The sequence below is a fragment of the Streptomyces sp. NPDC001292 genome, from assembly GCF_042896465.1.
In the GTDB taxonomy this organism is placed as follows: domain Bacteria; phylum Actinomycetota; class Actinomycetes; order Streptomycetales; family Streptomycetaceae; genus Streptomyces.
On record NZ_JBIAXG010000031.1, the window covers coordinates 57,672 to 113,103 of the forward strand.

53 protein-coding genes and 1 pseudogene (2 of these 54 only partly in view) are annotated in these 55,432 nt (G+C 70.9%); 36 read left to right on the forward strand and 18 right to left on the reverse strand.

Going from position 1 to position 55,432, the window contains the following annotated elements:
- From ACFY4A_RS28260 to ACFY4A_RS28285, 6 genes are all read left to right on the forward strand, one after another.
- Positions 1 to 103, forward strand: partial view of a sugar ABC transporter ATP-binding protein gene (locus ACFY4A_RS28260; protein WP_390832156.1) — the final stretch only. 1,385 nt of this gene lie to the left of the window's left edge; the window shows 103 of its 1,488 coding nt (coding positions 1,386-1,488); its start codon lies beyond the left edge, outside the window; it ends in the stop codon at positions 101 to 103.
- Positions 100 to 1,107, forward strand: a complete 1,008-nt coding sequence (locus ACFY4A_RS28265; RefSeq protein WP_390832157.1) for an ABC transporter permease — start codon at positions 100 to 102, stop codon at positions 1,105 to 1,107. Before ACFY4A_RS28260 ends, ACFY4A_RS28265 begins: the two co-directional genes overlap by 4 nt.
- Entirely contained in the window at positions 1,104 to 2,123 is a 1,020-nt protein-coding gene (locus ACFY4A_RS28270; protein ID WP_390832158.1) for an ABC transporter permease, read from the forward strand. Before ACFY4A_RS28265 ends, ACFY4A_RS28270 begins: the two co-directional genes overlap by 4 nt.
- The gene (locus tag ACFY4A_RS28275) at positions 2,120 to 3,349 is read left to right on the forward strand and encodes a substrate-binding domain-containing protein (protein WP_390832159.1); all 1,230 of its coding nucleotides are present in this window, start codon (positions 2,120 to 2,122) and stop codon (positions 3,347 to 3,349) included. The genes ACFY4A_RS28270 and ACFY4A_RS28275 overlap by 4 nt, the downstream gene beginning before the upstream one ends.
- Positions 3,346 to 4,221, forward strand: coding sequence for a sugar phosphate isomerase/epimerase family protein (locus ACFY4A_RS28280; RefSeq protein ID WP_390832160.1), 876 nt, complete (start codon positions 3,346 to 3,348; stop codon positions 4,219 to 4,221). Before ACFY4A_RS28275 ends, ACFY4A_RS28280 begins: the two co-directional genes overlap by 4 nt.
- 72 nt (positions 4,222 to 4,293) lie before the next feature.
- A complete protein-coding gene (locus tag ACFY4A_RS28285; protein WP_390832161.1) occupies positions 4,294 to 7,404 on the forward strand; it encodes a ThuA domain-containing protein in 3,111 nt (1,036 codons plus the stop codon).
- Positions 7,405 to 7,760: 356 nt separating this feature from the next.
- Here ACFY4A_RS28285 and ACFY4A_RS28290 read toward each other — a convergent pair whose 3' ends face one another.
- The gene (locus ACFY4A_RS28290; RefSeq protein ID WP_390832162.1) at positions 7,761 to 8,510 is read right to left on the reverse strand and encodes an ABC transporter permease; all 750 of its coding nucleotides are present in this window, start codon (positions 8,508 to 8,510) and stop codon (positions 7,761 to 7,763) included.
- Positions 8,511 to 8,737: 227 nt separating this feature from the next.
- Complete coding sequence (locus ACFY4A_RS28295; RefSeq protein WP_390832163.1) at positions 8,738 to 9,763, reverse strand: ABC transporter substrate-binding protein; 1,026 nt, start codon at positions 9,761 to 9,763, stop codon at positions 8,738 to 8,740.
- 257 nt (positions 9,764 to 10,020) lie between these two features.
- Here ACFY4A_RS28295 and ACFY4A_RS28300 point away from each other — a divergent pair, with 257 nt between their 5' ends.
- Positions 10,021 to 10,806, forward strand: coding sequence for an ABC transporter ATP-binding protein (locus tag ACFY4A_RS28300; protein ID WP_390832164.1), 786 nt, complete (start codon positions 10,021 to 10,023; stop codon positions 10,804 to 10,806).
- On the forward strand, positions 10,803 to 11,873 hold the full coding sequence (locus ACFY4A_RS28305; protein WP_390832165.1) for an LLM class F420-dependent oxidoreductase: 1,071 nt from the start codon (positions 10,803 to 10,805) through the stop codon (positions 11,871 to 11,873). The genes ACFY4A_RS28300 and ACFY4A_RS28305 overlap by 4 nt, the downstream gene beginning before the upstream one ends.
- Positions 11,874 to 12,345: 472 nt before the next feature.
- Here the strand turns inward: ACFY4A_RS28305 and ACFY4A_RS28310 are convergent, their stop codons facing one another.
- From ACFY4A_RS28310 to ACFY4A_RS28320, 3 genes are all read right to left on the reverse strand, one after another.
- Positions 12,346 to 13,755, reverse strand: coding sequence for a hypothetical protein (locus ACFY4A_RS28310; protein WP_390832166.1), 1,410 nt, complete (start codon positions 13,753 to 13,755; stop codon positions 12,346 to 12,348).
- A gap of 635 nt (positions 13,756 to 14,390) precedes the next feature.
- Positions 14,391 to 15,263, reverse strand: a complete 873-nt coding sequence (locus tag ACFY4A_RS28315) for a trypsin-like serine protease (RefSeq protein ID WP_390832167.1) — start codon at positions 15,261 to 15,263, stop codon at positions 14,391 to 14,393.
- A 583-nt stretch (positions 15,264 to 15,846) separates the two neighbouring features.
- Positions 15,847 to 16,341 (reverse strand): HPP family protein, encoded by a 495-nt coding sequence (locus ACFY4A_RS28320; protein WP_390832168.1) that lies wholly within the window; start codon positions 16,339 to 16,341, stop codon positions 15,847 to 15,849.
- 771 nt (positions 16,342 to 17,112) lie between these two features.
- Here ACFY4A_RS28320 and ACFY4A_RS28325 point away from each other — a divergent pair.
- Positions 17,113 to 18,843, forward strand: a complete 1,731-nt coding sequence (locus ACFY4A_RS28325) for a GAF domain-containing protein (RefSeq protein WP_390832169.1) — start codon at positions 17,113 to 17,115, stop codon at positions 18,841 to 18,843.
- A 473-nt stretch (positions 18,844 to 19,316) separates the two neighbouring features.
- On the opposite strand, the gene ACFY4A_RS28330 is transcribed toward ACFY4A_RS28325, so the two are convergent.
- Together ACFY4A_RS28330 and ACFY4A_RS28335 are read right to left on the reverse strand one after the other, a co-directional pair.
- Entirely contained in the window at positions 19,317 to 19,970 is a 654-nt protein-coding gene (locus tag ACFY4A_RS28330) for a CBS domain-containing protein (protein ID WP_390832212.1), read from the reverse strand.
- 44 nt (positions 19,971 to 20,014) lie between these two features.
- A complete protein-coding gene (locus ACFY4A_RS28335) occupies positions 20,015 to 20,473 on the reverse strand; it encodes a Crp/Fnr family transcriptional regulator (protein ID WP_390832170.1) in 459 nt (152 codons plus the stop codon).
- A gap of 593 nt (positions 20,474 to 21,066) precedes the next feature.
- On the opposite strand from ACFY4A_RS28335, the gene ACFY4A_RS28340 reads away from it, so the two are divergent.
- Both ACFY4A_RS28340 and ACFY4A_RS28345 read left to right on the forward strand, forming a co-directional pair.
- Positions 21,067 to 21,723 (forward strand): CBS domain-containing protein, encoded by a 657-nt coding sequence (locus ACFY4A_RS28340; protein WP_390832171.1) that lies wholly within the window; start codon positions 21,067 to 21,069, stop codon positions 21,721 to 21,723.
- Positions 21,724 to 21,811: 88 nt separating this feature from the next.
- Positions 21,812 to 22,381: pseudogene (locus ACFY4A_RS28345) on the forward strand (response regulator); the annotation flags it as partial.
- Between the two features lie 73 nt (positions 22,382 to 22,454).
- Here the strand turns inward: ACFY4A_RS28345 and ACFY4A_RS28350 are convergent.
- Positions 22,455 to 23,321, reverse strand: coding sequence for a CBS domain-containing protein (locus ACFY4A_RS28350; RefSeq protein ID WP_390832172.1), 867 nt, complete (start codon positions 23,319 to 23,321; stop codon positions 22,455 to 22,457).
- Positions 23,322 to 23,449: 128 nt separating this feature from the next.
- Between ACFY4A_RS28350 and ACFY4A_RS28355 the strand changes: the two genes are divergently transcribed.
- The 9 genes from ACFY4A_RS28355 (at position 23,450) to ACFY4A_RS28395 (ending at position 31,219) form a co-directional block, all read left to right on the forward strand.
- The gene (locus ACFY4A_RS28355; protein WP_390832173.1) at positions 23,450 to 23,923 is read left to right on the forward strand and encodes a hypothetical protein; all 474 of its coding nucleotides are present in this window, start codon (positions 23,450 to 23,452) and stop codon (positions 23,921 to 23,923) included.
- Positions 23,920 to 24,849: a hypothetical protein gene (locus ACFY4A_RS28360; protein ID WP_390832174.1), complete on the forward strand. Its 930-nt coding sequence runs from the start codon at positions 23,920 to 23,922 to the stop codon at positions 24,847 to 24,849. Before ACFY4A_RS28355 ends, ACFY4A_RS28360 begins: the two co-directional genes overlap by 4 nt.
- Positions 24,836 to 26,278, forward strand: coding sequence for a V-type ATPase 116kDa subunit family protein (locus tag ACFY4A_RS28365; protein WP_390832175.1), 1,443 nt, complete (start codon positions 24,836 to 24,838; stop codon positions 26,276 to 26,278). The genes ACFY4A_RS28360 and ACFY4A_RS28365 overlap by 14 nt, the downstream gene beginning before the upstream one ends.
- The gene (locus ACFY4A_RS28370) at positions 26,263 to 26,676 is read left to right on the forward strand and encodes an ATP synthase subunit C (RefSeq protein ID WP_390832176.1); all 414 of its coding nucleotides are present in this window, start codon (positions 26,263 to 26,265) and stop codon (positions 26,674 to 26,676) included. The genes ACFY4A_RS28365 and ACFY4A_RS28370 overlap by 16 nt, the downstream gene beginning before the upstream one ends.
- A 2-nt stretch (positions 26,677 to 26,678) precedes the next feature.
- Positions 26,679 to 26,906, forward strand: coding sequence for a V-type ATP synthase subunit F (locus ACFY4A_RS28375; protein ID WP_390832177.1), 228 nt, complete (start codon positions 26,679 to 26,681; stop codon positions 26,904 to 26,906).
- Entirely contained in the window at positions 26,903 to 27,412 is a 510-nt protein-coding gene (locus ACFY4A_RS28380) for a hypothetical protein (RefSeq protein ID WP_390832178.1), read from the forward strand. The genes ACFY4A_RS28375 and ACFY4A_RS28380 overlap by 4 nt, the downstream gene beginning before the upstream one ends.
- 152 nt (positions 27,413 to 27,564) lie before the next feature.
- Positions 27,565 to 29,211 carry a V-type ATP synthase subunit A gene (locus ACFY4A_RS28385; protein WP_390832179.1) on the forward strand — a complete coding sequence of 549 codons (1,647 nt, stop codon included), beginning with the start codon at positions 27,565 to 27,567 and terminating at the stop codon, positions 29,209 to 29,211.
- A complete protein-coding gene (locus tag ACFY4A_RS28390) occupies positions 29,208 to 30,602 on the forward strand; it encodes a V-type ATP synthase subunit B (RefSeq protein WP_390832180.1) in 1,395 nt (464 codons plus the stop codon). The genes ACFY4A_RS28385 and ACFY4A_RS28390 overlap by 4 nt, the downstream gene beginning before the upstream one ends.
- Complete coding sequence (locus ACFY4A_RS28395; RefSeq protein ID WP_390832181.1) at positions 30,599 to 31,219, forward strand: V-type ATP synthase subunit D; 621 nt, start codon at positions 30,599 to 30,601, stop codon at positions 31,217 to 31,219. The genes ACFY4A_RS28390 and ACFY4A_RS28395 overlap by 4 nt, the downstream gene beginning before the upstream one ends.
- 64 nt (positions 31,220 to 31,283) lie before the next feature.
- On the opposite strand, the gene ACFY4A_RS28400 is transcribed toward ACFY4A_RS28395, so the two are convergent.
- Positions 31,284 to 31,715 (reverse strand): Hsp20/alpha crystallin family protein, encoded by a 432-nt coding sequence (locus ACFY4A_RS28400; RefSeq protein WP_390832182.1) that lies wholly within the window; start codon positions 31,713 to 31,715, stop codon positions 31,284 to 31,286.
- Between the two features lie 170 nt (positions 31,716 to 31,885).
- Between ACFY4A_RS28400 and ACFY4A_RS28405 the strand changes: the two genes are divergently transcribed.
- The 7 genes from ACFY4A_RS28405 to ACFY4A_RS28435 all read left to right on the forward strand — a co-directional run bounded on the left by ACFY4A_RS28405 (position 31,886) and on the right by ACFY4A_RS28435 (position 37,908).
- Positions 31,886 to 33,280, forward strand: coding sequence for a nicotinate phosphoribosyltransferase (locus ACFY4A_RS28405; RefSeq protein ID WP_390832183.1), 1,395 nt, complete (start codon positions 31,886 to 31,888; stop codon positions 33,278 to 33,280).
- A gap of 130 nt (positions 33,281 to 33,410) precedes the next feature.
- Positions 33,411 to 33,701, forward strand: coding sequence for a DUF1918 domain-containing protein (locus tag ACFY4A_RS28410; RefSeq protein ID WP_390832184.1), 291 nt, complete (start codon positions 33,411 to 33,413; stop codon positions 33,699 to 33,701).
- Entirely contained in the window at positions 33,685 to 34,563 is an 879-nt protein-coding gene (locus ACFY4A_RS28415; RefSeq protein ID WP_390832185.1) for a universal stress protein, read from the forward strand. The genes ACFY4A_RS28410 and ACFY4A_RS28415 overlap by 17 nt, the downstream gene beginning before the upstream one ends.
- 30 nt (positions 34,564 to 34,593) lie before the next feature.
- Positions 34,594 to 35,583, forward strand: coding sequence for an Acg family FMN-binding oxidoreductase (locus ACFY4A_RS28420; RefSeq protein ID WP_390832186.1), 990 nt, complete (start codon positions 34,594 to 34,596; stop codon positions 35,581 to 35,583).
- 30 nt (positions 35,584 to 35,613) lie between these two features.
- Positions 35,614 to 36,072, forward strand: coding sequence for a CBS domain-containing protein (locus ACFY4A_RS28425; protein WP_390832187.1), 459 nt, complete (start codon positions 35,614 to 35,616; stop codon positions 36,070 to 36,072).
- A 464-nt stretch (positions 36,073 to 36,536) separates the two neighbouring features.
- Positions 36,537 to 37,355: a universal stress protein gene (locus ACFY4A_RS28430; RefSeq protein ID WP_390832188.1), complete on the forward strand. Its 819-nt coding sequence runs from the start codon at positions 36,537 to 36,539 to the stop codon at positions 37,353 to 37,355.
- Between the two features lie 100 nt (positions 37,356 to 37,455).
- The gene (locus tag ACFY4A_RS28435; RefSeq protein WP_390832189.1) at positions 37,456 to 37,908 is read left to right on the forward strand and encodes a dsRBD fold-containing protein; all 453 of its coding nucleotides are present in this window, start codon (positions 37,456 to 37,458) and stop codon (positions 37,906 to 37,908) included.
- Positions 37,909 to 37,960: 52 nt separating this feature from the next.
- Here ACFY4A_RS28435 and ACFY4A_RS28440 read toward each other — a convergent pair whose 3' ends face one another.
- The 7 genes from ACFY4A_RS28440 to ACFY4A_RS28470 all read right to left on the reverse strand — a co-directional run bounded on the left by ACFY4A_RS28440 (position 37,961) and on the right by ACFY4A_RS28470 (position 44,528).
- Positions 37,961 to 38,635 carry a CBS domain-containing protein gene (locus ACFY4A_RS28440; protein ID WP_390832190.1) on the reverse strand — a complete coding sequence of 225 codons (675 nt, stop codon included), beginning with the start codon at positions 38,633 to 38,635 and terminating at the stop codon, positions 37,961 to 37,963.
- Between the two features lie 415 nt (positions 38,636 to 39,050).
- Positions 39,051 to 39,530 (reverse strand): hydrogenase maturation protease, encoded by a 480-nt coding sequence (locus ACFY4A_RS28445; protein ID WP_390832191.1) that lies wholly within the window; start codon positions 39,528 to 39,530, stop codon positions 39,051 to 39,053.
- On the reverse strand, positions 39,527 to 40,873 hold the full coding sequence (locus ACFY4A_RS28450; RefSeq protein ID WP_390832192.1) for a Ni/Fe hydrogenase subunit alpha: 1,347 nt from the start codon (positions 40,871 to 40,873) through the stop codon (positions 39,527 to 39,529). The genes ACFY4A_RS28445 and ACFY4A_RS28450 overlap by 4 nt, the downstream gene beginning before the upstream one ends.
- Complete coding sequence (locus ACFY4A_RS28455; protein WP_390832193.1) at positions 40,870 to 41,748, reverse strand: oxidoreductase; 879 nt, start codon at positions 41,746 to 41,748, stop codon at positions 40,870 to 40,872. The genes ACFY4A_RS28450 and ACFY4A_RS28455 overlap by 4 nt, the downstream gene beginning before the upstream one ends.
- 1 nt (position 41,749) lies before the next feature.
- A complete protein-coding gene (locus tag ACFY4A_RS28460) occupies positions 41,750 to 42,568 on the reverse strand; it encodes an FAD/NAD(P)-binding protein (protein ID WP_390832194.1) in 819 nt (272 codons plus the stop codon).
- Positions 42,565 to 43,692, reverse strand: a complete 1,128-nt coding sequence (locus ACFY4A_RS28465) for a 4Fe-4S dicluster domain-containing protein (RefSeq protein ID WP_390832213.1) — start codon at positions 43,690 to 43,692, stop codon at positions 42,565 to 42,567. Before ACFY4A_RS28465 ends, ACFY4A_RS28460 begins: the two co-directional genes overlap by 4 nt.
- 206 nt (positions 43,693 to 43,898) lie before the next feature.
- Positions 43,899 to 44,528 (reverse strand): MBL fold metallo-hydrolase, encoded by a 630-nt coding sequence (locus tag ACFY4A_RS28470; RefSeq protein WP_390832195.1) that lies wholly within the window; start codon positions 44,526 to 44,528, stop codon positions 43,899 to 43,901.
- Between the two features lie 159 nt (positions 44,529 to 44,687).
- Between ACFY4A_RS28470 and acsA the strand changes: the two genes are divergently transcribed.
- The 5 genes from acsA to ACFY4A_RS28495 are packed head-to-tail and all read left to right on the forward strand — an operon-like array spanning position 44,688 to position 50,421.
- On the forward strand, positions 44,688 to 46,502 hold the full coding sequence (acsA, locus tag ACFY4A_RS28475; protein WP_390832196.1) for an acetate--CoA ligase: 1,815 nt from the start codon (positions 44,688 to 44,690) through the stop codon (positions 46,500 to 46,502).
- Positions 46,499 to 47,524, forward strand: coding sequence for a pyruvate dehydrogenase (acetyl-transferring) E1 component subunit alpha (gene pdhA, locus ACFY4A_RS28480; protein ID WP_390832197.1), 1,026 nt, complete (start codon positions 46,499 to 46,501; stop codon positions 47,522 to 47,524). Before acsA ends, pdhA begins: the two co-directional genes overlap by 4 nt.
- On the forward strand, positions 47,521 to 48,600 hold the full coding sequence (locus ACFY4A_RS28485; protein ID WP_390832198.1) for an alpha-ketoacid dehydrogenase subunit beta: 1,080 nt from the start codon (positions 47,521 to 47,523) through the stop codon (positions 48,598 to 48,600). Before pdhA ends, ACFY4A_RS28485 begins: the two co-directional genes overlap by 4 nt.
- A 1-nt stretch (position 48,601) precedes the next feature.
- A complete protein-coding gene (locus tag ACFY4A_RS28490) occupies positions 48,602 to 50,140 on the forward strand; it encodes a 2-oxo acid dehydrogenase subunit E2 (RefSeq protein ID WP_390832199.1) in 1,539 nt (512 codons plus the stop codon).
- 5 nt (positions 50,141 to 50,145) lie between these two features.
- On the forward strand, positions 50,146 to 50,421 hold the full coding sequence (locus ACFY4A_RS28495; RefSeq protein ID WP_390832200.1) for an acyl carrier protein: 276 nt from the start codon (positions 50,146 to 50,148) through the stop codon (positions 50,419 to 50,421).
- Positions 50,422 to 50,731: 310 nt separating this feature from the next.
- Here ACFY4A_RS28495 and ACFY4A_RS28500 read toward each other — a convergent pair whose 3' ends face one another.
- Positions 50,732 to 51,544: a ferritin family protein gene (locus tag ACFY4A_RS28500; RefSeq protein ID WP_390832201.1), complete on the reverse strand. Its 813-nt coding sequence runs from the start codon at positions 51,542 to 51,544 to the stop codon at positions 50,732 to 50,734.
- 512 nt (positions 51,545 to 52,056) lie between these two features.
- Between ACFY4A_RS28500 and ACFY4A_RS28505 the strand changes: the two genes are divergently transcribed.
- Positions 52,057 to 52,329 (forward strand): SHOCT domain-containing protein, encoded by a 273-nt coding sequence (locus tag ACFY4A_RS28505; protein ID WP_390832202.1) that lies wholly within the window; start codon positions 52,057 to 52,059, stop codon positions 52,327 to 52,329.
- 29 nt (positions 52,330 to 52,358) lie between these two features.
- On the forward strand, positions 52,359 to 52,937 hold the full coding sequence (locus tag ACFY4A_RS28510) for a sulfocyanin-like copper-binding protein (protein WP_390832203.1): 579 nt from the start codon (positions 52,359 to 52,361) through the stop codon (positions 52,935 to 52,937).
- A 318-nt stretch (positions 52,938 to 53,255) separates the two neighbouring features.
- On the opposite strand, the gene ACFY4A_RS28515 is transcribed toward ACFY4A_RS28510, so the two are convergent.
- Positions 53,256 to 53,924 carry a hypothetical protein gene (locus ACFY4A_RS28515; RefSeq protein WP_390832204.1) on the reverse strand — a complete coding sequence of 223 codons (669 nt, stop codon included), beginning with the start codon at positions 53,922 to 53,924 and terminating at the stop codon, positions 53,256 to 53,258.
- A gap of 142 nt (positions 53,925 to 54,066) precedes the next feature.
- Between ACFY4A_RS28515 and ACFY4A_RS28520 the strand changes: the two genes are divergently transcribed.
- Both ACFY4A_RS28520 and ACFY4A_RS28525 read left to right on the forward strand, forming a co-directional pair.
- Positions 54,067 to 54,597: a (2Fe-2S)-binding protein gene (locus tag ACFY4A_RS28520; protein ID WP_390832205.1), complete on the forward strand. Its 531-nt coding sequence runs from the start codon at positions 54,067 to 54,069 to the stop codon at positions 54,595 to 54,597.
- A protein-coding gene (locus ACFY4A_RS28525) for an FAD binding domain-containing protein (protein ID WP_390832206.1) crosses the window boundary here: on the forward strand, positions 54,584 to 55,432 show its 5' portion. The gene runs 141 nt beyond the window's last position; the window shows 849 of its 990 coding nt (coding positions 1-849); its start codon is at positions 54,584 to 54,586; its stop codon lies off the right edge, out of view. The genes ACFY4A_RS28520 and ACFY4A_RS28525 overlap by 14 nt, the downstream gene beginning before the upstream one ends.

The following is a 55,432-nucleotide window of genomic DNA, read 5'->3' on the forward strand; positions in this document are numbered from 1 at the left end:
CACCATGACGGGCGAACTCCCCGCAGGAGCGCCGGAAGAGGAGATCATGCTCCTGGCGACGTGCGACCTCACCGCCGCAACCGGCGAGGAGAGCGCCGCATGACCGCCGTGAAGACCGAAACCGCCCCGTCACCCCGGCGGCTGCCCCATGCGGGCCCGATCAAGCTGAACGATCCCGTCGCCGGCGTCTGGCTCGCTGCCGCCGCCCTCACCGTGCTCGGCTGGATCATCGTCACCGCAAGCGGTGAGGACTTCCTCACCCGCGCCACCATCACCGGCATCCTGCAGAACGGCGTGGCCCTCGGTCTCGTGGCTGTAGGCCAGTCCGCGGTGATCCTCACCGGCTCGCTCGATCTGTCTGTCGCGTATGTGATCAGCATCGGCACGCTCGTCGCCGCCGAGACGATGGAGAACGGCAGCGTCCTCGCCGCGGTCCTCGCCGTGCTGGCGCTCTCCGCCGGAGTCGGCCTCGCCAACGGCCTGATCGTGACCGGTCTGAAGGTCAACGCCTTCATCGCCACCCTCGGCGTCGGCTTCATCCTGCGCGGCTACATCGAGGACAACTACACCGGGCCGACAGGCAAGGTCCCCGCCTCCTTCCAGCACCTCGGCTACGACCGGATCGGCCCCGTCCCCGTCTCGCTCTTTCTCCTCACCGCGGTGGCCGCGGCAGTCTGGCTGATCACCAAGCGCACTCGGCTCGGCCATCACATGTACGCCACCGGCGGTGACGAGCACGCCGCCCGGTCATCGGGGATACGCACCCGCCGCACCATCGTCTCCGCGCATGTCCTGTGCTCGCTCTGCGTCGGCGCCGCGGCCCTGTTCCTGGCCTCCCGGCTCGGCGCCGGCGCCCCCTGGGCAGGCACCGAGGCTCGCTACGACCTCGAGTCCATCGCCGCTGTCGTGCTCGGCGGCACCGCGCTCGCCGGCGGTCGCGGCGGGGTCGCGGGCACCCTCGGCGGCGTCCTCTTCCTGTCCGTCCTGGACAGCATCTTCAATGAGCTCTCCGTCGACCCCTTCTTCAAGAACGTCGTCCGGGGCGTCGTCATCATCGCCGCGGTCGCCCTGTATGCGCGTCGCAGCACAAGGAGGCAGCCCGCATGACCACGGCCGCAGCCCCGCGCGCTGCGGGCAGGCGTTTCATCGCCTCCCTCGGCACCGGCGCCCCCGTCTACGTCCTGCTGATCCTGCTTCTGGCCGGCCTGGCCGTCTCCGATCCGAACTTCTACGAGCCCGACCGTTTCCTCGCGTTCGTCAAGCGTGCCGCGCCCCTGGTGATCCTTGCCGCCGGCCAGTATCTGGTCATCGTCTGTGGCGAGTTCGACCTGTCGGTCGGCGCCATCGTCACCGCGGGCGTTGTCGCCGCCGCCGAGTTCTACAGCTCGCACCCCGGCGCCCCCTGGCTGCTGGTGACCGGCGGACTGCTGCTCGCCGGTGCGGTGGTGGGACTGGTCAACGGGCTGATCACGACGGCCCTACGCGTCCCCTCGTTCATCACCACCCTCGGCATGATGCTCATTCTCGAGGGCGCGGTCTTCTTCGGGACCGGCGGCTCCCCGCATGGCTCGCTGCCGCAGAGCTTCCGAGAGTTCGGCCGCGGCACCGCCGGTGGCTGGCTGCCCTGGGCGGTGCTCGCCTGCCTCGCCGCGGGCGCGGGCGCGGTCTGGCTGATGCGCTCCGACTTCGGCCACACCCTCATCGCCTCCGGTGACAGCGAACGCGCTGCGGCGCTCGCGGGCGTGCGCGTCGCCCGCGTCCGTACCCTCGCTTTTGTCCTGTCCGGCGCCGCGGCCGCCCTGGCCGGCATCCTCGTCGCGGGCTTCTCCGGGGTCTCGGCGCAGGCCGGCCGCGGCTACGAGTTCGAGGCCATCACCGCCGTCGTGCTCGGCGGGGTGGTCCTCGGCGGCGGCCGCGGCTCTGTCGTCGCCGCCATGGCCGGTGCTTTCTCCCTTCAGGCGCTCTTCGCGCTGCTCAACCTCAACGGCGTCTCCGGCGCCCTTGAGTCCACTGTCCAGGGATTCGTCGTCATCACCGCCGTCGGACTGGGAGCCGCTGGTTCATCCCCGTTGACCCGGCTTCGCCGCCGTCGCTCGCACCCCTTGAAAGGGGGAAGCTCATGAACCGTACGACCTGGATACGTCTCAGAAGGACGCTGGCCGGGCCCGCCGCAGCCTTTGTGGGCACCGTGCTGCTCGTCTCCTGTTCGACCGACACGCCTTCGGAGTCTGCGGGCCTCGGGCCCGGCTCGTCCGCCCCTGAACACGCGGACGACGGCAAGCAGTCGAAGTTTTTCGACCAGGCCGACTACGACCGCCAGATCGCCCTCTCGAAGGCCACCCCCGAAGGCCCGGCGGACAAACCCTGGGAGCAGATGCTCGAGCCGGAGATGACCGACACCACCCAGTACAAGAAGAAGGGCTCGGGCGGCATCCACCTCTGCTTCTCCAACGCAGGTGTCTTCAACCCATGGCGCCAGGTCGGGTTGAAGAACATGAAGGCCGAGGTCGCACTCCACAAGGAAATCGCCGACTTCACCGTCCTGGACGCGCAGGGCAAGGACGACAAGCAGATCTCCGATATCCAGGAACTCACCAGCAAGGGCTGCGACGCACTCCTCGTCTCCCCGAACACCACAGCCACCCTCACCACCGCGGTGAAGGAGGCCTGCAGCAAGATCCCGGTCATCGTCTTCGACCGCGGTGTCGAGACCGATTGTGCGGTGACCTTCATCAGCCCGGTCGGCGGCTATGCCTACGGCGCTGCCGCGGCCGACTTCCTGGTGGAAAAGGTCAAGCCCAGGGGCAAGATCGTCGCACTCAGGATCTCGCCTGGCGTGGACGTGCTCGAAACCCGCTGGTCCGCCGCGAAGATCGCCTTCGACAAGGCCGGCCTGGACGTGGTGGAGGTGAAGTTCACCGACGGCGACCCTTCCAAGACCAAGTCGATCGTGTCCGACGCCATCTCGCGGCACGGCTCCGTCGACGGCGTGTGGATGGACTCCGGCGCCACCTCGGTCGCCGCCGTCGAGGCCTTCGAGGACGCGGGCCAGGACGTACCGCCGATCACGGGCGAGGACCAGCAGGACTTCCTGCAGGCGTGGAAAGACAAGAATCTCACCGCCATCGCCCCGACGTACCCGACCTTCCAGTGGCGCACCCCAGTGATCGCCGCCCTGCGTATCCTGACGGGCCAGCAGGTACCCAAGGAGTGGAAGCTCCCTCAGCCGACGGTCACTCAGAACAACCTCGACGACTACCTCCAGCCCGGCATGCCGCCCCTGCACTACGCGATGTGCGGCTGCAAGAACCTGCCCGGCTTCCCGAAGGACTGGGGAGGGAAGGGATGAGCTTCTCCCCCGCGCTGGGCGCCAATCCCTGGATCTGGCACTCGCCGGTCAAGGAGAAGGCTCTGGCGGAGGTACTGCCACGGCTGGCCGACTGGGGGTTCGACTGCGCGGAGCTGCCCCTGGAACAGCCCGGTGACTGGCGGCCGGCAGGTGTCGCCGAGCTCCTCGAATCGTCCGGGCTGCACGCCGCCGCCGTCATCGCCGTGATGCCGCCGGAGCGCGATCTCGTGCGGGCCAAGGCGGCAGCGATCCGCAGCACCCAGGACTATCTCCGCCAGTGCGTGGACGCGGCGCACGCGCTCGGCTCGCCCGTCGTGGCCGGCCCCGTCTACTCCGCCGTGGGCCGTACCTGGCTGATGGACCGCGCCGGGCGGTCGGCAGCATACGAGGAGTGGCGGGAGCATCTGGCCCCGGTCGTCGAACATGCCGCGGCGGCGGGCGTGCGGATCGGGGTCGAGCCGCTCAACCGTTACGAGACCAGCCTGCTCAACACGGTGGGCCAGACGCTCGAGGCTCTGGAGGGCCTGCCCGAGGAGGTCATCGGCATCGCCCTCGACACCTACCACCAGAACATCGAGGAGCCTTCACTGCCGGCCGCGGTGCGTGAGGCCGCGGGCCGCGTCGTGCACGTCCAGGTGTGCGCCAACGACCGTGGCACCCCGGGTGCCGACCACCTGGACTGGCAAGGCTTCCTCACCGCGCTGCACGAGACCGGCTACGAGGGTGCGCTGTGCATCGAGTCCTTCACCGCCCACAACGCCACCATCGCCGTCGCCGCCTCCGTCTGGCGCTCGCTCGCCCCCACCCAGGACGCGATCGCCACCGAGGGCCTGGCCTTCCTGCGCCGAGCGCTGGCGACGGACGCCGCCTGACCGCAGACCCCACACACACAACGCCCCCCACAACGCCCCGCAACACCGCACGCCACAAGGAGAGGAACAGCCATGAGATGTCATGCCCACGGCAAACGCAATGCCGTGCTCGCGTTACTGACCGCGCTGCTGCTCGCGCTCACCGCCCTACCGGCCGCTGCGGCCGAGAAGGCGCCCGCCTTTCGGGCGCTGCTGTTCACCAAAGCCGTCGGCTACGTCCACGGCTCCATCCCCGCAGGCATCGCGATGGTGAAGGAAGAGGCGGCGAAGCACAACTTCGAGGTCGTCCAGACCGCGGACTCCTCCGTCTTCGCCGACGACAAGTTGGCGGGCTTCGACGTCATCATCATGCTGCAGAACTCCGGCATGGTCTGGGACACCGCGGCCCAGCGTGAGGCCATGCAGAACTACGTGCACCGCGGCGGCGGTGTCGTCGCCATCCACAACACCCTCGACATGGGCATCGAGGACGAGTTCCCCTGGTGGGACGACGTCATCAACGGCGGCGCCCATATGCCCGCCCACTCGCCGGGTGTGCTGAAGGGCACAGCCAAGGTGGCCGACCGCGTTCACCCGTCGACGAAGTCCCTGCCGGAGCGCTGGGAGCGGCCGGAGGAGTGGTACAACTTCGACGCCAACCCCCGCGGCGACGTCCACGTCCTGGTCACGGCGGACGAGACGACGTACAACCCGGGCGGCGCCGCCATGGGCTACGACCACCCCATCTCCTGGTGCCGCAAAGCCGAGGGCGGCAAGGTGTGGGCCACCGCCATGGGCCACGACAGCGCCTCCTACAGCGAACCGGGGTTCCGCGACCACGTCATCGGTGGTGTGAAATGGGCGGCGGGCGCTGAGCCCGGAGACTGCGGCGGCACGGTCTGGGGCGGCTACGAGAAGGTCACCTTGGACGACAACACCGCCGATCCCATGGAGCTCGACGTGGCCGCGGACGGCCGGGTCTTCTACATCCAACGGGCCGGTGAGGTGAAGATCTACGACCCGGCCTCGCACTCCACCACCACCGCGGGCAAGCTCGACGTCTACACCGGTGGCGAGGACGGCCTGGTCGGCATGGAGCTCGACCCGGCCTTCAAGGACAACCACTGGATCTATCTCTACTACTCGCCGGCCGGCAGCGCGGAGGACGTCAACCGGCTCTCGCGCTTCACCGTCAAGGACAACACCCTCGACCCGGCGAGCGAGAAGAAGCTGCTGGACGTCCCGGCCTACCGGGACCGTACCTTCCCCGAGCCCGGCCACACGGGCGGCGCTGTCGAGTTCGGCCCGGACCGCACCCTGTATCTGGGCACGGGCGACGACGTCCCGCCCAATCTCGACCCCAACTGGCAGGGCTACGCGCCGCTCGACTGGCGCAAGGGCAAGCAGATGCTGGACTCGGCCAGGACCGCGGGCAACACGAACGACCTGCGCGGCAAGATCCTCCGCATCAAGCCGACCGACTCCGGCGGCTACGTCATCCCGAAGGGCAATCTCTTCGACAAGGGCACGCCGAAGACCCGTCCGGAGATCTACGCGATGGGCTTCCGCAACCCGTTCCGCTTCACCGTCGATCCGAAGACGGGCTACGTGCATGTTTCCGACTACGGCCCGGACCGCGGCCTGCCGACCACCGACCGCGGGCCGGAGGGCCTGGTCGAGTACAACGTCATCAAACAGCCCGGCAACTACGGTTGGCCGTTCTGCCACGGCGACAACCAGCCGTACGCCCCCTTCGACCCGGACACCGGCGAGATCGGGCCCAAGTTCGACTGCGACAAGCCGGTGAACCCCTCGCCGAACAACACCGGGCTGACGGAGCTCCCCAAGGCCCAGCTGCCGGAGATCTGGTACGGCTACGGCACCTCTCCGACGTTCCCGGAGATGAGGAGCGGCGGCTCCGCCCCCATGAGCGGCCCCGTCTACCACTACGACCCGAAGAACCGGTCGAAGACGAAGTTCCCCGCCTATTTCGAGGGTGCGAGCTTCTTCTACGAGTGGTCCCGCAACTATGTGAAGGAGATCCGCTTCGACAAGGACGAGAAGCTTCTGAAGATCAACGACTTCCTGTCCTCGGTGAAGTTCAACAAGCCGATGGACATGACCTTCGGCCCCGACGGCTCACTGTACGTCCTGGAGTGGGGCAGCTCCTTCGGCGGCGGCAACAACGACTCGGGCCTGTACCGGATCGACTACGCGCAGGGCCAACGCCTCCCGGTGGTCAAGGCCAAGGCCTCGGCGACCAACGGACCAGTGCCGTTGAAGGTGGACTTCTCCAGCGAGGGGACTTATGACCCGGATGGCGATTCCCTGACGTATGCCTGGGACTTCGACGGGAACGGCACCTGGGACTCGAGCGAGGCCGGTCCGAGCCACACCTATGAGAGCAAGGGCAACTTCACGGCCCAGCTGAAGGTCACCGACTCCTCGGGCAAGGCGGCCTTCGCCAATATCCCGATCGCGGCGGGCAACACGGCGCCGAAGGTCACCATCGACATCCCGGTCAACGGCAAGTTGATCAACTTCGGCGACGAGATCCCGTACAAGATCACGGTCACGGACCCGGAGGACGGCACCATCGACTGCTCCAGGGTCACCATCAATCCGGCCCTCGGCCATGACGACCACGAGCACCCGACCACGGACATCGCCGGCTGCGAGGGAACGATCGACACCGGCGATCTGGGCGGCCATCCAGAGGGGGCGAATCTGACGTATGTCCTCAACGCCAAGTACACGGACCGCGGAGGCGACGGCGTCAGCGCGCTGACCGGGTACGGACGGGCGGTGCTTCAGCCGAAGCACAAGCAGGCGGAGTACTACAACGCCCAGTCCGGGACCAGGATCATCTCCCAGTCCGGGGCCGAGAACGGCAAGCGGATCGGGGACATCAGCAACGGTGACTGGATCGCCTTCGAGCCGATGTCCGTCGAGGGAGTGAACCAGGTCAGCTACACACTGTCCTCCCCGTACGGGGTCGGCGCGATCGAGCTGCGCGCGGACGCCCCTGACGGGCCGCTGCTGGCGACGACACCGGTGCCGAACACCGGAGGCTGGGACAACTACCAGTCCACGGCGGCGGTCGCGGTGCAGGCGCTGCAAGGAACCCATCGGCTGTATCTGCGCTTCACGTCGCCCCAGAACAACTCGTTCGACGTGGACGCGATTCAGTTCAGCAGTTCGTAGCTGTCGGCCCGGAGCCCACGTGACGCAGCGCACCGGCAAGGACCTGGTCGAGCTCATCGACCACCTTGCCGGTGTCCTGCGCTCCTTGTGCAAGCAAGGCACGCGGCTTGGGCGGATACCAGCGGGCAGAGGTCTCCTGTCCGCCGCCGCGCCACAACTTCACCTCACGCCCCGGATCCGCAGTGAGTCTCCGGCCTTCGACCTGCACCACCCTCACACCGTCCCAGGATTCGCGGGACCTCACACCGTCAAGCGGTGATTCTCCGCGCCCTACAAGTTGAGCCCTTGTGCAGGATGCCATAGCGGCTCCTGGCCTTCGTGGATGTACCGGCACGCACGAGGCCGACCAGCCAGGGTCAGTTGCGCGAGGTGGTTTCCCACACCCAGGGCAGCGCGAACCGCTCCATCAGCACCAATGCGAAGTAGAGCAATATGCTCATCAGCCCGATCAGGATGATCGCCGCCCAGGCGGTGGCGGCGTCGCCGACCCCGCTGGCCTGCACTATCAGATAGCCCAGCCCGCTCTCACCGGCCTGGAACTCGCCGATGACCGCGCCGATCGCGGCGAGTGGCATGGCCACCTTCAGCCCGACGAAGATCTGCGGCAGCGCGGCGGGCAGCCGTACCTTCCGGAACGCCTGCCAGCGCGAGGCGTCCAGCGAGCGCGCCAGCTCGGCCAGGTCCGCCGGGGTCGACGTGAGGCCGGTCGCGGTGGAAAGCACGATCGGGAAGAAGCAGAGTAGAAAGACCATGGTCAGGACCGGCTTTTGCCCCCAGCCGAGCGCCCCCACGAGCAGCGGCCCGAGCGCGATCTTCGGAACTGCGTTGACGGCGACCAGCAGCGGCGTGAACATCCGCTCCAGTAACAGCGAGCCGGCCAGTGAAAGCCCGATCAGAACTCCGCAGGCGGTGGAGAGCGCGAAGCCTGCAAGCGTCTCCACCGTGGTGTCGCCGGTGTGCTCCAGGAACCGGGCCGGGGCTGCTGTGAACGCCGAGAGCACGTCACTGGGCGGAGGTAGCACCGCCGGGTGGACCGCCCTCAGCACCGACGTGAGCAGCCACCACACGCCGAGGGCGACCAGCAGCCCGGCCGAGGGCAGCAGCACGGTGCCTGTACCCGTCCCGCGCTGTAGGCCGGATCGCGGCACCGGCACCGGCACCGGCTCCGGGCCCGCCGCTGAGGTCTGCTGCGGCGGCGAGAGTTCGGTCATCAATCCTCCTCGGGCCGCCCGCCTCCCCTTACCCTGGCCGCTCAGCGCGGAGTCGGGGCGGCAGTGTCGATGCTCCCCGCCGGTCGCCGACCGGGGAGCACACGTTCGGGCAACCCGTGTGATCAGGCTTTCGGTACGAGGTCGAAGTCGATGATCTGCTCGGGGGTCATGCCCTGCGGCAGCGCACCCGCGCCCTGCAGGATCGCGATGCTCTTCGCGACCCGCCCGGAGTCCAGCGTCCCGATCGCGGAGCCGGAACTGCCGGGCGCGACGTATGCGGCCATCAGGTCCAACTCGGCCGCCGCAGCAGCCGGATTCGTGGCGTCCACGTTCCGCTTCAGGATCTCGGCGGCCTCCTTCGAGTTGGCCAGGCTGTACTCCAGGCCCTTGAGCAGCGCGGCGGCGAACCGCTTCACCGTCTCCGGCTTCTGCTCGGCGATCTTCGTCGAGGTGATCAGTACGTTTCCGTAGAGATCGGGTATCACGTCGCTGTACGGCAGTAGGACGGCCTTCTTCTTGGTCACCGCCTCGATGGTCGGCTTGCCCACCACGAACTGGCCGATGCCGTCCACCGAGCCGCTGGCGAGCGTGCCCATCAGGGTCTGCGCGTCGCCGTTGACCCAGGTCACCTTGCCGACGTCCATCCCGGTCAGTCGGGCGTACGTCGGGAAGAGGTTGCGTACGACGGAGCCGGGTGTGTCGGCGAGACGCTTGCCCTCGAGGTCCTTGGGGGCGGCGATGCCCTTGCCCTCGGTGGTGGCGATCGCGGCCATGGTGCGCTGCTGGATGGCGGCCACCGCGACGAAGTCCTTCGCCTGGCCGCTGCCCATCTGCAGCAGACCGCCCGTCAGGTCGATCGGGCCGAACTGCGCCTGGCCGCCCACGACGGCCGCGATCACGCCGCCGGTTCCCTGGCCCGGCTTGATCTCCACGTCGAAGCCGGCTTCCTTGAAGAACCCCTTGTCCTTCGCGACCCACGCGTACGCGTCCCGGCCGAAGTTGCCGAACGAGGTCAGGTAGGTCACCTTCTCCAACGCCGTGCCGTCCCCACCGGCGGCCGTGTCGGAGTCAGATCCGCCGCACCCCGACACAAGCGCCAGCACCGTGGCCAGGGCCATCGCGGCGACCGTACGGGCGAGTCTGTTCATGTGCACCGTGTTGTCCTTTCCAACCGCTGACCTGCGCCGGCGGAGGGGTCGTCGAGACAGAACGGCGTAACGGAACCGCCGGGTACATGACACTTCGCGAGTGACAGCGTACGAGAACCCCGCCCGTGTGACAGCAGGTGGGAAGAATTTACCGACAGGACGACAGGTACCGCTGAGCCGCCTGGTCCGGCTAACCTGACCCGGGGTTACAAACCAGCCGGCATTGTTCATCGCCAGTGGATGGGGGCGACCGCCGGATGATCAGACTCACCGGTGTATCCCGGACCTTCACCAGCCGGTCCGGTTCTACGGTGGCGCTCCAGGGCGTCGACCTCCACATCGCCGAGGGCGAGTTCGTGGCGGTGGTGGGCCGGTCCGGGTGCGGCAAGTCCACACTGCTCCGGCTCATCGCCGGACTGCTGCCGGTCTCCGAGGGTGAGATCACCATCGGCGGCGAACGGGTCACCGGAGCCCGGCGGGACGTCGCCATGCTGTTCCAGCGGCCCGCCCTGCTGCCCTGGCGGTCCGTTCTCGACAACGTCCTGCTGCCTGTGGAGATCTTCGGCTGGCGCAAGGCCGAGCACCGAGTACGGGCGCACCGGCTGCTGGAGACGGCCGGCCTGGGCGGCTTCGAGAAGCACCGGCCGCACGAGCTCTCCGGCGGTATGCAGCAGCGTGTCTCGTTGTGCCGGTCGCTGATCGGCGAGCCCCGCGTGCTGCTCATGGACGAGCCGTTCTCCGCGCTCGACGCGCTCACCCGCGCGGAACTCGCGGCGGAGCTGCAGCGGCTCCACATGGAGAACTCCGCCACCATCGTGTTTGTCACCCACTCGATAGACGAGGCCGTGCTGCTCGCCGATCGTGTGGTGGTGCTCAGCCCGCGCCCGGGCCGGATCCGCAAGGTGGTCGACATCGGCATCCCCCGGCCGAGGACGCTGGGCCGTACCGCGCATCTCGGCGAAGTGGCCCGGTGCAGCGCCGACCTGCACGAACTGCTGATGGAACGGGACATGTCGGCGCCGGCCGGCGTGGAAGGGCGATGACCGTGCGGATCTGCGTGTTCACCGAGCCGCACCGCGGCGCCGACTACGACGATCAGCTGCGCTTCGTCAAGCTCGCCGAGGCCGGCGGGTTCGAGGGTTTCTTCCGGGCCGACCACTACCAGGCGATGGGCGCCGATCCCGGGCTGCCCGGCCCCACCGACGCGTGGCTGACCCTGGGTGCGCTCGCCCGGGAGACCTCTCGGATCCGGCTGGGCACCCTGGTCACCTCGGCCACCTTCCGGCTGCCCGGCCCGCTGGCCGTGATGGTGGCACAGGTCGACCGGATGAGCGGCGGGCGCGTAGAGCTGGGCATCGGCGCCGGCTGGTACGAACGGGAGCACACCTCCTACGGCATTCCGTTCCCGGCCACCGGGGAGCGCTTCGACCGGCTGGAGGAGCAGTTGGCCGTAATAACTGGCCTGTGGCGGACACCGGTCGGCGAGAGTTTCAGCTACCGCGGCGACCACTACCGGCTGATCGACGCGCCCGCTCTGCCGAAACCGGTGCAGGTGCCGGGGCCGCCGATCATCGTCGGGGGCCGCGGCCCCAAGCGCACCCCGGCGCTGGCCGCCCGGTACGCCGACGAGTTCAACATGCCCTTCAAGTCGGTGGCGGAGACGGCGCAGGCGTACCAGCGGGTGGCCGAGGCGTGCGACCGGACCGGTCGGGCCGACACCGGTCGGCCACCGCTGGTGCTCTCGGCCGGTGTCGTGGTCGCGATCGGCCGTACCGACGCGGAGGCGCAGCGGCGCGCCGCCCCGCTGCACGTCAAGAGCGCGCTGCCGCCGGAGGATCCGGTGGTCGGCTCCCCCGCCCAGCTCGTCGAGCGGCTCGGCGAGTTCGCCGCGATCGGCGCGAGCCGGCTCCATCTGCGACTGACCGACTTCACTGACCTCGACCACCTGGAACTCATCGCGAGTGAGGTGCTCCCGCAGCTGGAGGGCGTGAAGGCCGGGGCACCCCGCGCTTGCCGAGACCCTCATCCCCCAGGCGAAGAGCGGATCGCCAGCCTCTGCGTTTCACCATCGGGCCCCGGCGCGCCAGCCGGATCCGCGATGAGCTCTTGACCCGGCGGTTCAATCCCCCGTCGGCCGTTTGAACCGCCCACTCCAGCCGATCCGTCCCTGCCAGACCCGATCGGATCAGCACGGCTGAGCTAGGCCGATTCCTCAGGCAGGGGCGCGTGGGGGCAGCAACCCGGACCAGCGACCTCGCATGTCGCCCAGGCGCAGCGCCATGCCAGTGACTCCAGGTCAGTCGGACAGCCCCTGCCTAGGCTTTGATCCGTTGACCGATGCTGTCGATCAGGCCCAAGATGCTGCCGACTGGAAGAGCCGAACGCAACGGCCTCTCAGGGGCACCGGTCCCGGCCACCACCAAGCTGGCCTGGCCACCGCCCGCGCCTTCGCCCAATCCGGCGCCGCGGTCGCCCCGGCCCCGCGCGGCGTGCGAAGAGTGGCGCGGGGCCACTGAGCTCCGCCGTCCGGTCACAGCGGGCCTGCCCTTCCGGGCGGCCCGCTGTGACCGGACGGCTTACGATCAGTGCTTGCCCACCGGGTTCAGCACGATCGCCCCGGAGTCGTTCGCCGGGTTGCCCTCGTTCGGCATCGTGTACGCGAAGAACGCCCGGCCGGTGGCGTTCTTGATCACCTCGTCGACGCGGAGGCCGAAGGTGAAGGTACGGGAGGCGTCCTCCAGGATCGGCGTGTCGATGAAGCAGAGGTAGTCGCCCTCGGCGCCCTCCCAGCCGGGCCGGCAGTCCTCAGGGACCGCGGTGACCGTCGTACCCGGGGGGAGGTCGACCCAGAAGGAGATCGGTTCGCCGCCGGAGCGGAGCGCGGCCAGCCAGGCGGGGCCGCGGTTGGCGAAGCCGATGTCCACCGACACCGTGCTGCCCTCGCGGGCCCGCATCCGCTCACCGGTCAGATCGAGGTCGAAGGTGTTCGCCGTCGGGAGGTCCATCTCCGCGTAGCGGGTGTAATCGGCCGGGTCCGCGTCCGGCACGCGGACCAGCTCCAGCGCCGACCCGTCACCCGCCTGGTAGCCGCCTTCGGTCAGCAGCGCCCGCGCCTGCTCGGCAGGCACCGCGCTGAAGCTGTAGGACATCACGTCGTACAGCGCGAAACCAGCCGTCTCGATCGGGAAGGGCGCGCTCAGCCCGTATGCCGCCTCACCGGCGAACTCACTGTCGAAGATGCAGACCGCCGTGGAACTCCCGAGCACATCGTCGGGGTCACGCGGCTCGTACCAACAGTTGCTGAAGGTGCTGGGGAAGGACAGGCCCCGGCTGCCGGAGATCCGCAGCACGACGCCGTCGCCGCCCAGCCCGCCGACGTTGCGGAAGCCCAGCGGCGCCTGGAACGTGTCACCGGCCTGGAAGCCCTCGGGCTCGGTCAGCTGCTTCATCAGCAGCTCTGGGCCGCCCACCAGCACGTCCACCGTGTGCCCGGTGAAGGCCAGACCCTCGCCCGCGGCCGTGATCTCGATGGCGCCGAAGTCGCCCGCGGCGCTCTCGTCGGTCACATCGAGGCGGATGCCGCCGAGGTCGTTGAAGTCCTGGCCCGCGTAGATCTCGTAGTCGCTGCAGGTGGCGACGAGCCCGTCGACGGAGCACCCCTGCCACCCGCCGAGCTGGGAGAAGTCCACCGCGGCAACGCCGGCCAGGGAGCTCGCGTCCACGGTGACCGTGTATTCGCCGGTGTGGATCGGCCAGATGATGCCGTCCTCGTCCGGTACCGGCTCGCCGGGCGCCCGGAGTCCCAGCTCGATCTGAGGCTCACCCGGCTCACCGGCCTCCGGGTGCAGCGAGAGGTTCACGTTGTCGGGGCCAGTGATCGAGACCGGCAGCGGTTCCTCCTGGGCATGGGCAGGACTGGCCAGCGCCGTGCCGGCCAGCGCGGCCAGCACAAACGCGGAGATGGTACGCCGCACGGCGGCGAGAGGCGTCATGGGACCCCCGTAACTCGGACATCTGGCGCACCGGATCGGTGACGCATACTCATGACCAACGAACATCCCGGAAGGTTGCCCTGAAACGCGATGGGTCCACCCCGGCGGCGGGATGCCTCGCAACCGACGACGCAGGGCCCACCATGGCCCTCCACCTCCCCGGCCGGGAAACGACCGATGCCGCTGCCCGTGCTGCTGGCAGAGCCGCCAGGCGGTGCTGTGTCAGAGGGGTGACCCGCGGTCCGGTCGGAGGCTCGGACGGTACCGGCTCAGGCGCTGCGTGGGCCGCACCGACTCGGCGTCCGGGTACCTCCACTGCCTGCACCGGATCGAGCCCGCACAGAACGAGGAGGCTCGACGCGCCCGCCGATGCTCAGCCGGACCAGCCCTGGCAGAAGCAAAAGGCGCGCCGGCTCCGGCACCCGCGACAGCGAGATCCGTCAAAACCTGCCGGGTCTCCCGCTCAGCCTGCCCCCGCCGCCGCGCCACAGCACGGCCGGCAACACCCGGCCGGAGGCCAACTCACGGTGCACCGCCCGGTGGTCATCCCGACTGCCCCATCGAACGCGCTGAGTCGGGTGGTACCGGCAGCGCGGCCCGCCACCGGCACCACCTGGCCCTGTGCGCTCGGAGGGTTACGGCAGTTGCACGAACGGCGACAGGAAGGCGCGCGCTCCCGGAGTGTCCAGCCGGTACGTGACATTAGTGGCGTAGCACGGGCTGTCGCCGGTGATGGTCGTCGCCGCGAGGATGCGCTTACCGCCGATGACGGCGAAGTTGGGTCCGCCCGAATCGCCGTAGCAGGCACCGCCGTTGCCCTGCGGCGCGGTCATGGCAAGGTGCACCCAGGAATCGTTGAGGGCGTCGAAGCTCACCGGTGCCTTCATCCGGACACCGCCACCCGGGTGGGTCTGGCCGCCCGGTCCGTTCACGGCCTCCTGGGTGCCGTATCCCGCGACAACCCAGTCGGTGGAGTTGAGCTTCTGCGGTCCGAGCGCCCCGATCTGGTTGGCGGTCGGCAACGCGGCCGGTGTGAAGGACCAGCGTGACCTCATCTTCGCGGCGGGGACTTCGACGACCGAGATGTCGTGCGTGTCGGCGGCGGGGCCCGGGTAGCCGGGGTGGCTGTGGGCCGTGCCCTGGACGGCGACGGCTCTCGCCTGGGCGGCGGGGTCACCAGGGTACTTCTTCGCGGCGGCGTCCAGTCCGGCCTGGACGTCCTGGTCGAGAGAGACGTAGAACCGTACGTTGTCCGGCCAGTCCGTGGTGCAGTGAGCGGCCGTCAGGAAGGTGTCCGCGTCGATCATCGTGCCGGAACAGACCCAGTCGACGCGGTCCGGGGTATCCGGATCGCCGTCGTTGTCCCAGGTGGCCACGAGGGCGCCGACCTCGGTGCGTTCGGGGGCCGGGACCGCGTTGTAGGAGCTGATCGCGGACGAGGGCGACGCAATGGCGAGCACGGTGGCGCAGGCGGCCGCGGTGATGGTGGTGGCGCGTATGGCGGTCAAGAAGAACCCCTTCGCTTGGGTATGGATCGGGTGTTCCTCCTGTGGGGGTGGGTGCATTGAAGCGCCTGTGATCGTCTGCGGCAAGACCACGAGCCCGGCCACAAAGCCGACTGGCCAGGCTCACCCAGCGCCAACTCGCGGACCTGCTCGGCTTCGAGCAACGACCGCAGCGCCGCTTCGGTGTGGCCGGTCTCCATCTCGGTGCGGGACCTGATCACCTCATCCTCAGCGCCGGGCCGGTATCCAGTTCCATCTCCGTGGGGCCGACGAGTCGGCCGTCGATCAGGGACACAAGCGGATGACCGCGGCGCTGCGACCCTGCGACCCGTTCCTCCTCCCCGAGGATCAGCCGGTCCTCGGCCCGGGGTGGGGGCCGGCGAGTCCCAGTGCCACACGGTCGTGCCGCCGTCGAAGGTCATGTCCAGGTTCATTGTCCGCTTGAGCGCGGAGGTGTCCACGACCATGCCGTTCTCGTCGTAGCGGTCCCCGTCGCGGGTGTAGACCGTGGTGAGCAGGGGCGCCGCGATCTGTACGCCGTCGATGCGCTTGACCCGGCGGTCCGAGTGGCCCCAGTAGCAGCCTGCTATGGAATGACGATTCCGCGTTGCCGCGCTGCGCGGCGAGGCGGCAGCCCGGGCAGAGCGGCCCGAGTGGGGTCCTGGCCGGCAGGCGCGGCTCGGCTGTGCAGCCCCGCGGCGGAGGCGACGTAGTCCCGGGCCGTGAGCAGGCCGACCAGTCGTCCGTGCGAATCCGTGACCGGCAGGGCGTCGAGATGCTCGTCCGTCATCACGGCTGCCGCGCGCACAACCGAGCCCTCGGGGTGAACCGTCACGGTCCGGCGGGCGTGCACGAGATCGCGCACCCTGCGACCGGACAGCGTCGTAGCGGCGGCCGCGCAGACCACGGCGAGTTCAGCACGGTCCAGGAGTCCGGCGCAGCAGCCGTCCTCGCGGACCACGGGGAGCTGACGCTGCTCGGACCTCTCCATGACCTCCCAGGCCATCAGCACGCTCTCGTCCTCGCTGACCGAGTACGGGGCGGCATCCATCAGACTCCGCACCGTGGATTGCTCGTTCACGGTCGCCTCCTTGTGCTGGGCTCCCGTCGGCCCGCGTGACCACGGCTCGACGCGCTGCTCAGTCGTCGTTGCCAGGCGGTGCGAGTGGTGTGCCCGGTGTCTTTCACGCTCACCCGACAGGCGTCCTCTGTCATGGGGCCGCATGGCCTCGCCGCGGGCCGGTGGCCCCACGGCCGGCCGTGGATACAGGGCCGCTCGGCCCGGCACTGCACCCGGTCAGCCCCTGGCTGCCCCGGTGACCGGCCGCACGCTCAAGACCCAGCGTCATGAAGGAGACTTCGCGATGACCGGCATCCACGAGGCTCCCGTGCAGGCCCTACTGACCGACGGCGCCACCGTACGGATACGGCGGGCGGGCCCGGCCGACCGTGAAGACGTTCTGCGGCTGTACGAGGAGATGCCGCGGAGAACATACGGCTCCGGTTCTTCTCCGTCAGTCCGGCCTCCGCCCGGCAGGCGGCCGACCGGGTGGCCGCGGGGAAGCGACCCGAATAGCCGTCGACGCCACCTTCGCGGGGTCGTACGCAGAGCGGACCATGACGCCACTCCTGGGCTTCGCGGTATCGGTCCCCCGGCCTGGAAGGGCGGCGGGGCGCCGGGGAGGTTCCTCGATCCCGCAGGGCGGGCAAACGGCCTCCGAGCGCCGAGGTCGTGTCGGCTCCCCCGTCGAACGCGGTTGCCGGCCGCGAGGACGGCCGCGCTGCCGTTCCCCGCCGTGCACGGTTACTGTGGCAGAGAACCCCAACAGTCCGTACCAGCACTGGAGGGGAAATGGCGGGACGGGGCCGGGCGGAGCCCCGTGTACGGCTGCCTCAGCTCAAGCTCGACGAGCTGCTGGAGGAGCTGCAGGCCCGGATCAACACGGCCCGGAACACGCGGGATCGGGTGCACAGTCTCCTGGAGGCAGTGCTCTCCGTCGGTCGGGAACTGGACGTCGAACAGGCACTGCGCTCCATCGTGGAGGCTGCCGCCGTTCTGGTCGACGCCGAATACGCCGCCCTGGGGGTCATCGGCCCCGACGGCACCTCTCTGTCGGCCTTCCACACCGTCGGTGTGACCGACGAGCAGATCGCCGCTATCGGCCACTCGCCAGAGGGCCACGGCATCCTCGGTGAGGTGATCCGGAACCCGGAGCCGCTCCGGCTGGAGAAGATCTCCCAGCACCCGGCCTCCTACGGCTTTCCGGCCCACCATCCGCCGATGAACAGCTTCCTGGGCGTGCCGATCCGGGTGCGTGATCTTGTCTTCGGCAATCTGTACCTGACCGAGAAGCGCGGCGGGGTGCAGTTCGACGAGGAGGACGAGTCGTTGCTGGCCACGCTGGCCGTGGCGGCCGGCGTGGCCATCGACAACGCCCGGCTGTACGAGGAGTCTCGGCTGCGCGAGCGCTGGCTGCTGGCGAACGCCGAGATCACCCACAGCCTGATGTCTGCCAGCGCACGCACCGAGGCGCTCAGACTGATCGCCGAGCGGGCCCGCGAGATCACGGCGTCGGGCCTGGCCGCGGTGGCGATGCCCATGGCGGACACCGAGTCCCTCACCGTGGAGATCGCCGTGGGTATGGACGCGGAGGCGCACCGCGGGCTCGTACTACCCCTGTCCGGGACCTTGATGGGCCTCGCCTTCTCGGCTGCCGCCCCGGTCGCCAGCGACGACGTGGAGCAGGACGAGCGGATCTCTCCCGAGCCGCCGCGCTTCCAGGGCCTGGGTCCGGCCGCGGCCGTCCCCATCGGCACCGGGGAAGGGAGAGGCGGCGTCCGAGGTGTGGTGCTGGTGGCCCGCGAGGCCGGCCAGCCGGTGTTCTCGGGCAAGGAGACCGAGAGGCTGCAGGGCTTCGCCGCGCAGGCCGCGATCGCGATGGAACTGGCCGAGCGCCGCAAGGACGCCGAGCAGATCGCCCTGCTGCAAGACCGCGACCGGATCGCCCGGGACCTGCACGATCTAGCCATCCAACGGCTCTTCGCCACCGGCATGACCCTGCAGAGCGCGGGCCGCTTCATCGAACACCCGGAGGCCGCCGACCGCGTGCTGAGGGCCGTGGACGACCTCGACGAGACCATCAAGATCATCAGGTCGGCCATCTTCGGGCTGCGGGCCCGCACGGGCCGCGCTGACGACGGGCTGCGGGCCCGGGTCGTGCGCGTGGTGGGCGAGGAAGCCCCAGCGCTGGGATTCGCGCCCAGCGTGCGCATGGAAGGCCTGGTTGACACCGATGTGCCGCGCGAGATCGCAGACCACATCGTGGCCGTCCTCTCCGAGGCGCTCACCGACATCGCATGCCACGCCCACGCCGACCGGGCACAGGTCGTGCTGGCGACCGACGGCCAGGAGGTGTCCTTGACGGTCTCGGACAACGGCGTGGGCATCGCACCCGACGGTCGGCGCAGCGGGCTACACAACATCGCCGAGCGGGCGGAACATCTGGGCGGGCACCTCGACGTGTCCGGCTCCGACGGGGGCGGTGCCACACTGCACTGGCGGGTCCCCCTCCCCGTCGCGTAGGCGGCGGAACACTTTGGGAGCGGGCGCGGGTCCGGGCGAGGGAACTCAAGGCATCGACGAGCCGGTCGCAGGGCCCCTGTGACGGGCCACTCGACGCATTCTCCGGGACGGCTCGTCGGCGCAGCCTGTAGGTGTCGTAGAACGGCACCCACCCAGCGGGACGGGGGCGAGGCCGCAGGTGGCTCCGACCGGCGCCCTGGTCGCTCCGCCGGTCGGCGCGACGGTCTGGGCCGGAGGCCGGCTGATCCACACGCGGTTCCTGCGGCGGCGCCTGGACGCCTGGGATGAGGAGTGGTTGCAGATCGGCCCCCAGCGGCGAACCTGGGCGGGGGCAGGCGGTGATCATCGCCGCCGACTCCGTCCCCCAACGCCCGCGGCCGGTCCCACTCAATCGTCAAGGCTTCCTGAGGCCGAGTCGAAGACCCGGCCCAACGGCCAGGAGGGTCAAGCAAATCGGATGCGGAGGAAGCGGGTCATTCGGCGTCGCCGACGGTGAGACGGCAGTCCACGCCCACGACCCCTTCGACACCCCGGACCATGCGCGTGGCCAGCGGAATTCGAGCGGACTCCGCGACGCGTCCGGTCAGGGTCGCGACGCCGTCGGTCACCATGACGTGCACAGGCTCGATCGGGGCCGGGAAGAGGACGTCGACGACGTCACGGCGGATCTCGTCGGCGAGTTCGTTGTCCGGGCGCAGGAACACCTTCAGCAGATCGCCACGGCTGACCACGCCTTCGAGCACACCCCCGGTGCTCACCACGGGCAGCCGTTTGACGTGCCGCAGGGCCATGATGCGTGCCGCCTCGGCGAGCGTGGCGTCCGTGTGGACGGTGACGGCCGGCGTGCTCATCAGCTCCTCGGCGGAGACCGCCCCGGCCTTGGCGAGGTCGGTCAGCCGGCGCAACTGGGTGAACCGGTCGGGGTCGCTGTCCCGGAATTCCTCCTTGGGCAGTAGGTCGGCCTCGGAGACCACCCCGATCACCCGGCCGTCGCCCTCCAGTACCGGAAGGGCACTGACCTTCCACTGCTCCATGCGCTCGACGATGTCCTTGAACAGAGCCTTGCGGCCCACCGCTACGACGGCGCGCGTCATCACGTCACCAACCCGGTGCGGGCTGCTGTGCATGCTCTCCTCCTCGAATTCCTCGGCAGGGCCGAGCACCTGTGTGATCACGCCAGGCCTCCGCTGCCGAAGGGGGCGTAGAGGTCGAGCAGCCGAATGCGCGAGGCATGCAGCCGCTGTGCGACCACACGTCCCACCCACACCGCTATGGCTCGGCCGAACTCGGCGTCCTCCGCGCATGTCGCGCGCACCGCCTCGGCGTCGAACTCCCAGGCCCGCGCCGGGCTCATCGCCTCGGCACCCAGGTGCCAGGTGTACGGCGGAAAGTGCCAGGACCAGCCGACCAGTTCGCCGTGTCCCAGCGTCTCGATGACGGCGGGGCGGCGGCCGGGCACGTGCAGGTCGAGGGCGATGGTGCCGGTACGCACGATCCAAAAACGATCGGCGAGGCGGCCCTCCTCGAACAGGCGGGTGCCGACGTCGAAGGAGACCTCATGAGCGAGGCGCACCAGCCGTTCGCGGTGTACGGGCTCAAGAGCCGTGATCATGGTGGTGGCGGAGGTCATCGCACCGGCTCCCTTCATGGGCTGTTGATCCCAGCGTGCGCGCCTTTGGGCCCCGGCACCACGGGCCGCCCGGACCCGGCCGGGGGCCCTTCGGCTCATGCGCGGTCCGCCACCTCCGCACGCTGGAGGCAACCGCAGTGGAGGAAGGACACCAGACGCGGTGGCCCGGCCTGCCATCGACCGGGTCCCGCCGCAGCTCCGTGGAAGCTCTCAGTGGGGCAGGGGCCGTCCCGACGGCGTCCGCAGCTCCTGAGGCGCGGGCTCGCGGGCTCGTGCGGAGACTGGGGCGCCTGTCCACCCGCATCCGTCGCGTGATCGTCGCCCCCTCGACGCGGGGGCGAGATGCCGGGTCTTCCGGTCCCGCCTGTACGACAGCTCGCCCCACCTCCCGAGTTGAGGGTTCCGGTGCCAACGTGGCGCCGCGGTGTTGTCGGGGTCAGGGGCCGCACGACCCCATCGGGGACCGACCGCCCCTCCGCAGCGTGGAGGCCGGACGGCCCGTCCGAAGGCCGGGCGGCCCCTGGCCCGTCCCCGGCCTCCCGGCACACCCTGGAAGGAGCCGGACACCCCATCGAGGCCCTCACGGAGTCACCATGTACGGCACCCCGCACATCGTCAGCGATGTCATGACCCACACGGTTGCCGCCGTCGGCCCTCGAGCCCCCTTCAAGGAGATCGTGCAGCTGATGCAGGACTGGCAGGTCAGCGCCCTGCCCGTGATCGAGGGCGAAGGCCGGGTAGTGGGTGTGGTCTCCGAGGCCGACCTGCTGCCCAAGGAGGAACTCCGGGACAGCCCCGATGCCAACTATCTCCAGCGGCGTCAGCCCGTCAACGTGGCGAAGGCCGGCGGCCTCACCGCAGGAGAAGTCATGTCCTGCCCCGCCGTCACGGTCCGGACCAGCGCCACCCTCGCCGAGGCCGCGCGCATCATGGCGCGCGAGGGGGTCAAGAGGTTGCCGGTGGTGGACGACGCCGGCCTGCTGGCGGGCGTCGTCAGCCGGGTCGACCTGCTCAAGGTCTTCCTGCGCGGGGACGAGGACATCGCCGAGGAGGTGCGGCGCGAGGTCGCGTCGTACCTCTTCCCGCCGCCGTCGTCGGCGGTGCAGGTGGACGTGCACGACGGTGTCGTGACGCTCACCGGCCGGGTCCGTGACACCGCCCTCGTCCCTGTCGCCGCACGACTGGTCAGGGCCGTCGAAGGGGTGGTGGACGTGGAATTCGACCTCGCGCACGACAGCACGACGCGATAGCCGGAGGGAATGCCGCCACGGGTGACTGGATCCGGTCGGCCCGAGTACAACCGGCACCGACAGATGATCGTCCGGGAGAGTCGGCGGTCTGTCACCGTCCGCAGCACGTGGGGTCGCCAATGACCGAGAACGCACCTTCAGCGAGCAGGACCCGATCCGCGTGTTCCTGCTCGATGACCACGAGGTCGTACGACGCGGCCTGGCCGACCTCCTCTACGCCGCACCGGGCATCTCCGTGGTCGGCGACGCGGACCCCGCCGACCACGCGCTCGCCCGGGCCCCGCCCTGCGCCCGCACGTCGCCGTCCACGACGTGCGCCTGTCCGGCAGCGACGGCATTTCGGTCTGCCGGGAACTGCGCGACCGGATGCCGGAGCCGGCGTGTCCGATGCTGATCTCGTTCGACGACGGGGAAGCCCTGCTGGACGCCGGCATGGCCGGCGCGTCCCGATACGTCCTCAAGCAGATCAAGGGCTCGGACCTGATGTCGGCAGTGCGCACCGTCGCCTTGGGGCCGTCGACTGAACCCGGCGATGACCGCCCGGCTCATGCGATCCCTGCGAACGGACCCGGCCGATGTCCCGTCGTCGCCGCCCGAACCGGCCGGCCTGTCGCCCCGGGAACGGGACATCCTGGCGCTGATCGGTGACGGTCTCAGCACGAATCCGGCCCCCACGGCTGCACACCACGCCAAGGACCACGCTCCCCATGGTCCGATGACGGCGGCCGGGATCAGGCGGTGGTGAGCAGGTTCTTCACCTCGACGACGTCGGCGATCTCCTCGACCTGGGCCACCAGCCGGGCCATCGTCGCCGAGGGCAGCCGCCCGGTCAGCTCCACGATGCCGTCGTGCACGGTCACGTCCACGGTCTCCCGGTCCGCCGGGGGACAGCAGGCTTCGATCGTGGCCTGCACCTCCGTCTGGATGCCGGCATCGTCCCTGATCAGCGCCTGCAGCAGCACGTCACGGCGTACGACGCCCACCAGACGGCCCTTGCGATCGGTGACGGGCATTCGCTTCAACCGGGACAGCGCGGCGAGCCAGGCGGCCTCGGCAACCGTCGCGCCGGGCAGCACCGTGATCGCAGGGCTTGTCATCAGGTCGGCGGCCGTCTCACCACGGGCCTTGCCGTGCATACGGCGCTCACGGAGCCTGCCGATGTGTCCGGGCCGGTGACCGGAGGCCTCGAAGGCGACCTTCGCCAGCAGATCGGACTCCGAGACAACGCCGACCACATGGTCCTCGGCGTCCACGACCGGGAGCGCACCCGCCTGCTCCCGTGCCAGCAAGCGGGCGATGTCGCGATACGGCAGGTCTTCGCGGAGGGAGGCGGCGGGCACGTCCATCACGTCCCGGACCAAAGGCACCCCGGGTTCGGGGAGTGCCGGCCGCGGCGTGGGCGTGGCGGCCGACGGTGCCTGCCCCTCCGTGCCGGGCTGTTCGGCCGCGGTGCCCGCGTGCTTCGTCGCGGCCGTGGCCACGGCACCCAGGTAACGGAGCAGCCTCTCCTGCTGTGCCGTTTCCTCGGGGCTCCAGGGGCTGGAGGGCGCGTCCCGCCGGGCCTCGGCCTCTGCGCGGAAGTTCTCGTGCGCGTTCACGGTGGCCTCCTGACTCCGTGGAGTTGCCTACCGTCCCAGTCTTTCGCTCTCCCTGACCGTGCCAAGAGCCGAACGGCCCTGGTGGAACGGCGTGACGGCCCTATCCGGTGCGGGGCGGACGAGGAACGGTGAAACTGAAGGAGCAGCCGATCGGCAGGAGGCCGCCGATGAGCCTGCGGAACTTCCTGGAGCGGTTTCGTCCGGCTGGCACGCCGGGAGCGTCCGCCACGGGCGTGCCCGCCGACCGTGCGGCGGAGCGTGCCGCGGAACTGGAGCCTGCCCTCACCCAACTGACGGATGTTCAACAGCAGGCGGCACGGATCCGTGCCGCCGCTCAGGAGGCGGCCGAGGCCCTTCGGCGGGACGCCTCGCGCGAAGCCGAACGTCTTGTGGCGGCCGCGCGGGAAAAAGCCCCGGACGTTCGCGGACAGGCCGCTGAACCACTCCTCCGGGAGGCGCAGCGGGAAGCCGACGCCCTGCGCGCCGCCAGCGAGTGCGCGGCCTCGGCGATCCGCGTGCGGGCCGTGGAGCGCATGCCGTACCTCGTGGACCGCGCGGTGGCCGATGCACTGCGTCTGGCAGGCGGGGCGCGAGAGCCATGAGTGCCGGTTGGGTCGCCGGAGCGGTACGGGCGAAAGCCCTCGTCGGCCGGTATCCGGGGGCCAGTGGGGCGCGGGAGATCGCCCGTGGCCGGACGCTCGACGACGCCCTGCGGCGCCTGTCCACGACGCCGTACGCACGATACGCGCGGACAGCGGCGGGCTTGGCGCAGGCGCAGCGGGCGGTGGCCGCCACCCTACTGTGGCATCTGCGGGTTCTGGCCGGATGGCTGCCGCCGGGTGGTGCTCGCCTGCTCGTTCCGCTCGCCGCCGGGTTCGAGATCGCCAACGTGGTCGCCCGGCTGCCCGCACCGGAGGGTCGCCGCGCGGAGGCGCCCGAGCCGTACCGGCTCGGGGCGCTGGAGACTGCCTGGCGAAGTCTGGAGCGTGCCAGGACGCCCGCGGAACTGCGCGCGGCCCTCACCGCCTCACCCTGGGGTGACCCGGGCGGCGACACGCCGTGGGCCCTGCTCACGGGCATGCGGATGGCCGCCGCTCGGCGCACCGCTGTCGCGGTACCGTCCGCGCGCCGCTGGGCCCAGGGACGCGCGCTCCTGCTCGCGGCGCGTGAACTCTTCGTACACCACCGCTCTCTTCCGGAACCCGTGCGGCGCGATGCGGCACGGCTGCTCGGGACGCGGGCGCCGGCCGCCGCCTCATACCAGGAATTCCGTGAGCACCTGCCCTCGGCGGCCGGTTGGGTCCTGGCGGATGTCGACGAGCCGGACGAGCTGTGGCGGGCCGAGGCCCGCTGGTGGCGGACGGTGCAGTCCGACGGGGCGGCGATGCTGCGCGAGGGCCGGTACGGGCCCGGGGTGGTCGTCGGTGCGGTCGCAGTGCTGTCCGTGGACGCCTGGCGGGTGCGGGCGGCGCTGGAATCGGCGGCCCGCAGTGGACGGCCCGGGGAGGCGTTCGATGCCCTGGTCTGAGGCGGTGACGCCGGTCCGGATGCGCCGTGTGGCGGTGGTCGTGCCGCAAGTGGCCCTGCGGGACACGCTCGTGCGTATCGCCGAAGCCGGCTGCGTGGAGCTGGACCGCGCCGAGGAGGCCGCCCCGGGAGCGGCGGCCGTGCGGCTGCAGCGGTTGCGCGGACGGGGGACGACCGCCGAACCCGAGAGCGCCGCTCCAGCTGTTCTGGCAGCCGCCGCGCCCGATCTCGATCTGCTCGAACAGCGGGGCAGCGTCGCTCTGCTGGCGGGCGAGGCCCAGTTGGAGGAGCGTGCTGAAGGCGCCGTACGGCGTGGGGAGGTCGCCGCGCTGGCCGGGTGGTGCCCGGCCGCCGAGGTTCCCCGTGTCGCGGCGCGGCTGGCCGCGGCGGGCGGCGCGCTGCTGCCGCTGCCCTCCCCGCGCGGAACCGATCCCCCGACACTGCTGCGGCGGGGCCGGACCGCCTCCTTCACACCGCTGGTGACGACGTACGGCACGCCCGCCTACGCGGACCTCGACCCCTCGTGGCCGGCGGGCCTCGCCTACGTCGCGATGTTCGGGATCATGTTCGGTGACGTGGGGCACGGGGCGCTGCTGCTGCTCGGCGCGCTCGCGTTGCGCCTCGGGTGGCTCCGGCGGTGGGCCCGGCTGGGCCGGCTGTGGCCGTTCCTGGCGGGCGCGGGAGCGGCCTCCATGCTCGCTGGCGCCGCCTACGGCGAGTTCTTCGGGCCCACCGGGCTGCTGCCGGTGCTGTGGCTGAGCCCGCTGGAGGATCCCACCCGCCTGCTGGCTGCCGCCGTGGTGCTCGGGGCCGGTCTGCTGGCGCTCGCGCACGCCGCCGGCGCGGTGAACCGCGTGCGGGAGGGCGGCTGGGGCACGGGACTGTACGCGGCGTCCGGTTGTGCCGGACTGCTGTTCCATCTGGGGCTCGCTCTGGCCGCGGCGGGCCTGCTCCTGCACCTGCGGGACCCGGCCGTGGCCGGGGGCGCCCTTGCCGTGGCCGGGCTGGCGCTGGTGGCGTCGGGCCTGTTCCGGGCCACGGCGGGCGGCGGCGCGGGACTCGCCGAGACGGCGGTGCGGCTGTTCGACGTCGTCGTGCGCACCGGCACCAACACGTTGTCGTTCGCCAGGCTCGCGGCCTTCGGCCTCACCCATGCCGCGCTCGCAGGTCTGGTGTGGCGCGGCACCACGGCCCTGGCAGGGCGTGGCGCCGCCGGAGTCACGGGCGCCGCCCTGCTGTTCGTCGTGGGCACGGCCGTGTCCTTCGGCCTGGAGGCCCTGGTGGCCGGTGTGCAGGCCCTGCGGCTGGAGTTCTACGAACTCTTCTCCCGGCTCTTCGAGACAGAAGGCCGACCGTTCCGTCCCTGGCACGTTTCCCCGGCGGCATCTGCCGACCCCGCTACGAAGGTGATCCCATGCTCACCTGGCTGATCGTCCTTCCGGTCCTGACCGCGGTGCTCGGCGCCGCCCGGCTGCTGCGGCGGCGCCGGACCAAACACGCCTTCCGCTGGCTGCTGGCCACGAACCTCGCCCTGCTGGGCGGCGCCTTCGCCGTCCTCGCCACGGCACTGGCGGGCCCCGCGCAGGCCTCGGCGCAGGCCGCCGCGCCCGGCGGAGTCAACGGATCCGCCTTGATCGGGGCGGCCATCGCGGTGGCCGGCGCGTCGATAGGAGCCGCGATAGCCGTCGCCTACACGGGAGCCGCGGCGCTGGCCGCGCTGAGCGAGCGACCGGAGATGTTCGGCCGAGCGATGGTCATCGTCGGTCTGGCGGAGGGCATCGCCGTGTACGGGCTGGTGGTCGCGATCCTGTTGATCGCGAAGGCCTGACGATGGGCACCGTGGCCGCCATCGGCGCACGAACCGACGTGTGCGGGCTGGCCCTGGCCGGGGTCGATGTCCTCGTCGCGGAGGAACCGGACGCCGTCCGCGAGGCCTGGCGGACGCTGCCCGGCACGGTCGGCCTGGTGATCCTCACGGCCGAGGCCGCCGAGGTGCTGGGGGACGCGGCGACGGCGCCCCAACCGGCCCGGCCGTTGACGGTGGTGCTGCCGTCATGACCGCGCCCCTGGATGCGCTGGACCCCGTACGCGCCGAGTTGCTGCGCGCGGCACGCGCCTCGGCCGACGCCGTCCTGGACCGTACACGGGCCGACGCGGCTGCAACTGTGCGCGCAGCTCGCGCTACGGCTGAGGCAGTGCTCACGCGGGCCCGGGAACTCGGCGAGGCCGACGGTGCCGCCGAGGCGGCCCGGGAACGGGTTCGGGCGGCACAGGACGCCTGGGCGGTGGAACTCGCGGCCCGCGCCGAGGTCTACACGGCGCTCAGGGCCGCGGTTCGCGCGGGCGTGCGGCGGGCGCTGGCTGCGGATGCGGTTTCGCAGTCGCGCCTGGCGGAGGTGGCACGAGCCCGGTTGGGACCGGAGGCGCGGGTCACGGCCGCCGCGGAGGGCGGAGTGACGGCCGAAACGCCTGGCCGCCGGGTTGATCTGTCGGCGGACGCCCTCGCCGACCGCGCCCTGGACAGGCTGGGTCTCCAGACCGAGACGCTTTGGGGGCCACCGTGACCGCCGTCGGCAACCAGGCGTCGGACTCACCTGGCGTGGACCCGCTTGCGCAGGTCCCGAGCAGTGCTCCGGCAACCGGCCGGGCGGACCGCCCCCGGATCCTCCGCGTCGCCGGTCCCCTCGTGGAGATCACCTGCCCTCCTGCTGTCGCCATGCACGATCTGGTCGTGCTGGGCGACGCCCGGCTGCCGGGCGAGGTCGTCGCCATCCACGGCGACACGGCCACCGTCCAGGCCTACGAGTACACCGGCGGGCTGGCCCCCGGCCATCCCGCGGAACCCCAGGGGCGACCACTGTCGGTGCGGTTGGCCCCTGGTCTCCTCGGCGGTGTGTTCGACGGTCTGCTGCGCCCTCTGGCCGGCACCGGCGACCTTCTCACCACAAGCGGGCCGACGACTGGCGAACCGGACCTCGGTGACTGGTCGTTCACACCACGGGTGTCGGAGGGGACGCGGGTCGCGGCCGGTGACGTCCTCGGGGAGATCGGCGCGAGCGTGCCACTGCGGCTTCTGGTGCCTCCGGACCTGTCGGGCAAGGTGACTCGGATCGCGTCGGCGGGCGAGCACTCCTCGGACGCCGTGCTCGCCGTGGTGGGCGGGCATGAGGTACGGATGGCGCAGGCGTGGCCGGTGCGCAGGCCGCGACCGGTCGCGCGGCGACTGACGGCGGACGTGCCCCTGAACACCGGGCAGCGCGCCGTCGACCTGCTCTTCCCTGTGGCGCGGGGCAGCACGGTCGCCGTGCCCGGTGGCTTCGGCACCGGCAAGACCATGCTGCTCCAGCAGATCGCCAAGTGGTGCGACGCGGATGTGATCGTCTACGTCGGCTGCGGCGAGCGCGGCAACGAGATGGCGGACGTCATGGAGGAGCTGTCGGAGCTGACTGATCCGCGGACCGGGGGCCGTCTGGCGGAGCGGACCGTGACGATCGCGAACACCTCCGACATGCCGATGATGGCGCGTGAGGCGAGTGTGCACACGGGGGCGACGGTTTCGGAGTACTTCCGCGACATGGGCCTCGATGTCGTCCTGATCGCCGACTCGACGTCCCGCTGGGCGGAGGCACTGCGCGAGTTCGCCTCCCGCATGGGTGAACTCCCCGCCGAGGAGGGTTATCCGGCAGGGCTCGCCTCCCAACTGGCCGCGTTCTACGAGCGGGCGGCGGCCGTACGCACACTCGGCGGCGCGAACGGGTCCGTCACGGTGATCGGTGCCGTGTCCCCACCGGGCGGCGACCGCACCGAGCCCGTCACCGCGCACACCGAGCGGTTCGTGCGGTGTCTGTGGAGCCTGGACCGCGATCTCGCCTACGCACGGCACTATCCGGCCGTGTCCTGGTCGGAGTCCTTCTCCCGGGACGCCTCCGGGCTGGCCGCCGCGCACGCGCGGGCCGACGACCCCGAGTGGGCCGAGCGGCGCGGGCGGGTGGCACGGCAGCTGGCGGAGGCGGACCGGCTGGCCGACCTCGTCGAACTGGTCGGCATCACCGCCCTGCCGCCCCGGGAGCGGATCAGTGTGCTCGCCGGACGGCTGCTGCGCGAGGCCGCGGTCCAGCAGAACGCGCTGTCCCCGGCGGACGCCTACAGCACGCCCGAGAAGACCGCGGCCCTGGTGGAGGCGGTGCTGACGGTGATCGACCGCTGTGCGGAGCTGGTGGACTCCGGTACCCCCGTGGATGCCGTCGAGGCGGTCGATTTCACCCCCCTGCTGCGGGCGCGCGAGACGGCCGGCCCGGCGGAGACGGCTCCGGTGACCGCGGCGCGCGACACCGTGCTGGCCCGGCTCAAGGAAGCGGCATGACCGGCCCCCAGTTCATCGAGTACACGGGCGTGCGGGAACTGCGCGGCCCGCTGGTGGTCGTCGAAGGGGTCGGCGGCGTCGGCTGGGACGAGTTCGCCACGATCGTCCTCGACTCCGGTGAACGAAGGCACGGGCTGGTCCTGGAGGTGAACCGCGACCTCGCGGTGGTGCAGGTCCTGGAGGACACCGCCGGCATGAACCGCACCGGCACCCGGGTCGCCTTCTCGGGCACGCCGTTGCGGATCCCGGTGGGCACCGGATGGCTGGGACGGGTGTGCGACGGGCGGGGCGAACCGGCCGACGGCGGGCCGCCGGTGTTCGGCGGGTCGTACGCGGCAGTCGGCGGCGCGCCGATCAATCCGGTACGCCGGGAACCGCCGAACGAACCGGTGCTCACCGGCGTGGGCGCGGTGGACGTGCTCACCACGCTGGTGCGCGGACAGAAACTGCCGGTGTTCTCGGCGGCGGGGCTACCGCACTTGGAACTGGCGGTGCAGATCGCGGCTCAGGCGACCTGTGGGGGTGAGCCGTTCGCGGTCGTGTTCGCCGGCATGGGGCTCACGCACGCAGACACGGCGTTCGTCCGCGAAGGGCTGGCCGCGCGTTCCGCCGCACGGGAACTGGTCCTGTTCCTCAACACCGCCGACGACCCGGTGATCGAGCGGCTGCTCACCCCGCGACTCGCCCTGACCGTCGCCGAACACCTGGCGTTCACGGAGGGCCGCCACGTCCTGGTGGTGATGACGGACATGACGGCCTACTCCGAGGCGCTGCGCGAGGTGTCGGCCGCGCGCGGCGAGATACCGGCCCGGCGGGCCTACCCCGGCTACCTCTACAGCGACCTCGCCTCCCTTTACGAACGCTGCGGCAGGATCAAGGGCCGACCGGGATCGGTCACCATCGTGCCGGTGCTCACCATGCCCGCGGGCGACATCACCCACCCCGTCCCCGATCTCACCGGCTACATCACGGAAGGGCAGATCGTGCTGTCCGCCGATGTCCAAGCCGTCGGCACCTATCCGCCCGTGGATCCGCTGGCCTCGCTGTCACGTCTGATGCGCAAGGGAACCGGAGCTGGACGGACCCGCGCGGACCATCCGGCCGTCGCCGCACAGTTGATCGCCGCTCTGGCCCGGTCCCGGCAGGTGGCGGAGCTCGCCGACCTGATCGGACGGTCGGCGCTCAGCCCGACCGATCTGCGCCACTTGGACCTGGAAGACGCCTTCCGGCACCGATTCCTCGCGCAGGGCACCACCGAGGACCGGTCGTTGGACGATTCCCTTGACCGGGCCTGGGAGGTGCTGCTGACCCTGCCGCGCAGCCAGCTCGGCATGCTCCCGGCCGACCTGCTCGGCACCCACACTCCACCGCAGGACGAGGAGGCGCGATGAGCCCGCGGAGGCGCCGGGTTCCAGCGGGACGAGCTGGGCGGCTGCGGCTGCGCCGCAGTCTCGCCACGGCCGTGCGTGGAGCGGACCTGCTGGAACGCAAACTCAGGCTCCTGCTGGACCGGGAGCACACGGCGCGACGGGCAGCCGAGGACGCAAGCCGGGTGTGGCGGAAGAAGCTGGCCGACGCCGAAACCTGGCTGCTGCGGGGGGTACTACTCGGCGGCGAACACGCGCTGGTCCTGACGGCGCCCGAGGACCGGGCGCGCATCGACGTCACATGGGCCACACTGATGGGCGTCAGCCACCCGGCAGAAGTGGACTGGACGGACCCCGTACGCTCCCCGGCGGAACCGACAGCCCCCAACACGGCCCTCGCGCACGCCGAGACGGCCTACCGTGCCGCGGTCCGCGCCGCGGCGAACCTTGCCGCCCACCAAGCGGCCGCCGAACTACTGGCCGCCGAAACCGAACGGACGCGGCAGCGGGTCCGGGCCCTACGCCGGCACTGGATCCCCCGGCTGCAGGACGAACTGGCAGCGATGGAACTGGCGCTGGAGGAGGCCGAACACGAAGAAGCGGTACGACGCCGCTGGGCCTCCACCCGCACGGGCCAATGACACCCCGCGCAAGGCGCGCCGACGGCGGGCCCGTGTGGGGCCCGCCATAAATCGTCGGCCGGTGTCACTTGCCGTGCCGGACCTCCACGTGCTTCGCCTCCGCCTTCTCGGCACCCAGGCCCACGCTGACGGTCAGCATGCCGTCGGCGTAGTCGGCCTTGACGTCGTCCTCGTCCGCACCGGGCGGCAGCGACACGCTGCGGCTCATCGCGCCGTACCGGATCTCGCTGTGATTCTTCGTGACGTCCTTCTCGGTGCGTTCGGCCTGAACCGTCAGCACGCCGTCGCTGATGAAGACGTCGATGTCCTCGGGCGACATGCCCGGAAGCTCCGCCCGCATCACGTAGCGGCCCTCCTCGGTGTAGTCCTCGATCCGGACCGTGTACAGGTCGCCCATCGTGGGCATGGCGAACCGGGCCGGAAGGTTCTCGAACCAGTCAGGGATCTCCGGGAACGCGGGGAACGCGAACCTCTGCTTGCGTGACAGTGCGGTCATCGCCGTACCTCCTGAGCTGTTGCCCCTTCCACGGACACCTCCAGTTCAGCGCGCAGAACTCCCTGGCGCTGAGGCCGAACAGCCCATGCACGGGGGTCTGAGGTCCCTTTCGTCCACCGCGGTCGCGGTCAGACTGAAACCAAGGCACCACGACACCGGCGGCGATCACCATGTCCGACGTCACCACCACCGACCTCTACGAAGTCACCATGGCCATGTCCTATCTCCAGGAGGACATGTGTGCCCCGGCCACCTTCAGCCTCTTCGTCCGCGACCTTCCACCCGGTCGGGGCTTCCTGGTCGCCGCGGGCCTGGAGTCCGCCTTGGACTTCCTGGCCCGCTACCGCATGGAGCAGGAGGACGTCGAAGCGTTCGCGGACGCCCTGCGCCGCCCTGTCCAGGCCCTCGAACCACTCCTCGGCCTCTCCTTCGAGGGCGACGTGCGTGCGATACCGGAGGGCCATGTGGTGTTCGCCGGTGAGCCGTTGCTGGAGGTGACCGCCCCACTGCCGCAGGCACAGCTCGTCGAGACGTACCTGCTGAACCAGCTCTGCCACCAGACGGTGGTGGCGTCCAAGGCGGCGCGCTGCGTACTGGCCGCCGCCGGCAGGCCGGTCGTCGACTTCTCGCTGCGCCGCACGCACGGCCCATGGGCCGGGCTGCAGGCCGCCCGGCTGGGCGCCCTGGTGGGCTTCGCCGGCACGAGCAATGTCGCCGCTGCCGCCTCCCTGGGCATCCCGGCCTCGGGCACCATGGCCCACTCCTACATCGAGGCTTTCCCCAGCGAGGAGGAGGCGTTCCGCGCCTTCGCGCACTGCCACCCCGGTCCGGTCACCTTCCTCGTCGACACCTACGACACCGGGCAGGGCGTGCGCGTCGCCGCCCGGGTCCTCACCGATCTCCGGCGCGGCCCCGGCTGCGCGATCCGCCTGGACAGCGGCGACCTCGACGCACTCTCGCGGCGGGCACGCGCCCTTTTGGACGCCGCCGGGCTGACCGACGTACAGATCGTTGCCAGCGGCGGACTCGACGAGTACGGAGTGGACCGGCTCGTACGCGCCGGTGCCCCGATCGACGTGTACGCGGTGGGCACGCGTGTGGGCGTGGCGGCGGACGCCCCGTATCTGGACGCCGCGTACAAGCTCGTCGAGTACGACGGCCACCCGGTGATGAAGCTGTCCTCGGCGAAAGTCACGGCCCCGGGCCGCAAGCAGGTCTTCCGCCGCGCCGGACGGCCCGACGTCATCGCCCTGGCGCTGGAAGAAGCGCCGGACTCCGCACAGCCGCTGCTGCGCACGGTCATGCGGGGTGGGCGTCGGACGTGGTCGCCGGACCGCTGGCAGGACGCGTGCAGGCGATTCCGCGAGGACATCGCCGGTCTGCCCGGATCGGCACGCCGGATCAAGGACCCCGAACCGGTCCCACCGGTTCGGTCCCGGGCCCTTGAACAGCTGACCGCCTCGGTGCGAGCCGATATCGAAGCCCGTCTGGGCGCGGGGCGTCGCGCCGCGCCCCCGGACACGGCGGTGCCCCACCCCTCCGCGCTCTCGGTCCGCGCGCAGTGACAGGCCCGTGCGGCGGAGGGTCGGCAGGCCCGTCGCAGGGACCAATGGCCCCTGGCAGGTCCCACTTGTCAGGGCCTTCCATGGAATCGGCGGCACCTCTCCGCGCCACCGCAGGGAGGAGGCGAGGGCGATGTCCGCTCCCGCACGGGCGAAGAACAACGACCGGGACGTACCGAGTACCGGCTCCGAAGTGACCGGCGCCTGGAGGCGGGCCCGCGTCGGCGACGAGATCGTCGTACGCGGAACCACAGCCGGGGTCATCGCCCGGGACGGCGAGATTGTCGGTCTCCACCATCCGGACGGCAGGCCGCCCTACGACGTGCGCTGGGCCGACAGCGGACGGGTGACTCTGTACTTCCCTGGCCCTGATGCGTACATCAGGCATTTGGTGACCGGAGGCGACCATGTCCCGGCCCGGTGACCGCCGGCCGATCGTGGTGGGCGTCGATCCTGATCCGGCCCACCGGATGGCAGTGGCCTGGGCCGCCGACGAAGCCGCCCGCCGACGGCTGCCGTTGCGCCCGGTCCACGCCGAGGGCGTGCCAACCAGGGGCTACCGGAGGCGGGACGTCCTGCCGTCGTGGGAGGAATGGAACGAGGCGCTGCACAAGGCCGGGAAGCAGGTGCTCGAGGAGGCCACGGACTACGTCGTGGCCCGGCACCCGCAGCTCGAGGTGGACGCCCTGCTCGCGGAGGGCGACCCGGTGTGGGTGCTGCGCGAGCAGAGCCGCGACGCCACCGCCGTCGTGCTGGGATCACGGCACCTGGGCCGGAGGCAGGAGGTGTTCGGCTCCGCGTCGGTCGCCCTCCCGGTGATGGCCCACACGCACTGTCCTCTGGTGGTCGTCCCCGAGCCGGAACACATCACCCAGGACCCCGCGTACTACGTCGTCGGCGTCGACGGCAGCGAACACTCCGCTGCCGCGGTCGATATGGCGTTCGAGGAGGCGGCCTTGCGCGGCGCCCAGCTGCGGGCCGTTTTCGCCTGGGAGCCGGGGCCGCTCAGGATCTTCGACAAGTACGAGCCGCAGCAGGAGTGCCGCCGGTTGCTCTCCGAGATCGTGGCGGGCCGCCACGCCCGCTTCCCCGAGGTGGACCTGCGCCACGAAGTGGTCGTCGGGCATCCCGTCCAGGTGCTCACGGATGCCTCGGCGCATGCTCTGGGCCTGGTGGTGGGGACCCGAGGCCGGGGAGGCTTCGCCGGCCTGCTGCTGGGCTCGGTCAGCCAAGGCGTGCTGCACCACGCCGGCTGCCCTGTCATCGCCGTCCCGACACGCGGGTAAGCGGCCGGGCCGTCACGAAGGGAGACCACCGTGACCGCAGAACCTCCCGACGTGAACACCGTCGAGGCGCTCGTCGCGGACGCCGCCGCGGCGCCCTCGCTGCACAACGCGCAGCCCTGGGCCTTCCGCTATCTGCGGGACACTGGCGTCCTGCGTCTGTACGCCGATCTGGAGCGCGCGCTCCCGCGAACAGACCCCATGAATCGCGGCCTGCGCATGGGGTGCGGCGCCGCGCTCCTCAACCTGCGTGTGGCCGCCGCCGCGGCAGGGCTGGCGCCAGTCGTCCGGTTGCTGCCCGACCCGGCCCACCAGGACTTCCTCGCCGAGGTGGATCTGTGCGGCACCGGACCACCCGACGGGGCGCTCGCCGGGCTGGGCCCTGCGATCCGTCGCCGTCACTCCAGCCGCCTTCCCTTCCGTGACGAAGCACTCCCGGCCGCCGTGCGGGAGGGGCTGTACGAAGCGGCCCGCGCCGAGGGCGCGCAGCTGGCGTTCCCCGGTGCCTGGCACGTGCGGTCGATCGTCGAGTTGGTGCGGGACGCCGAGGGCAGGGAGGCACTCGACCCGGAAGTGCGCGGGGAGACGGCGCGGTGGACGCACACGGAGCCGGCAGGTACCGCTGGGGCGGCCGATGGCATTCCCGGCGAGGCGTTCGGTCCTCGGCAACGCAGTGCCTCAGCCCCTGTGCGTGACTTCGCCGCCGGCCGGCCGATGCCCGGGCGCGGCTGGGCACCCTTCGAGAAGAACCCGACCATCGCCCTGCTGGGTACGGCCCACGACGAGCCGGTGGACTGGCTCCGTGCCGGTCAGGCGCTGGAGCGGGTCCTGCTGCGGGCCACCACGGACGGACTCGTCTCCTCGGTCACTTCCCAGCCCCTGGAATGGCCGGAGCTCCGGTGGGCCGTCCGCGATCCCGTCTCGGCCATGGCGCACGTCCAGATGGTGATCCGGCTCGGCTACGGCCCCGAAGGTCACACGAGCCCACGGCGGCCGGTGGCCGATCTGCTCGACGTCCTCTGACGGACCCATCGGAGCATGAGGAGTAGTCGCATGAAGGTTTCCGAGGTGATGACTGCTCCGGCGGTGTGCGTACCGCCGCACGTCTCCCTGGTCGAGGTGTCCCGACGGATGGCCGAGTGCGCCGTCGGATCTGTCCTCGTGGTCAAGGACGGAGCACTGCACGGCATAGTCACCGACCGCGACCTGGCCGTACGGGGCATGGGCGGCGGCCTGGGCACGGAGGCCCGAGTGGAGGCGGTCATGTCACCACGCGTCGTCACGATCGAAGCAGCCGACGACCTCCAGTTGGCCTACCGGTCCTTCCGTCGCGCGGGGGTCCGCCGGCTTCCGGTGCTGGATGCGGGCCGGGTGGTCGGCGTGCTGACGATCGACGACCTGTTTCTCGAGGTCTTCCGGCGGCTCGCCGACCTGCTGGGTCCGGTCGCCTGGAGCGTCCTGCAGGAGCCACCCGGCCCTCCCTCGGAAACTGCGTCCCCGCATGAGCCCTGACTCGCGGATCTCCGCGAGGCGGCCGACCGACAGGCCTCACGGCGCGAGCGTCGCCCCAGGACCGGCATGCGACGCAGCCCGTCACACCGACGGCACGACGTACCACTCATCGACCGGCAGCCCAAGCCGCAGGAGCCCCATCGTCAGCGCGCGGACCGCCAAGGACGTACGGACTCACTGCTTCTGGCAGCGCACGGTCACGACCGGACAGCCCGCATGCTGCGACAGGGCGAGCCGTCGAGGCCCACGGTGCCGACTGGTTGCATGGCGGCGGCCTCCGTCTCGTAAGAAGCTGGAGGGGACGGTGAACGAGTCCGACCGAGTGTGCGGTCGGGACGTCGCCTGCATACCGGGCGCGATGAGTTTCTCCCATTCGAGGATTCCCCGGCCCCGACCGCGGCGCGTGCGGACCCGCGGAGGAGCGATCGGAGCCGTGGAATCCGCCACGAGAGGAGACGGCCGCGGTGAGGATTCCCCTGGTGGTGGGCGTCGACGGATCCAAGGCGAGCCTGGAGGCGGTCGACTGGGCGGCCGACGAGGCTGCCCGGCACGGGATCCCGCTCCATCTCCTGCACGCGGCGGCCGGTGAGCAGGAAGCGTCCGACGTGATCAGCGCTGCCTCAGCGCGTGCCAGGCAGGATGCTCCCGCGGTGCCGTTGTCCAGCGAGGTCTCGCACGAGGACGCGACCTCCGCTCTGGTCGACAAGGGACACAACGCCTTCGCGCTGGTGCTGGGGTCCAGGGGGCACGGAGACCTTTCCGGCATGCTCCTGGGCTCGGTGAGCCTCGCCGTGGCGGCGTATGCCGACTGCCCGGTCGTCGTCGTCCGCGGCAGCCCGGAACATCGCGCCGCCCGGTTCGGGAATGTCGTCGTGGGAGTCGAGGACGGGGAGGGCAGCGGCACGGCGGTGGACTTCGCGTTGCGCGAGGCCCATGTGCGGGGCTGTCGACTTGTGGCGGTACACGCCTGGAGCGCACCGTCCGGTGCCTGTACGACACCGCAGGCCCCGTCGTGGTTCCTGGAAGCCCACCGGCGTCCGCCGGCGCAGGTGCTCGATGACGCCCTGCGCCGCCCTGCCGAAAGGTATCGGGACGCCACGGTGAGCCGGCAATTGATGGAGAAACCGGCGCGCCCGGCCCTGTTGGAGGCCGCGTCGACGGCGGATCTGCTGGTCGTGGGCGCCCGGCGGCGACTTGGGCATTCGGGCTTGCAGCTGGGCCTGATCAATCACGCGCTGCTGCATCACGCGCCGTGTCCCGTCGCCGTCGTGCCGCACAGGTGATCGCCACGGGACGAGAGACGGACCGTCACCGGCCTCCTCGGGCCGATCGCCGGTCCCAGCAGGGACTCCCGGCTCTGTGAGGGCAGACCGCTGTCGTTCCATGGTGAGACGACCAGGGGGCCGACCACCGACCTGCTGGAGGCCGCCCACCTGTTTCCGACTCACCCCGCCCGTCCGCCGTCTCACCTCAAGCGCGGCTGCGATCGCGCAGTTCAGCAGGCCACAGGCACGGTGGCAAGGACAGAGCGATGACGCGCACAGGACAGGTAGAGCGTATGTCTTCACCCCTTCGAGGACGACGACGGAACAACGAAGGCACACGTGGTGCCGGACACGGGCACCACGGCCCTCACCGGCCACGGAAGCGCGCACCGCAGTCCGGCAGACCGAACCTGCCGGAGACAGGCGACGAGCTGGCGGCGGGGACGAGTCGGCGGCGGGCAGGGCCATGCACGACCTCGCCCACCAACTGTTGAACGCCGCCGAACGCGACATCCAGGGCATGGCGGTGCCCCGGCACAGCAGCCCTCGGACTGCTGAACGGCTTGTGTGAACCGGGACGGATCTGCGCAACGACACACCTCGACGGACTCGACGTTCCCTGCTCAGGTGCCGGTGGGTGCGTCCCCGGGGCCGTCCGTGCGGTAGGCGAGGTTCCCGGAGACCGACACGACGCCGTCGACGCCACGGCACAACTGCTCGATGACGGGAATCAGACTCCTGTACTCCACGGTGCCGGCGAGGGTGACCCGCCCGTCGCGCACTTCCGCGGTCACGTCCCTCGGATCGAGCCCCAGGGTGCGCCGCAGCAGATCCCCGGTGATCTCGTCGCGGATGGCCTCGTCGCGGCGCAGGAAGATCCGCAGCAGATCAGCACGGCTGATGATGCCCAGGAGCCGGTCCGCCTCGTCCACCACAGGAAGCCGTTTGACGTGCTGGGTCTCCATGAGGCGGGCGGCCTCGACCACCGTCCACTCCGGCCGCGCGCACACCGCGGGAGCGGACATCAGTTCCTCGGCCCGCGAACCCTCGGCCTTGGCCCGCTCCCAGGCCTCCAAGTGCGGGATCGGGGTCCTCCCCGACGGGTCGGCCTGGTCGGTGGTCTTCCGCAGCAGGTCGGCCTCGGACACCACGCCCATCGGCCGGTCCAGCTCGTCCACGACGGGCACGGCGGTGACGTCGTTCTCCTCCAGCAACCTGACGAGCTCCTTGAACGGCGTGTCACGCCGCGCCCGGACGACGTCCTGGGTCATGAGTTCCTCGACCGTTCGGTGGTGCATGGTGCCTCCCGGATACGGGCCGCCCACCTCGCGGACGGGGACCTCTCGCTTCGTGCGGCGGTGTGTCCCGCGCGGCAGGTTGGATACAGCACCATTCTGAGGAGAGGGCGGCGATCATGCGAGCTCACTCAGCGACCAACTGGTCATCGAAAGCCCGGCGGCCGGCGCCGCGAGGCGCGACGGCGACATCGTCGGGCTCCACCGGGCGACCAGGGCGGCCTATCCCGGCGACATCGGCAGCGGAGACGGAGGTCCCCTTCGAGATCGACCATGTGGACGAGGTCCCGAACCAGGGCTGGACGTCCACCGCGGGTCCGTACTCCTGGCTCGCTGCAAAACCGGGGCGCAGCCGAGACCGCACACCGAAGGACGGCAACCGCGCAGGTCTGCGCTCTCGTGGGACGCCACCGGCCCCTTAGGCCCCCCGATTCTGTTCGTAAGCCCGTCGTACGGAGGCGGCGGCGCGGTCGATCAGCTCGGGAAGCGCTGATCGCACCGCTTCGCTCAGACCCGTGCCGAGTTCGATGTCGGCCACTTCCACGGCGTGCACCACGAGCGTCGGCGGCAGTTGACCGAGGGCCTCGGCCAGCGCGAGGCACTCGCCGAGGCCGAGCGCATGCGTGCTCGCCGTACCCGCTGTGCGGCCGGTCGCTTCCGCCGCCGTCAGAGTGTGCAACTCCCCCGGCCGGGCCGACCCGGCTCGGAGGGCTTCCAGCACGACCACCGTGTCCGCGCCGCTCCACAGGTCGAGCATGCGCGCGGGTTCGCCGTCGCTGACGGCCAGGACGGTGCCGTCGGGAACGCGGCCCCGCAACGCCTCCACCGCTGCCGGGCCGACTCCGTCGTCACCGCGCAGCGAGTTACCCACGCCGATCACCACGATCCGGCCGCTCATGGGCGTTCCACGGTCACATCGAGGAAGTGGGCGGCGCAGGAGATGCAGGGATCGTGATTGCGAATGGTCCGTTCGCACAGGTGGGTGAGCTCCTCGTCGTCAGCGGCGGGCCCGGCCGTGTCCAGGCGCGCCTGGACGGCCCGGCGCACGTCCTCCGCGATGGCGGTCTGGTTCTGGGCCGTGGGCGGGACGATGCGGGCCTCGGTGAGCGTGCCGTCCTCCGTGAGGGCGTAGCGGTGGTACAGCAGACCTCGGGGCGCCTCGGTGGCCCCGGCGCCGACGCCCTGGCGGGGCGGGACCTCGATGGCCGGCCGGGGAGGCGGGTGGTATCCGTCGATGATCCGCAGGGCTTCCTCGACGGCCTGGACCACCTCGACGGCACGTACGACGATGCTCCGGAAGGGGTTGTCGCAGACGGCGCCGGTCAGCGGGTCGCCCAGGCCGGCGTCCCGCGCGGCCTCGGCGGCCACGGGGTGCAGCCACCGGCCGTTGATCGCGTAGCGGGCCAGCGGGCCGGTCAGATAGCGGCGGCCGTCCAGAGTCGCGGTCAGAGCGGTGGAATGCGGTACCTGCCCTTCCTGGACGTGCTGTTCGAAGCCGGCCAGGGGGAACTCGCGCAGCGTCCGGCCGCGGTCATGAGCGGCCATGGCTGCCGGCGTTCCGGAGTCGATGGCGTACCTACCGGGGTCACGCAGTGCGAAGAGGTCGTGGTCGCCCACGGCGTCGGGAAAGTCGAACGCCGCGACCCAGCGGACAGTCTCCAGCGCGTCTTCCCGGGCCTGTAGCAGCCGTGCCGCCAGTGGGCGGAGCTCGTCCGGTGCCGGCGTGCGGTAGAAGCCGCCGACCCGAACGTTGACGGGATGGATGGGGCGGCCGCCGAGCTGTTCGAGGATCGCGTTGCCGGCCTGTTTGATCCTCAAACCCCGTTCGACGACGGCTCGTTGGTCGCGGGCCAGCTCCACGACGTCCGCTCGCCCGAGGAAGTCCGGGGCGTGCAGCAGGTAGATGTGCAGGGTGTGGCTCTCGATCCACTCGCCGCAGTACAGGAGGCGGCGCAGTTCCGCCAAAGGGCCGTCCACCGTGACACCGCAGGCGTTCTCGATCGCCTGGCAGGCGCTCATCTGGTAGGCGACGGGGCAGATGCCGCAGATGCGAGCGGTGATGTCGGGGGGTTCGGTGTGGCCTCGGCCGGTCAGGAAAGCCTCGAAGAAGCGTGGCGGTTCGTAGATGCGCAGCCGCGTCTCCGTGACGGTGCCCTCCTGGATGCGCAGGTCGAGGGCCGCTTCGCCTTCCACCCTGGCCAGCGCGTCCAGTCGCAGGACGCGGGTTCCGCGATGGTTCATGCGGGCCTTTCCGGACGGGTTTCTCTCCCGGCGCGAGGGCTGTGCTGCTCCTCGGCCGCAAGGTCGGGTACGGGGGCATATTCCGGCGACGTGGCGTTGAAGGTGCGGAAGACACGCCGGATGTCCTGCTCGCTCATCCCGTCGTGGCGCAGCTGCGCGACCATGGAGCGCAGGTTGGGTCGGCTCGTGGGTCCGAAGCAGCCGTAGCAGCCGCGCCCGTAGGCGGGGCAGATGGCGCCGCACCCGGCATGCGTGACCGGGCCCAGACAGGGGGTGCCGTGGGCCACGGTGACGCAGGTGGTCCCCCGCCTCTTGCACTCGAAGCAGACACTGTGGCTCGGGATCTGGGGCTTGCGCCGGGCCAGGAAGGCGGTGATGACTTCGAGGAGCTGGCGGCGGTCGATGGGGCAGCCGCGCAGTTCGAAGTCGACCGGAACATGGGCCGAGATCGGTGTCGAGGTCTCCAGCGTGGCGATGTACTCCGGCCGGGCGTAGACCGCGGCGAGGAACTCGTCGACGTCGGCGAAGTTGCGCAGCGCCTGGATGCCGCCCGCGGTGGCGCAGGCTCCGATGGTCACCAGGCAGCGGGAGATGCGGCGTATGTGCCGGATCCGCTCGGCGTCCTCGGCGGTGGTGATCGATCCCTCCACCAGGGAGAGGTCGTACGGCCCCCGGCCGTCCGGCCGCGCGCGCTCCCCGTCGGCGCCCTCGACCGGGGTCATCTCCACGAAGTGGTCGATCCGTACGCGTTCGGTGAGGCCGAGGAGTTCGTCCTCGCAGTCGAGCAGGGTCAGTTGGCAGCCGTCGCAGGAGGCGAACTTCCACACGGCGAGTGCCGGCCGTGGGTCGGGGGCCGATCCGAACTCGGTGACCATGTCACAACTCCCTTACGAGGAGCAGGTGTGCAACGCGGTCGTAGCCGACGACCGGCCCGTCGCGGCACAGCAGGAGCGGGCCGAGCTGGCAGTGACCACAATGGCCGGTGGCGCAGCGCATATTGCGTTCCAAGGACACCTGAACGCGCTGTGGGACCAGGCCCCGGACCAAGAGGGCGCGTGCGGTGTGCCGCAACATCACCTCGGGCCCGCACACGAGCGCGCAGGTCCGTTCGGGGCGCAGGTCGAGGCGGTCGAGGAGCGTGGTGACCACGCCCACCCCACCGCGCCAGCCGGGCCCGGCGCGGTCGACGGTCACCTCCACCCGGGCCGGGCCGCGCCAGCTCTCGATCTCGTCCCGGTAGACCAGATCGGCAGGGGTTCGGGCGCCCACCAGGACCGCGAGCCGGCCGTAGACGTCCGGCCGGTCCAGGACCGCGTGTACGACCGGCCGCAGCGGGGCCAGCCCAAGGCCGCCGGCGATCACCAGCACATCGTGGCCGACTGCCGCTTCGAGGTCCCAGCCGGTACCGTACGGCCCGCTGAGTCCGACGCTTTCCCCCGGGCGCAGACGGTACAGGGCGGTCGAGACCGCGCCGACCGCACGCACGGTGTGCACGAGCCCCCCATGACGGCCACGCAGGGCACTGGCCGAGATGGGCACCTCGCCGACCCCGAAGGCGTAGATCATCGCGAACTGCCCCGGTGAGAAGGGCGCGAGTGCTCCTCCGGCCGGTATCAGCTCGATCGACCGGGTGTCGCCGGTCTCGGCCCAGGTGTCGGCGACGCGGTACGGCAGCGGGGGCAGCGTGGTGGTCATCGCTCCTCCGACTCCGATGGCGGTACGCCGGACTGTGTCCAGTCGTACAGAGCGGCGGCTTCCTCGGTGATGTCGATGCCGACCGGGCACCACACGATGCACCGTCCGCAGCCCACGCAGCCGGATGAGCCGAACTGGTCGTACCAGGTACCGAGTTTGTGGGTCATCCACTGCCGGTAGCGGCTGCGCGCCGAGGCGCGGACCGGGCCGCCGTGCAGATGGGAGAAGTCCAGGTCGAAGCAGGAGTCCCACAGTCGCCACCGCTCCGCGTGGTCGCCGGTGAGGTCCGTGACGTCCTCGGTGGTGGTGCAGAAGCAGGTGGGGCAGACCATGGTGCAGTTGCCGCAGGTCAGGCACCGCCCGGCGACGTCGTCCCAGCGGGGGGCGTCGAGCGTGCCGGCCATCAGCTCCCGCAGGTCCGCTTCGGGCATGCTCCGTCCCATGCGGGTCGCGGCGGCCGTGACGTCCGCGCGCGCCGTTTCCCGGGTTTCCTGGTCGGCCGGACGCGCGGGCAGCTCGGCCAGGATCTCCTCGCCTTCCTGGCTGCCGCCGCGGATCCAGAAGCGGTGCCCGTCCCCGTCGACCACTTCGGTCATCACCAGGTCGTAGCCGGGACCGGCAGCGGGCCCGGTGCCCATCGAGACGCAGAAGCAGGTGGCGCCGGGCTCCGTGCACTCGACCACGATCAGCAGCGCCCCGAAGCGCCTCCCCTCGTAGACGGGGTCGCGGTACGTCCCACCGGTCAGCACCCGGTCCTGGATGGCGATGGCCCGAAGATCGCAGGGCCGCACCCCCAGGAAGGCGTATCGAGGCGGTGCGGCCTGCTCGGCCGTGAGGACCAGCTCGCCCTCGACCCGCTCGGCGCTCCACTCCCGCACCCGCGACGGATGCAGGAACGGCTTCCACGACTGGGGACCCGCCGCGTTCGCGAAGGCGGCACCGTCCGACCGCTCCCGCAGCCGATACTGCCCGGCCTCCAACTCCACGCCCCACCCGTACGGCAGCTCGTCGGCCGACCGCAGCTCCGCCAGCACGATCGCACCGTCGCGCACAGTGGGGCCGACCACGGTAAATCCCCGCCGGACCAGCACGTCCACGAGCGCGGCCATACCGTCCTTGCCCATGACGAGCCCGTCGGACGCGAGGGCCGGGGAGACGTTCACATCGGCGTCGGCGTCCACGACCGACCTCCTTCGGCACTGCGGACAGCGCATGAGACCTGCCGTCCTTCGAGGCCTACGACCCCAGCTTCTGCGGCCACGTCGGCGTGCCGGCAGAGCCATGCGGGCAAGCCCATGGGGTCCATTGGTCCTGTTGACCTAGCCGACGATCAACTCCCTCGGTGGTGCGGTGGGAGTACGTACGTGTGGCCCTCCCGACCCCACTCCCCGTACTCGGGCGTCAGACCGGCGTCCATCGCTCGCAGGCAGGGTCGGCCGATGTGCGCGTAGACCAGGCGGCCGATCCGGTGCCGTGCCGCTGCTGTGCCGACATCGCGCACGGGAGCGTGCCCACCCACTCCACCGCGGAAGCGGATGGGTCGGTCCCAGCCCGACGCTTCCGCGAACATCAGGTCCGCCTCTGCCGCCCAGGGCGGGAAGGTCCAGAACTCCGGCGCCCACACCACCACCCCCGCCTCTCCCTCGATGCGGTAACCGCAGGTCGGATGGGAGGTGTGCGCAACCGGCAGGGCGCGGATGCGCAGCTCGCCGGGGTCCATGTCCGTCATGCGCGGCACCAGCCCGTGTTCGGCGGCCAGCCGCCGCAGGGCGGAGCGGAGCTCGGCGTGCTCGTCGGTGACGAGCCAGGCATCCAGCCGGCCCTCGGGCGGCTCCGCACCGGGACCGCCGTCGAGGGCGACACGATGGCGGCCGCTGGCGACGAGCAGGCCGGCCGGTGCGAAACGCGGGGACGCCATGGCGCCCACGCCCAGCAGCGTGAGCCGCAGCGGAGGCGCCATACGCGTCACCTCCCGGGGACGTGATCTGGTCGTCAGTCTCGGGCAAGCGGTGACCGTGGGCCTGAGCCGTCCGGCCAGGTACCGGGGCCGTTCGGCCCAGTGCGGGCGGGGCGGGCCGGACGGATGGTCGAAGAAGGCCCGCAGGAAGGAGGGGCCGGCATGCGGTGGGAGACCATCCGGAAGGACACCGTTCCCCGGGTTGCCCCCAATCTGGGCGACTACGACAAGGAGTGTGCGGACTTCTCGTGGTCGGAGGCGCGAGCCAGGCTGCAGGGGCTGCCAGGCGGGCAGGGACTCAACATCGCGCACGAGGCCGTGGACCGGCACGCGGCATCGGCCCACGCGAAGGCGGTCGCGCTGCGCTGTGTCGGGCGGGACGACTCCGTGAACTGCGTGACCTACGGGGACCTGGCCCGTGCCACGGCACGGTTCGCCAACGTGCTCCGTACGCTCGGGATCGGTCGGGGCGACCGGGTGGTGACGCTGCTGGGACGGTGCCCCGAGCTGTACACCGTGGCCCTCGGCACACTGAAGAACACCAGTGTCCTGTGCCCGTTGTTCTCCGCCTTCGGACCGGACCCGGTGGCTCAGCGGCTGCGGCTGAGTGACGCCCGGGTCCTGGTCACCACGCCGGAGCTGTATCGCAGGAAGGTCGCCGGACAGCGTGCGGCGCTGCCGGGTCTGCGCCACGTACTGATCGTCGGCGAGGGCGCGGACGTCCTGCCCGGCACCCTGTCCCTCGCCGCGCTCATGGCCGACGCCCCCGACACCTTCACCATCCCGCCGACCTCGCCCCGCGACATGGCCCTGCTGCACTTCACCAGCGGCACGACCGGCACCCCAAAGGGCGCGGTGCACGTGCACGAGGCGGCCGTCGCCCACTACATGACCGCGCTGTACGCCCTCGACCTCCACCAGGACGACGTGTTCTGGTGCACTGCGGACCCGGGCTGGGTCACCGGCATGACCTACGGGATCGTCGCACCGTTCATGCACGGTGTGACGGTCGTGGTGGACGAGGGCGACTACGACGCCCGCCGCTGGTACCGGATCCTCGCCGAGCAGCGGGTGAGCGTCTGGTACACGGCGCCGACGGCCCTGCGCATGCTGATGCGGACGACGCCGAGGTCCGGGCCGTACGACCTGCCGCGCTCGTTCGACCTGAGCGCGCTGCGGTTCATCGCTTCGGTCGGCGAGCCGCTCAATCCGGAGGCGGTGGTGTGGGGGCGGGACGTGCTCGGACTGCCGGTGCACGACAACTGGTGGCAGACCGAGACCGGCGCCATCATGATCGCCAACTTCGCCGCCTGCGACATCCGCCCCGGCTCGATGGGGCGTCCGCTGCCCGGGATGGAGGCGGCGGTGCTGCGGCGCGGCCCGGACGGCCGTGCCGAGGTCGCCGACGGGCACGTCACCGTCCTGGAGGAGCCCGGGGTGGAGGGCGAGCTGGCGCTCCGGCCCGGCTGGCCGTCCATGTTCCGCGGGTATCTGAACGATGAACAGCGCACCGCCGCCGCCTTCGCGGACGGCTGGTACCTCACCGGCGACCTGGTACGACGTGACGCGGACGGCTGGTACTGGTTCGTCGGGCGTGCCGACGACGTCATCAAGTCGGCGGGACATCTCATCGGGCCGTTCGAGGTCGAGAGCGCCCTGATGGAGCATCCGGCGGTCGCCGAGGCAGGGGTCATCGGCCGCCCCGACCCCGTGGCCGGGAACATCGTCAAGGCGTTCGTCGCGCTGCGGCCGGGCTTCGACGCGACGACCGCGACGCGACGGGACCTGCTGGCTTTCGCCAGGCGCCGGCTGGGCCCGGCCGTGGCGCCCCGCGACATCGCCTTCGACCAGCACCTGCCGCACACCCGCAGCGGCAAGGTCATGCGGCGCCTGCTGCGGGCCCGTGAACTCGGCCTGCCCGAGGGCGACATCTCCGCGCTGGAGGACTCCTCGGAAAGGACGGAACAGTCGGCATGAGCGCCACCCGCACGCCGCACGCACCGCGGCCCGCCCCTCGTCCGAACCGTCAGACCGCGCACCGGCTGGCCTTGCTGGAGTCGATGCTGCGCGTGCGCCGGTTCGAGGAACGCTGCGTGGAGTTGTACAGCGCCGCGCACATCCGGGGCTTCATGCACCTCTACATCGGTGAGGAGGCCGTGGCCGTCGGCGTCAACGAGGCGCTCACGGACGACGACGCGGTCGTGTCGACGTACCGCGAACACGGGCACGCACTCGCCCGCGGGGTTCCGGCCGAGGCGATCATGGCGGAGATGTTCGGCAAGGTCACCGGCTGCAGCCGCGGCCGGGGCGGCTCCATGCACCTGTTCGACGCCGGCCGCCGCTTCTACGGCGGCAACGCGATAGTCGGCGGCGGGCTGCCTCTGGCAGCCGGCCTCGCCCTCGCCGACCGCATGACCAGTCGCAACCGTGTCACCTGCTGTTTCTTCGGTGACGGTGCCTTCGCCGAGGGCGAGTTCCACGAGACCGCCAACCTCGCGGCGCTGTGGGGACTGCCCCTGCTGCTGGTCTGCGAGAACAATCTGTACGCGATGGGCACGGCCCTGGCCCGTCACCAGGCCCACACCGATCTCGCGCTGCGGGCCGCCGGGTACGGCATGGTCTCCTGGGCAGTCGACGGCATGGACGTCTTCGCCGTCGAGGACGCCGCCCGGCGGGCGGCCGAAGGGATACGTGCCGGCACCGGACCGCACTTCCTGGAGATGCGGACCTACCGATTCCGCGCTCACTCCATGTACGACCCCGACCGCTACCGCGACAAGGCCGAGATCGAGCACTGGAAGGAGCGCGACCCGGTCGAAGGGCTCGCCCGGCGGCTGCGGGAGTCGAAGGAGCTGTCCGACAAGGCCCGCACCGCCCTGGAGGACCGCCTGGCCGCCGAGATCGACCGTGCCGTCGAAGCGGCCGCACAGGCTCCCGAGGAACCCGTCGAGGATCTGTTGAAGTACGTGACCAGCCCGGTGGAGGCGAGCCGACCATGACAGCGACCCGCACGCGCACCGCCGAGCCCGCCGCGCCCTCGAACCGCAGGACGACCTATCGGGAGTCGATGCGCGAGGCACTGCGCGAGGCCCTGCGCAACGACGAGCGAGTGTTCCTGATGGGTGAGGACGTGGGCCGGTACGGCGGCTGCTTCGGCGTCAGCCTCGGCCTGCTGGAGGAGTTCGGGCCCGAGCGGATCCGTGACGCCCCGTTGTCCGAGTCGGCGTTCGTCGGCGCCGGCATCGGCGCGGCCCTGGGCGGCTTGCGGCCGATCGTCGAGATCATGACGGTCAACTTCAGCCTGCTGGCCCTGGACCAGATCCTCAACAACGCGGCGACCCTGCTGCACATGTCCGGCGGCCAGCTGCCCGTTCCGATCGTGATCCGGATGACCACGGGCGCGGGACGGCAACTCGCGGCCCAGCACTCGCACAGCCTGGAGGGCTGGTACGCGCACATCCCCGGCCTGCGCGTCCTGGCCCCGGCGACCCTCACCGACGCCCGGTACATGCTGGCCCCCGCACTCGCCGACCCCGACCCCGCGCTGATCTTCGAGCACGGCAGCCTGTACAACGTCTCGGGTGACCTGCCCCCCGACGCGGGACCTGTCGACATCGACCGCGCGGCCGTCCGCCGACCGGGCACGGACGTCACCCTGATCACCTACGGCGGCTCACTGCCCAAGGCACTGGCCGCCGCCGACGATCTCGCCGGCGGCGGCATCAGCGCCGAGGTCGTCGACCTGCGTACCCTGCGCCCACTGGACGACGCCACCATCGGCGATTCGGTGGCGCGCACACATCGCGCCGTCGTCATCGACGAGGGCTGGCGCACCGGCAGCCTCGCCGCGGAGATCTCGGCGCGCCTCACCGAGCAGCACTTCTACGACCTCGACGCCCCCGTCGAGCGGGTGTGCAGCGCCGAAGTTCCCGTGCCGTACGCGCGCAGGCTGGAGGAGGCCGCGCTGCCGCAGGTCGACGGAATCGTCGCAGCCGCGCGCCGCGCGGTCGGCGAGCCCGTGCCGGCCGGAGCCGACGAGGCGCGACGGCAGCCGGTCACCGGGAGGTCGGGCTGAGATGGCCGCGTTCACCATGCCCTCACTCGGCGCGGACATGGACGAGGGAGTGCTGCAGGAGTGGCTCGTGACGCCGGGTGACCAGGTCCGCAAGGGCGACGTCGTGGCGGTCGTGGAGACCGACAAGGCGGCCATCGAGGTCGAGTGCTTCGAGTCCGGGACCGTGGGACGGCTGCTCGTTCCGCCGGGGGCCCGGGTGCCGGTGGGGACACCGCTCGCGGTGATCGAGGGCGAGGCCGCGCCCGGCGTACGGGCGGGCGCTCCCGAGGCGCCGGCAGTGGCAAGGGCCGACGCGGTCCCGCCCATGGCCGCCGAGCCGGTCGGGGAAGCTCCCTCCCAGAAGACGCCTACGCACGCGGACACCGGCCGAGAACCGGTCTCACCGGACGAACGCCCGGAACCTCCGCGCAAGGTGGTCCGGGAGTCCAGGCCCGTCGAGGAGCCGGTGCGCGCGGAATCCCGCGAGGAGCCGGCCAGGCAGCCCGTACGTTCGACAGGCGGTTCTTCCTCGCAACCACCGCCGGAGCTTTCCGCCGGGGGCGCCTCGGTCATCGGGGCCGGGCCGCTCGTGCGGCACCTGGCGGTGCTGCGGGACGTCGACCTGACGACCCTGCAAGGCACCGGGCCCGGCGGACGGATCACCCGTGCCGACGTGGAGCAGGCCCCGCCGCTGCGCGCCCCCAGGGTACGGGCCACCCCGTACGCACGGCGGCTCGCCCGTGATCTCGGTATTGACCTCACGGCGGTACGGGGCACCGGGGACAGCGGAGCGGTTCGAGCGGCGGACGTACACACGGCCATGCGCGCAGGTGCCCGGAGGCCCAGGGGTGATGAACCCGAGCGGCCGGCTCAGCGCCGAAGGGACGGCGAACAGCCCACGGACGCCATGCGCCGTGCCATCGCCGACCTCATGAGCCGCTCCAAGCGGGAGATCCCGCACTACTACCTGTCCACCACCATCGACCTCAGGGCGGCCGAGGACTGGCTGCGCCGCATCAACCGCGGTCGTCCGCCTGCCGGCCGCCTCGCGCCGGCGGCCCTGCTGCTGAAGGCCGCCGCGGCGGCGACGCATGAGGTCCCGGGTCTCAACGGCTACTGGCAGAACGACAGGTTCGTCCCCGGTTCCGAGGTCAACCTGGGGGTCGCGGTGTCGCTCCGGCATGGCGGGCTGCTCACGCCGGTCATCCACCGCGCCGACACACTGCCGCCCGACGCCCTCATGGCCAGTCTCAAGGATCTGGTCCAGCGCGCCCGCCGGGGACGGTTGCGTGGCAGCGAGACGACTGGGGCCACCTTGACCGTCACCAGCCTGGGCGACCTCGGCGTGGAGACGGTGTTCGGTGTCATCCATCCGCCTCAGGTGGCCCTGGTCGGCTTCGGCGCGGTTGTCGAGCGGCCCTGGGCTTCGGATGGCATGCTCGGCGTGCGTCCGGTGGTGACGGCGACCCTGGCCGCCGACCACCGGGCCACGGACGGTGCCGTAGGGGCACGCTACCTGACGGCGATCGGCCGACTGCTGCAGAAACCGGAGGAGCTGTGAGTCAGATGAAGCCCCTGGACAACGCGGAGGCCAGGACCGTGGTCGAGGAGTCGATCGGCCGGATCGTTCCCGACGCGGACTTCACCGTGGTCGGACCGGACGACAAGTTCCGTGACGTGCTCGAACTGGATTCGCTCGACTTCCTCAGCCTGGTGGAGCTGCTGTCCGAGCGCACGGGAATCCGGATCGACGAGGAGGACTACCCGGACCTGACCACCCTGTCCGATGCCACGCGGTTCCTGGTCGACCGGACGAAGGACGAGACCAGCCCGGCCTCGTGATCGTCCGGCGTCCATGCCCGCCGAGCAGTAGCCCCATGAAACCGCTGCGCCCACGGGCACCGGGGTACGCCACGCCCGTGATGAGCAGGCGGCGTCATCGCGGCTCCTCCCCATGGGGGGCGGGGAGGGGATGCGCGTCGGCCCGGGCCGGGCGGCTCAGGCAGTTCTGTCGCGAGTGCTCGCCTGCTCGCGCTGTTCGCATCGTGGACCACCACTCCCAGAACGCCCCACGTGCGTTGACTCGCTGCGCGCCGGAGCGTCGACCGGCCGGACTCTGTGTCCGGCCGGTCTCGTGGCTCGGCCAGGGCGGTCAGTGGAGCTGGTTGAGTGCCTGCTGGAAGGCGGCTGCGTGCTTGGCCTCGTCCGCGGCGGTGTCGCGGAAGTAGCGGGCGGCGGCGGTGTCGCCGACGGCGGTGGCCCGCTTGGCGAACCCCGGGTACAGGGTGGTCGCTTCGTTGTGCTCCCCGGTGATGGCCTTGCTCAGGTTCTTCTTCGTCGGGCGGACCAGGCCGGCCAGGACTCCTTCGCCGGCGAAGTGCTCGTGCAACTCGACCCCGGCGGTGCCCTCGAAGAGTCGTGCCAGTGCAGGGTTGCCGGTCTGTCTGGCCTGGGCGGCGTAGAGCATGTACTTGGCGTGGGCGAGCGCCTCGCCGTGCAGGGCGGTGTCGAGGTTGGCCTGGGTGCGGGCGGCCTTCACCTTCGGCAGTCCGGCGGGCACCGACACCGTGTCAGCCTTCGGCGGCGCCGGGATGGTGCCGCGGCCGGTGGTCACGACCGTGAGCGCGGTGCGGTAGGCGTCGCGGTGACGGCCCTCGTCCGCGGCGATCTCGGTGAACAGCTTGGCGGCCTCGAGGTCGCCGTCCGTGCGGGCCTGGTCGGCGAAGCGGTGGTACATCACCTGGTGCTCATAGGTCTCGCCGTTGATGGCCTGGCGCAGGTTGGCCGCGTTCGATCCGACGGCGCCGGCCAGGGTTGCCGCCTCGCGCAGGTGCTCGTTCAGCTCGGTCTGCGCCGTGCTGCGGAAGAGCTTGCCGACGGCCGGGTGAGCCTGGCGGTCGGCTTCGGCCGCGAAGAGGCTGTAGGCGGCGTAGGCGTACGCCTCCCCCTTCATGGTTGTGGTCACGTCGGAGAGAGTCTGCGAGCGGAGAGCCCGGGTGGCGGTGTGTGTCACCCGGTGCTGATCAGCCGGCACGGCAAGGGCCACGGCCGTAGCCGCCTGGGACGCGGCCGTCAGCGTGCACAGGCCGACCAGAAGCGTACGTATCGAGTGGCGGACCATGATGCCTCCTTCGGGGCACTTCTGGGTACGAGCACCCTCTCCCCATGCGACCCGCACACGTGCACCCTTGCCCCTTCACGTAACCCTTTCGAGTGAATATGCATCGTGACCGCACGCCTGTCGGTCGCCGCGTTCCGCCTGCTTCAGGTGCGCGACCGGCCCCGGGGAACGTGCATCCGCCCGCCAATCAGCTCGCTGTGGTTGCTGCACTCCGCTGCTGCACGGCAACCACAGCCAATCCAGATGCGGCGTTGGGCCCTTCGGCCCTACGGTCGGGAACTATGGCCCGGCACGACTGAGGTCTCACCGATCCATCCTGGCATTGATGCAGCAGTCAGCCGAGGGAAGTGATCGGCATGATGTGGTACGACGGCGGGTGGAGCTGGGGCGGCTGGTTGGTCATGACGGTTATCACGGTGCTGTTCTGGGCCGTCCTGATCGTCGCCCTCATCGCACTGGTGCGATACCTCACCGGTGCGCGTCACCAGCCCGGCCCGCCTCCACCGTCCGGCGAAGGTGGGTGGCAGGACCGACGAGCCGAGAGCCTGCTCGCCGAGCGGTTCGCACGCGGGGAGATCGACGAGGACGAGTACAAACGTCGGCTCGCGCTGCTTCGGGAGCACCGATGACCCCACGTCGCCGCCGAGAGGTGCGATCGGTGATCGCCGTTGCTGCCGCGGCCTTGGTACTGGGCATCGCCACGACGGTCTTGATGTCCGCGTTCGGCGCCTTTCACAGGACGGCACCGGCGTCCTGGAGAGCACACAGCACACGATGCACCGCACCGACTGCGACAGGCAGTGTGGTGGATGTAACCGTATGGGACATGGGACGCATGATGAGGGGCCCGAACTGGCCTGCGCCGAATGACGGCCGTCCCGGCTGGGACGGCATGGGCATGATGGGCCTGACAACCCAGCCCACGACGATTCCAGCAGGAAAGGTGACCGTGCGGGTGGTCAATGCCGGAGTCCTCAAACACGAGGTGATCGTGTTGCGGCTGCCGGCGGGCCAGGCCGCCGGAGAACGTGTCATCCGCTCCGACGGTCGGGTATCGGAAGCAGGCAGCCTGGGCGAGGCATCGCGCACCTGTGGCACGGGGGCCGGAGATGGCATCGCCTCCGGTGCGGCGGCCTGGACCACGGTGACGCTGCGGCCGGGGCGCTATGAGCTGTTGTGCAATTACCCGGGCCACTACGCGGCCGGCATGTACACAGAGCTGGACGTCACTGGCTGAGCGAAGGAGCTGGCGGCTGCCGCGGCCGGCGGTGACGCCGGCACGAGATTTGAAGTCAGCCACGGCGGCGGGTGCACCGACTGATCAGGCGCGCGTGCCTCGCTGCATCCCCACCGGCGTCAGCCACGCTGTCGAGGTTGTCGTCGACCGGAGCAAGCTGCCATCGCCAGCCCGCGATGACGGCTTCAGAGGGCGGCGGCTGCCCTGATCCCGGGTGGATGGACAGAGCGCTTCGCACCGTGCGGCTCACCTCACCGAAGGGTTCGAACATGCCGTCTACGTGGCCATCAAGGGCGTGCATGACCTGGTACCCGGCATTCACACTCCGGTAGACGCTGAAGAACTCGCCTCCGTCAGAGGACGTTGACCCGCACTGTCCGCGATGCCCTCGAACAGGTCCTTGGGCGCCAGGTCCGGGACGGTGTCCCGGAACAGCGCGTAACGGTCGTAGTACCGCCGGGCTTGGAGCGTCTTGCCGTCGTCGCCGAGCACATTGCGGGCGATCTGCGGGTAGGCCACCGTACGGCCCTTCAACGTGACCTCGTTCCACTGGCCGGACATCATCGTGCTGCCGTCGGCCACCACGTCCGTGCCCCGGTAGCGCAGGTCCGGCACCAGCTGCAGCGAGCGCGCGATGGACGTCCCGATCATGTCGTGGCCGCGCTGCGAGTTGGCGCCCGCCTCCCAGAGGGTGGCGTCCTCGTCGAAGATGTCGAGGTAGGCCTTCACCCGGGGGTGGTTCAGATCGCCGATGGCGGGCGGCGTGCCCGTGGGGATCTCACCGAAGGCGATCTGTGGCTTCATGAACGCACAGGCGTTCGGGGTGATCCGGCCCTCCAGCCGCTCGACCTTCGCGCGCACCTCAGGGCAGTCGCCCAGAGGCGCGGACTCCGCACCGTCCGGCAGCGCTGCGGCGGAGGTCGCACTACTCGCCTGAGCCGGCCGGCCGAGTTCTGGCGGGCCCGTACCCGGTGCCGGGACACCCATTCAGCGTATATTGAGGAGAAAGGCGGATGTATTGACATGAAAAGGTCGATTCCCGCCTTTCATGGCGCCCGACGAACCAACTCACCGGATCCGCCCGCAGGAGGGGCTCGAGTCGTATCCGACCCGTCCGGAGGAGGACACGATGAGGGACGCGGCGAGCAAACGGGACCTGGCCGACCGTCCCGCGGTCACCGAGCGGGTCGTGACACTCACAGTGAACGGCCGTTCGTACACCCTGCGCCTGGACACCCGGGTCACCTTGCTGGACGCCCTGCGGGACCGGCTGGGCCTGGTGGGCACGAAGAAGGGCTGCGACCAGGGTGCCTGCGGCGCGTGCACGGTCCACCTGGACGGCAGGAGAGTGCTGTCCTGCCTGACCCTGGCGGCCCAGGCCGAGGGTCGGGCGATCACCACCATCGAGGGCGTCTCCGGCACCGACGGGCCGCATCCGGTGCAGAAGGCGTTCATGGAGTACGACGGCTTCCAGTGCGGCTTCTGCACGCCGGGGCAGATCATGTCCGCGGTGGCGCTGATGGCCGAGGGCCGGGCCGGCTCCGACGAGGAGATCCGTGAGTTCATGAGCGGCAACCTGTGCCGCTGCGGTGCCTATCCCAACATCGTGGCCGCGATACGCGAGGCGGCGTCCGGGGGAGGTCCCGATGCGCGGCTTTGACTACGTACGGGCCACCGACATCCAGGAGGCGGTACAGCTGCTGGCGGACGACCCGGCGGCGTCCTGCCTGGCGGGCGGCACGACGCAACTCGACCTGATGAAGGACGGGGTCCTGGAGCCGCCGCGGTTGATCGACATCACCCGGCTCCCGCTGCACGGCATCGAGCGCCGCGGCGAGTCCCTCCACGTGGGGGCGCTCGCCAGCATGGAGGAGCTGGCCGCCGACGCCACGGTGGTCGAGCGGCTGCCCGTGGTGCGGGAGTCCCTGCTGCTGGGCGCGTCGGTGCAGCTGCGGAACATGGCCACCATCGGGGGCAACCTGCTGCAGCGCACCCGCTGTCGCTACTTCCGCGACCCGACGGTCGTCGAGTGCAACAAGCGCACGCCGGGCTCCGGCTGTGCCGCGGTGGAGGGCGTGGCGCGTATGCACGCCGTGCTCGGCGTGAGCGAGCGGTGCATCGCGCTGCACGCCTCCGACCTCGCCGTCGCCTTGGTGGCGCTCGACGCGGTCGTGCACATCCAGGGGGTGTCGGAGCGTCGGACCGTGCCGCTGACGGAGTTCTACCTGACGGCCGACGAGAGCCCCGAGCGCGAGAACGTGCTGGAGCACGCCGAGCTGATCACGAAGGTCGAGATCCCGCTTCCGCCGCCGGCCGCCCGCTCGGGCTACCTCAAGGTCCGCGACCGGATGTCCTACGAGTTCGCCCTCACCTCGGCCGCGGTGCTGCTCGTCGTGGACGACGGCACGATCCGCCAGGCCCGGGTCGGACTGGGCGGGGTGGGGTCGAAGCCCTGGCGGGCCTACGAGGCCGAGCACGTGCTGACCGACGCGCCG

Bases quoted from the DNA above. Each gene is read 5' to 3' on its own strand.
- ACFY4A_RS28490 (WP_390832199.1), top strand. From the start codon at position 48,602: ATGGCCGCGTTCACCATGCCCTCACTCGGCGCGGACATGGACGAGGGA.
- ACFY4A_RS28415 (WP_390832185.1), top strand. From the start codon at position 33,685: ATGTCCCGGCCCGGTGACCGCCGGCCGATCGTGGTGGGCGTCGATCCT.
- ACFY4A_RS28385 (WP_390832179.1), top strand. From the start codon at position 27,565: ATGCACGATCTGGTCGTGCTGGGCGACGCCCGGCTGCCGGGCGAGGTC.
- ACFY4A_RS28435 (WP_390832189.1), top strand. From the start codon at position 37,456: ATGGTGAGACGACCAGGGGGCCGACCACCGACCTGCTGGAGGCCGCCC.
- ACFY4A_RS28425 (WP_390832187.1), top strand. From the start codon at position 35,614: ATGAAGGTTTCCGAGGTGATGACTGCTCCGGCGGTGTGCGTACCGCCG.
- ACFY4A_RS28450 (WP_390832192.1), bottom strand. From the start codon at position 40,873: ATGAACCATCGCGGAACCCGCGTCCTGCGACTGGACGCGCTGGCCAGG.
- ACFY4A_RS28285 (WP_390832161.1), top strand. From the start codon at position 4,294: ATGAGATGTCATGCCCACGGCAAACGCAATGCCGTGCTCGCGTTACTG.
- ACFY4A_RS28400 (WP_390832182.1), bottom strand. From the start codon at position 31,715: ATGACCGCACTGTCACGCAAGCAGAGGTTCGCGTTCCCCGCGTTCCCG.
- ACFY4A_RS28390 (WP_390832180.1), top strand. From the start codon at position 29,208: ATGACCGGCCCCCAGTTCATCGAGTACACGGGCGTGCGGGAACTGCGC.
- pdhA (WP_390832197.1), top strand. From the start codon at position 46,499: ATGAGCGCCACCCGCACGCCGCACGCACCGCGGCCCGCCCCTCGTCCG.
- ACFY4A_RS28375 (WP_390832177.1), top strand. From the start codon at position 26,679: ATGGGCACCGTGGCCGCCATCGGCGCACGAACCGACGTGTGCGGGCTG.
- ACFY4A_RS28365 (WP_390832175.1), top strand. From the start codon at position 24,836: ATGCCCTGGTCTGAGGCGGTGACGCCGGTCCGGATGCGCCGTGTGGCG.
- ACFY4A_RS28335 (WP_390832170.1), bottom strand. From the start codon at position 20,473: ATGACCTCCGCCACCACCATGATCACGGCTCTTGAGCCCGTACACCGC.
- ACFY4A_RS28410 (WP_390832184.1), top strand. From the start codon at position 33,411: ATGTCCGCTCCCGCACGGGCGAAGAACAACGACCGGGACGTACCGAGT.
- ACFY4A_RS28515 (WP_390832204.1), bottom strand. From the start codon at position 53,924: ATGGGTGTCCCGGCACCGGGTACGGGCCCGCCAGAACTCGGCCGGCCG.
- ACFY4A_RS28310 (WP_390832166.1), bottom strand. From the start codon at position 13,755: ATGACGCCTCTCGCCGCCGTGCGGCGTACCATCTCCGCGTTTGTGCTG.
- ACFY4A_RS28505 (WP_390832202.1), top strand. From the start codon at position 52,057: ATGATGTGGTACGACGGCGGGTGGAGCTGGGGCGGCTGGTTGGTCATG.
- ACFY4A_RS28440 (WP_390832190.1), bottom strand. From the start codon at position 38,635: ATGCACCACCGAACGGTCGAGGAACTCATGACCCAGGACGTCGTCCGG.
- ACFY4A_RS28485 (WP_390832198.1), top strand. From the start codon at position 47,521: ATGACAGCGACCCGCACGCGCACCGCCGAGCCCGCCGCGCCCTCGAAC.
- acsA (WP_390832196.1), top strand. From the start codon at position 44,688: ATGCGGTGGGAGACCATCCGGAAGGACACCGTTCCCCGGGTTGCCCCC.
- ACFY4A_RS28370 (WP_390832176.1), top strand. From the start codon at position 26,263: ATGCTCACCTGGCTGATCGTCCTTCCGGTCCTGACCGCGGTGCTCGGC.
- ACFY4A_RS28295 (WP_390832163.1), bottom strand. From the start codon at position 9,763: ATGAACAGACTCGCCCGTACGGTCGCCGCGATGGCCCTGGCCACGGTG.
- ACFY4A_RS28265 (WP_390832157.1), top strand. From the start codon at position 100: ATGACCGCCGTGAAGACCGAAACCGCCCCGTCACCCCGGCGGCTGCCC.
- ACFY4A_RS28330 (WP_390832212.1), bottom strand. From the start codon at position 19,970: ATGCACAGCAGCCCGCACCGGGTTGGTGACGTGATGACGCGCGCCGTC.
- ACFY4A_RS28280 (WP_390832160.1), top strand. From the start codon at position 3,346: ATGAGCTTCTCCCCCGCGCTGGGCGCCAATCCCTGGATCTGGCACTCG.
- ACFY4A_RS28300 (WP_390832164.1), top strand. From the start codon at position 10,021: ATGATCAGACTCACCGGTGTATCCCGGACCTTCACCAGCCGGTCCGGT.
- ACFY4A_RS28305 (WP_390832165.1), top strand. From the start codon at position 10,803: ATGACCGTGCGGATCTGCGTGTTCACCGAGCCGCACCGCGGCGCCGAC.
- ACFY4A_RS28465 (WP_390832213.1), bottom strand. From the start codon at position 43,692: ATGGGCAAGGACGGTATGGCCGCGCTCGTGGACGTGCTGGTCCGGCGG.
- ACFY4A_RS28395 (WP_390832181.1), top strand. From the start codon at position 30,599: ATGAGCCCGCGGAGGCGCCGGGTTCCAGCGGGACGAGCTGGGCGGCTG.
- ACFY4A_RS28405 (WP_390832183.1), top strand. From the start codon at position 31,886: ATGTCCGACGTCACCACCACCGACCTCTACGAAGTCACCATGGCCATG.
- ACFY4A_RS28325 (WP_390832169.1), top strand. From the start codon at position 17,113: ATGGCGGGACGGGGCCGGGCGGAGCCCCGTGTACGGCTGCCTCAGCTC.
- ACFY4A_RS28380 (WP_390832178.1), top strand. From the start codon at position 26,903: ATGACCGCGCCCCTGGATGCGCTGGACCCCGTACGCGCCGAGTTGCTG.
- ACFY4A_RS28470 (WP_390832195.1), bottom strand. From the start codon at position 44,528: ATGGCGCCTCCGCTGCGGCTCACGCTGCTGGGCGTGGGCGCCATGGCG.
- ACFY4A_RS28445 (WP_390832191.1), bottom strand. From the start codon at position 39,530: ATGAGCGGCCGGATCGTGGTGATCGGCGTGGGTAACTCGCTGCGCGGT.
- ACFY4A_RS28455 (WP_390832193.1), bottom strand. From the start codon at position 41,748: ATGGTCACCGAGTTCGGATCGGCCCCCGACCCACGGCCGGCACTCGCC.
- ACFY4A_RS28270 (WP_390832158.1), top strand. From the start codon at position 1,104: ATGACCACGGCCGCAGCCCCGCGCGCTGCGGGCAGGCGTTTCATCGCC.
- ACFY4A_RS28495 (WP_390832200.1), top strand. From the start codon at position 50,146: ATGAAGCCCCTGGACAACGCGGAGGCCAGGACCGTGGTCGAGGAGTCG.
- ACFY4A_RS28360 (WP_390832174.1), top strand. From the start codon at position 23,920: ATGAGTGCCGGTTGGGTCGCCGGAGCGGTACGGGCGAAAGCCCTCGTC.
- ACFY4A_RS28520 (WP_390832205.1), top strand. From the start codon at position 54,067: ATGAGGGACGCGGCGAGCAAACGGGACCTGGCCGACCGTCCCGCGGTC.
- ACFY4A_RS28340 (WP_390832171.1), top strand. From the start codon at position 21,067: ATGTACGGCACCCCGCACATCGTCAGCGATGTCATGACCCACACGGTT.
- ACFY4A_RS28275 (WP_390832159.1), top strand. From the start codon at position 2,120: ATGAACCGTACGACCTGGATACGTCTCAGAAGGACGCTGGCCGGGCCC.
- ACFY4A_RS28460 (WP_390832194.1), bottom strand. From the start codon at position 42,568: ATGACCACCACGCTGCCCCCGCTGCCGTACCGCGTCGCCGACACCTGG.